We start from the raw sequence: 57498 nt of genomic DNA, 5'->3' as shown, positions 1-57498 counted from the left end.
GCCGCACTACCTCGCGTCCCACCACCGCACGACGATCACCTGGGACGTCGCGCCGGATTCCGACGGCACCCCGGACGCGGCCACCGTGGAAAGCGCTGTCCTCGGCCAGGTCCGGCCGGGCTCGATCGTGCTGCTGCACGCCATGTACGCCTCGCGCGGGCAGACCCGGCGGGCGATCGCACCGATCCTCGACGGGCTCAAGCAGCGCGGCTACCGGTTCGTGACCGTGTCACAGCTCATCGCCAGCCGCTGAAGGGCGGCCAGCGCGCCGTCGATCGGGTGCGGCTGGGGGCGTCCCGACTCGTCGAGCCGGTTCCAGCGCTGCGCGTTCACCGCGATCGCGAACTGCCGCGTGCCGTCCGCGCGGGCCGCCGCCAGGGTTCCGCCACCCCAGACCGTGCCGCCGTGGCCCCAGAACTCCGTCGACTCCACCGGGTGCAGGCCCAGGCCGTAGTCGATCAGCTTGCCCTCCTGGGAAACGATCCGGACCGTCCGCCGCATTTCCGCCAGCGAAGCCGGCGAGACGATCTCGCCCGCCAGCAACAGTTCGTAGAAGCGGTTGAGGTCCGAGACCGTCGAGATCAGCGAAGCGGCCGGGCCCACCCACGACATGTCGAAGACGCTGTAGTCCCGCGGCGGGTCGATCATGCCGAACCACGATTCGTACAGCTTCGAATGCGGCTCTTCGACGTGCGTCCCGGCCGGGAAGGCGGTGTCGCGGAGCCCGGCGCGGTCGATGACGTCGCGGGTGATGCACTCTTCCGCGCGGCCGCCGGTCACGTGCCCCAGGAGCTGCCCGAGCAGCAGGTAATTGGTGTTCGAGTACACCCCGGGCGGGGCGACCGGCGGCGCGCCGACGCCCATCGCGATCAGCTCGACCGGGTCGAACCGCGTGAACCGGTGCTCGTCGAGGCTGTCCGGCCGGGTGGCGGCCAGGTCGGGGAACGCCTTGAGGCTCGGGTAGGCGTACGGGAGGTATTCGGCGAGCCCGCTGGTGTGGTCGATCAGCATCCGGACGGTGATCGCCCGCCCGCGCTCGCCCGGAACCAGCTTCGGCAGGTAGTGGCCGATCGGGGTGTCCAGGCCGATCCGGCCCCGCTCGACCTGCCGCAGCACCGCGGCGGCGGTGAACGTCTTCGTGACGCTGCCGACGCGGTGCCGCATTCCGGCGGAAACGGGCCGGCCGGTGCCGGTGTCGGCGACCCCCGCCGCGCCACGCCAGACCTGGTCACCGGCCCGCACCTCGGCGAACACGCCCGGGACGCCGGCCCGGTGCACCGCCTCGAGAGCGGCGTTCAGCTGCGCGTGATCCATGGGGACTCCTTTCGGGAAGAGAAGTGTCCTCATTATGCACGCAGTGCGTGCAGCGGCAAGTGCATAGGCTATGCTGGCCATCGGCGAAGGGACGAGATGGCGAACCGAAGGCGTTGGACGACCGAGGAAATCCTGGACACGGCGGCGGAGCTGCTGCGCCGCGGCGACGCGGAGTCGTTCAGCGTCCGCAAGCTCGCCGCGGAGCTGGGGACCGACTCCTCGAGCCTCTACCGGCACTTCCGCACCAAGACCGAGCTGCTGCGCGCCCTCGCCGACCGGATCCTGCTGGGCGCCATGGCCGGGTACCGTCCCGACGGCGACTGGAAGCAGCGCCTGACCACATTGGCACTGTGCCTGCGCGAGGCGTTCGGCGAGCAGCCGCAGATCGCCGTGGTCTGGGGCCGCTACGCCTCCAGCGGCGCAGGTTCCCGGCTGGTGATGGAAGAGGTGCTGCAGGCCCTGCGCACGTCAGGCCTGCCCGATGCCCAGATCCCGGTGCGCTACCACCGGATCGCGATCCTCTTCGCCGCGCTCATCGCGTCCGAGGCCGGCGTCAGCACGGTCACCCCGGAGGAACACGAGCAAGGCATGGAACTGTTCCGCGTCGCGGTGCTGGGCGCCGATCCCGATCGCTTCCCCGCATTGGCCCACTTCGCCCGCGAAGTCCGTCCACTCGGGGCCGACCGCCGCGCGGCGTTCGAGGAGATCATCGCCGCCCACCTCGCCGACATCGAGGCCGCGATCCCCTGACCGCGGTCAGTGCGCGACCCGGACGGCAGGCAGTTCGAGCCGGACCACCCACTCGCCGTCCCGCGGGCCGTGGACCAGCGCTCCCCCGGCCGCCGCAGCCTGCTCCGCGAGCCCGGCCAGCCCGTAGCCGCCGCCTTCGGGCGACGCTCCCTTGAGCGCGTTCCGCGCGGTGATCGTCACCCGGTCACCGGCTTCGACGTCGAGCCACAGCCGGACGCCCGGACCGTTGTGGCGCAAGGCGTTCACCGCCGTCTCCGCGACGAACCGCTCGGCCAGCTCCCGCACCGGGCGAGGCAGCGCGGGCAGCACCGGGTCGCGGTCGAGGACCAGGCCGGCGGTCCGGAGCCGGGCCAGCACCTCGGCGAGGTCCGGGGCGCGTTCGGCGTCGTCGCGCAGGTCGTCCAGCGTGCGGCGGACGAGGGTGAGTGCGCCCCGGCCGGCCGCCAGGAGCGTGTCGAGGCGTTCCCGGTCGGCATCGGTCAGGTCGCCGACCGCGCGCAGCGTCTCGGCCTGCACGAGCATGACGGCCGTGGTCTGGGCGAGCGTGTCGTGCAGCCGCCGGGCCGCGCGCTCGGCCCGATCGGCGAGCGCGCGACGGCGTTCGGCGCCGAGCAGCCAGGCGACGGCGCTGATCGAGACGACGAGGAGCGTGCCGTCGACCGCGCCCTTCGCCGGGTAGACCGCCGCGCCGGTGGCGAGCGCCGCCGTGGCCGCGAGCCACCGCTGCGGCGTGCTGTAGAGGGCGAGCAGCACCGGCACGTACATCGTGTTGCGCGGCTGCTCGAGCAGCAGGTGCCCGGCCGTCGCGAGGGTCACCACGACGAGCACGAGGGCCGGGGCGCGGCGGGACCACAGCAGCGGAACGAGCTGGACCGCGCTGAGCCCGGCCGCGAGCAGCCCCTGCTGCGGCGTCCACGCCCCGCTGGCGAAGAACACCGCGGCGACGGCGGCCGTCGTGACGAGAGACTGACGCATGGGCCGACAGTAGAGTGCGGGCATGATCCGGGTTCAGGTCGTCGACGACCACGCGCTGGTGCGCGAGGGCATCGCCCTGATCCTGGGCGCGCAGCCGGACCTCGAGGTGGTCGCGCAGTACGCGAGCGGGCCGGAGCTGCTGGCCTCGCCGGTGCCGGCGGACGTGGTCCTGCTCGACGTGTACTTGCCGGGCATGGACGGCCTCGAAGTCCTGCGCCGGCTGGGTCCTGCGGCGCCGCGGGTCCTGATGTTGACGACGGTCGGCCGGCCGCGGGAGATCCGCGAAGCGCTCAGCCTGGGCGCGGCGGGATTCGTGCTGAAGGAAGCGTCGGGCGCCGAGCTCGCGGCGGCGGTCCGCGCGGCTCACCAGGGCGTGACGGCCTTGAGCCCGGCGGCGGCATCCGCCTTGACCGGCGGCGGGACGCTGACGCCGCGGGAGCGGGACGTGCTGGAGCTGCTGGGCGACGGATTGTCCAATAGGGACATAGCGGCCCGGCTGCGGCTGGCGGAGCGGACGGTGAAGGTGCACGTGGGGAACGTGCTGGCCAAGCTGGACGTGACGAGCCGCACCCAGGCGGCGCTGGTGGCGAGGGATCGCTGAGTGGACTGGGTGCGGTCCTGGTGCACGGCCCACCTGGGTGCCGCGCCGGCCGCGGTGCTCTTCGAGCGGCGGTCCCTGTCGCAGGTCGTCGGCCTGCGGCTGGCCGACGGGCGGGAGGTCGTGGTCAAGGCCCGCGAGGACGACGGCCGGGCGGCGGCGTGCGTCGCCGCGCAGGCCCGCTTGGCGGAGCGCGGTTTCCCGTGTCCCCAGCCGCTGACACCGGCGATCGCCGTCGGCGAGCTGGCGGTGCACGCGGAAGAGTTCCGGCCCGGCGGCGTCCTGTTGCCGGGCGACACCCCGGACGTCGCCGTGCGCTACGCAAGGGTGTTCGCACGGGTGATGGCCGCGCTGACGAGCGTGGCGGTCCCGCCCCCGCTGCCGAACCCGCGGTGGGTGCGGTGGGACCACTCCGGCCCGGGAGTGTGGCCCGCTCTCGGTTTCCTGGACTCGCGGGACCAGAGCCTGGTGCCCGCGGTGGTGACCGAGACGGCGCTCCGGGTCCGCAAGCGTTTGCCGGCCGCGAACCTGCCGTGCGTGCTGGGCCACGCCGACTTCGAAGCCCAGAACCTCCGCTGGCGCGACGGGGAGATCTGGTCGGTCGACGACTGGGACAGCCTGGCGTGGCAGCCGGAAGCCGCGTTGGCGGGTGCGGCGTCCGGGGCGTTCGCCAACGCGACACCGCCGACGTTGGCGCCGATCGAAAGCTCAGCCGCGTTCTTGACGGCCTATCAGGAACTCCGGGCACGCCGGTTCACCGCGGAGGAGCGGGAGATCGCCTGGGCGGCCAGTCTCTGGCCGGCGCTGCACAACGCCCGTTGGGAAGCGCTGCACGGTGACCGCCCGGTGTGCTCCGACGCGGTCCGTGCCCAGGCCGCCGAACGTCTCCGCCGGGCCGGCGCATGATCGGCCAACCTGGGCGAAAGGGGACGGAAACTGCTCTCGCTCGGCGTGTTCGCCATCCTCGTGCAGGGCAACACGGCGGGGGCGCCTGCCGGTTCACCCCGTGACGTACCGGGTCAGCATCGCGACCATCTCGTCTTCGAGCCGCCGGGCGTCGATCGGGTCGGGCTCGGCCAGCAGGTCGTGCACGGCGAGCTCGACCGTCGCGATGACCAGGCGGGCGGCCGTGGCGGTGTCGGCCACGCGGACCTCGGGGTGGCCCTCCAGGAGGGCGCGGGTGTGGCCGACCATGGTCCGCTTCACCCGGCCGACCCGCTCGAGCAGCTCGTCCGACCGCGGGGCCTGCTCGATCAGCATGCGCAGCAGGTGCGGGTCGTCGAGGTGGGCTTCGACGGCGAAGCGGACGAACACGCGGAAGACGTCCTCGATCGAATCGGGCAGCGGGCCGGTGAGGACCTTCGCCGCGGCCGCCGTGCCGTCGTCGAGGTGACGGGTCAGCAGCTCGGCGAGGATCGCGTCCTTGTTCGGGAAGTACTGGTACAGCGAGCCGATCGAGATGCCCGCCCGCTCGGCGATGCGGTTGGTGGTGCCGGCGGCGTAGCCGTGGTCGGCGAAAACGTGAGCAGCCGCGGTCAGGATCCGCTGCCGGGTCAGCTCGGCGCGCACCTGACGCGGCTGTTTACGTGGCTGGATGCGGCGCTGGTCCGACGGCACGGCTCCCCCTGGCGAAAGCGAGTAGTCAAGATCTGAATATTTGCTCATAATTATGCCATGACCAGCACAAACACTCTGCCCCGCGTCTCCGCGGCCGAGGTGCGGGCCCGGCTGGGCGAGCCGGAGGAGATGCTCAAGGCCAAGATCGGCGACCGCATCGACGCCCACGCCCGCCGCTTCATCGCGCACTCGCCGTTCCTGACGCTGGCCACCGCCGACGCCACGGGCCGCGCCGACTGCTCGCCCCGCGGCGACTACCCCGGCTTCGTCAAGGTCCTCGACGAGCGCACCCTGGCCCTGCCCGACCGGCCCGGCAACAAGATCGCCGACTCCTTCCGCAACATCGCCGAAAACGACGGCGTCGGACTGCTGTTCTTCGTCCCCGGCATGCGGGAAACGCTGCGGGTCAACGGAAGCGCGTACGTCACCGACGACCCGGACGTGCTCGCCCGGATGCGCACCGAGGCCAAGGCCCCGATGCTGGCGATCGTCGTCGACGTCGCCGAGGTGTACTTCCACTGCGGCCGCGCGCTGATCCGGTCGCGCCTGTGGGACCCGGCGAGCCAGGCACTCGCGGCGGAACTGCCGTCGGCCGGCGAGATCGCGGGCGAGAAGATGAACGTCGACCCGGCGCTGCTCGACCAGCTCCTCGAAGACGGCTACCGGAAGCTGTACTGACATGCAGAAAACCATCCTGGAGCGCATCGAACGCGTCACCGACGACGTCGTCTCGCTGGTCCTGCGCGGCGACGAAGGCCCACTGGCGCCGTGGGAGCCGGGCGCGCACATCGACCTGGAGCTGCCGAACTGGCTGACGCGGCAGTACTCGCTGTGCGGCGACCCCGGTGACCTGTCGGCCTACCGCATTGCGGTCCGCCACGACCCGCTCAGCCGCGGCGGCTCGGAGTACGTCCACCTGTTCCTGCAGCCGGGCCGGACGCTCACGGTTTCCCTGCCCCGAAACCACTTCCCGCTGCAGCCGGCGGCGGAGTACCTGTTCGTGGCGGGCGGGATCGGGATCACGCCGATCGTGCCGATGCTGCGTGCCGCGGTCGCTTCCGGTGCCGCGGTGACACTGGCGTACGCGGGACGGCCGTTCGCCGCGGAACTCGCTTCCGAGTACGGGGAACGCGTGCGGCTCGGGCGCCCGGACCTCGCGGCCCTGGCGCGGGAGTTCCCGGCCGCGGAGGTCTACTGCTGCGGCCCGGCGTCGATGGTGGACGCGGCCGAGGCGGTGTTCCCGGGGGTGCACACCGAACGCTTCGAACCCACCCGGCGGACGTTCGGGCCGGACACACCGTTCGAGGTGGCCTGCGCACGATCCGGCGGCACGATCCAGGTCCCGGCGGACGAGTCCCTGCTGGACGCGCTGAACCACGCCGGGAAGCCGGTGCCGTCCGCGTGCCGGGAAGGGGTGTGCGGCAGCTGCGAGGTCCGGGTTCTCGAGGGTGAACCCGAGCACCGCGACGACATCGGCGCCGCTGCGGGCCGGATGTACCCGTGCGTTTCGCGCGCGCTGTCACCTCGGCTGGTGCTGGACCTCTGACCGGACCCGCCTGACGGCCAACGTCCAGGTACCTGGACAGTCGGCTCGCGTACCTGGACAGTCGGCTTGCGTACCTGGACAGTCGGCCTGCGTACCTGGAGAGTCGGCCTGCGTACCTGGACAGTCGGCCTGCGTACCTCGGCGAGCGGTTCCCGAGCAACCCCTTCCGCTACGCGAACCGACTCTCCAGGTACGCAGCCCGACCCTTCCGGTACGCAAGCCGACTCCCCCGGTACGCAGCCTGACCGTTCCGGTACGCAAGCCGACCCTTTCGGGCGTCGCCTGACCGGCCACCCGGCCTCTTGCGGGTACCATCGCGGCGAGGAGGCAGCGTGGGCGAACTCGGGCTGGCCGACACGAACGGCATCCTCGCGCTGCCCTGGGTCCGCCCGGACCGGACCAGCGCCGGCCTCGGCTGGGACCGGGTCTACGTCTCCCGGCAGCGGGAACGCCCCTACCGCGCCGAGTTCGGGGCCGCCCGCAGTCACCAGCTGATCCTGCACCTCGACGGCCCGGTCACCGTCCGGCGCGGGGTCGGGACCGCGCGGGAACAGAGCCGGCGGATGCCCGCCGGCGGGCTCTTCCTGCAGCCGTCGCACGCCGAGCTGTCCGTCGAGCTCGGCGGGGCGCTCGACACCGTGCACGTCTACCTCGCCGACGACGCCGTGCAGGACGCCGCCGGTGCGCACGCGCCGGTGCGGCTCGCCGAGGAGCTCGGCAGCCACGATCCGCTGCTCGAACAGCTCGTGCTCGGCCTCGACGGCGTTGTCCGCGACTGGGCGCCGAGCGCCCGCACCTACGCCGACCAGCTCGGCGCGCTCGTCGCCGCGCAGCTCGTGCGCCACCACCGCGCCGGGCACGTCCCCGAGCCCGAGCCGGCCCGCGGCCTCTCCGACCGCCAGTTCGCGGCGGTCCGCGACCTGATGGCCGAACGGCTGGCCGAGCCGGTGCCGCTGGCCGACCTGGCCGCGCTCGCCGGGCTGAGCGTCAGCCAGTTCTCCCGCCGGTTCAAGGCCCGCACCGGCCTGCCGCCGCACCGGTACCTGCTGCGCCTGCGCGTCGAACGGGCCGGGCTGCTGCTGCGCACGGGCGACGACCCGATCGCCGAGATCGCCGTCCGGTGCGGGTTCTCGCACCAGGAGCACCTGACGCGGGTGCTGCGCGCCCAGTTGGGCACGACACCGGCGGCGCTGCGCCGCTCGGGCTGACCACACACTGTTTTGCGGGGGTCCGGGTGGCGGAGCCCCCGGCTGGGGCGAAGCCCCGAATACTCTGCTCGTTTCGTGCCGTCGCGTAGCAAGAACGTGCAGGACCAGGCCCTGGTGTCACCGGATACTCCCTCGCATGACCTCGTTCAGCTACGCCGCGAACCCCGTCCGGGTGGTCTTCGGCTCGCTCGACACGCTCGGCGCGGAAGCCGACCGGCTCGGGCTCGGCCGCGTCCTGCTGATCGGCCGCCCACGGCACGGCGACCGGGCCGCCGCGGCGCTCGGCCCCCGGCTGGCCGCGCGCTTCGCAGACGCCGCCATGCACACCCCCGTCGACGTCACCGAACGCGCGCTCAAGGTCGTCGCGGAGAACGACATCGACGGCGTCGTGGCGATCGGCGGCGGCTCGGCGACCGGCCTGGCCAAGGCGCTCGCCCTGCGGACCGGCCTGCCGCAGCTGATCGTGCCGACGACGTACGCGGGCTCCGAGCTGACATCCGTCCTCGGCGAGACCGCCGACGGCCGCAAGACCACGCAACGAACCCCGGCGGTCCGGCCGGAGACCGTCCTCTACGACGTGTCGCTGACGCTCTCGCTACCGGTCCCCGTGTCGGCAGCGAGCGGGCTCAACGCGCTCGCCCACGCCGTCGAAGCGCGGTACGCCCCGGACGCCAACCCGATGACCGACCTGCTCGCCGCGGAAGCGACGAAGCTGCTCACGAACGCCCTGCCACGAATCGCCGCCGATCCGTCCGATGTGGACGCCCGCACCGACGCGCTGCGCGGCGCGTGGCTCGCCGGCACCTGCCTCGACGCGGTGCAGATGGGCCTCCACCACCGGCTCTGCCACCACCTCGGCGGCAAGTTCGGGCTGCCGCACGCCGAAACCCACGCCGTCCTGCTCCCGTACGTCATGGCGCACCAGGGCCTCGACGACGCCGCGGACGTGTTCGAGCTGGCCGCGTCCCTGCCGATTCCGCATTCGCTGGGCGAACTCGGCCTCACCGAGGCGGATCTCGACGGCGAACCGGAAGCGGACCTGCTGCGTCAGGCCCTGCACGGCACCCGCCCGGCCGCGCGCCCGAGCCTCAAGGCACTCACGAAGCAGGTCGTCGACAGCTTCGCCGGAGCGCCCGGCCGCGTGCGTCTCCTCCTGACCGACCTGGTCGAGACGCTGCACGGCTACGCGATCCGCACCGACCTCACCCAGGCCGAGTGGGAGTACGCGATCGGCTTCCTGACCCGAGCCGGGCACATCACCACCGACACGCGGCAGGAGTTCATCCTGCTGTCGGACACCCTCGGCGTGTCGAGCGTCGTCGACGTCCTCACCAACTCGCGGACGCCGGACACGACGCCGTCGGCCGTGCTCGGGCCGTTCTACGTCGACGGACCGCCGGAAACCCCGCAGGGTGCCGACCTGGCCGCCGGGCTGCCGGGGACTCCGCTGCCGGTGGAGGTCCGCGTGGTCGACACGGACGACGAGCCGGTGGCGGACGCGATCGTCGACGTCTGGCAGTCCAACGAGGACGGCTTCTACGACGTCCAGCTGCCCGACGTCGACGGGCCGGTGCTGCGCGCCCGCTTCCGCACCGACGCCGACGGGCGGCTGCGGTTCCGGACGATCGTGCCGAGCGCGTACCCGATCCCCGCCGACGGCCCGGTCGGGCAGATGCTGGACGCCGTCGGCCGGCACCCCTACCGGGCGCCGCACGTGCACTTCATGATCGCCAAGCCCGGCTACCGGACGCTGATCACGCAGCTGTTCGTCGCCGGCGGGGAGTACCTCGACTCGGACACCGTGTTCGGCGTCAAGGACGGCCTGATCGTCGACTTCACCGATCGCCTCGACTTCACCTTCCGGATTTCAGGGAGCAGCGAATGACCTGTGACACCGACGTCATCGTGGTCGGCAGCGGCCCGGCCGGCGGCTCCGCGGCGCTGCTGCTGGCCACCTACGGCGTGCCGACCGTGCTGGCCACCAAGTACGGCTGGACGGCCAACACGCCCCGCGCCCACATCACCAACCAGCGGACCATGGAAGTGCTGCGCGACCTCGGTGTCGAGGACAAGGCCCTCGCCGCGGGGACGCCGCCGGAGCTGATGGGCGACACCGTGCTCTGCACGTCGCTGACCGGGCCGGAGATCGGCCGGATCGCCAGCTGGGGCACCGGCGACCGGTCGGCGTCCGAATACGCGGCCGCCAGCCCGTGCCACATGATCGACCTGCCGCAGACCTACCTCGAGCCGATCCTGGTGAGCGAGGCCGCCGCGCGCGGCGCGAAACTGCGGCTGGACACGGAGTTCCTGTCCTTCACCCAGGACGAGTCCGGGGTCGACGTGCGGTTCCGCGACCGCGTCCGCGGCGACGAGTTCAGCTTGCGCGCCAAGTACCTGATCGGCGCGGACGGCGCCCGCAGCCGCGTCGCCGAGCAGGCCGGGCTGCCGATCGCCGGGCAGACCGGCAAGGCGGGCAGCATGAACATCACGTTCACCGCCGACCTCGCGCGGTACGTGGCTCACCGGCCGAGCGTCCTCTACTGGGTGATGCGCCCGGGCGCGCACCTCGGCGGGATCGGGATGGGCCTGGTGCGGATGGTGCGTCCGTGGAACGAGTGGCTGCTGACCTGGGGTTACGACATCGCCCAGCCGCCGCCGGAGGTCGACGCCGAGGAGGCGACGCGGCTGGTGCGGGACCTGGTCGGCGACCCCGCGCTGGACGTCGAGATCACCTCGACGTCCCTGTGGACGGTCAACCACAACTACGCGACCGAGTACCGCAGCGGCCGGGTGTTCTGCGCCGGGGACGCGGTGCACCGGCACCCGCCGTCGAACGGGCTGGGGTCGAACACGTCCGTGCAGGACTCGTACAACCTGGCGTGGAAGCTGGCGATGGTGCTGCGCGGCGAGGCGGGCGAGGGGCTGCTGGACAGCTACACCGCCGAGCGGGCGCCGGTGGGCAAGCAGATCGTCGACCGGGCCAACCTCAGCCGCGACCAGTTCGGGCCGATCTTCGCCGCACTGGGGATTTCCGGCGACACCGACGCCGACGGCATCACCGCCGGGCTCGAGACCTGCCTCGCCCCCACCGCCGAGGGGGCGCGCAAACGACGTGAGCTGGAGAAGGCGATCGAGCTCAAGCACTACGAGTTCAACGCCCACGGCGTCGAGCTGGACCAGCGGTACGTGTCCGGGGCGGTGCTGCCCGACGGCGTGCGGTCGGTGCCCGACCGCGATCCCGAGCTGTTCCACCACCCGAGCACCGAGCCGGGGGCGAAGCTGCCGCACGCGTGGCTGGTTGGGCCGCACGGGCGTCGCGTGTCCACTTTGGACCTGGTCGGCGGCGGCCGGTGGACGCTCCTGACCGGGCTCACCGGCACCCCGTGGCGCGACGCGGCGGCCAAGGTGGGCGCCGAGCTGGGCCTCGACCTGCGGACGGTCCGCATCGGCGACCCGGGCGTCCGCGACGCCTACGGCGACTGGTCCCGCCTCAGCGGCATCGCCGAGGACGGCTGCCTCCTCGTCCGCCCCGACGCCTACGTCGCCTCCCGCCACCAAACCCTCTCCCCCACCCCGGCCGACACCCTCCTCAAGGCCCTCCGCACCCTCCTGGACCGTGATTGAAGGGGCATTACGCGTGTCTGGAGAGGCATCACGCGTGATCGGCGGGGCATCGGAGTGATGCCCCTCCGATCACGCGAGATGCCCGCTCAATCACGGGTGATGCCTCTTGCCGCACGGTCAAGAAGTGACGTGGGTGAGCGTTACGGGGGTTTTGGGCGGGCCGCTGCCGTCGCCGATGCCCGGTTTGGCCGGGTCGATTCCGCCGCGGGCGATCGCGTCGAGGGTTTCCAGGCCCGGGTCGTCGATGCTGCCGAAGACCGTGTACTCGGGTGGGATGTCGGTCTCGCCGAAGACGAGGAAGAACTGGGAACCGCCGGAGTCCGGGGCGGTCGTCTTCGCCATCGCGAGGACGCCGCGGCCGTACGTCAGCCCGGGGAACAACTCGTCGCGGATCGTGTAGCCGGGGCCGCCGGTGCCGTCGCCGACCGGGTCGCCGCACTGGAGCATCTGCAGCCCGGTGGTGACCGACAGCCGGTGGCACGACGTGCCGTCGTAGAACCCCTGCCGGGCCAGGCTCAGGAAGTTCACCACCGTGCACGGCGCCAGCGCGCGGTCCAGGGTGAGCCCGATGTCGCCGGCGGTCGTCGCGAGCCGGACGCCGGCGGTCCCGCTCGACGGCGCCGGGCCGTCGGGCGGCAGCGCGACCTTCTTCGGGGCCGGTGAGCTCGGGTCCGGGGTGAACGCGCACGTCACCGGGTCGGCCAGCGGCTTCGCCCGCTTCGGCATCGGGGCCCGGCCGCCCGGCAGCGTCACCGGGGTGCTCGGCACCGGAGGCGTCGGCGTCACGACCGTCGCCGAGCCCGCGGGCCAGTGTCCCGGCGCGACTTGCGCGCGCCCGTCCGCCTCCCGCAGAAACCCCGGCCACCCCCAGGCCAGGAAGGCCAGCACCATCAGGATGACGACCGCGACCGACCCGGTGATCAGCACCATGGCCGCCGGTGACGTCTGCTTCGGCGGCACCGGCGGCTGCCACGGCGGGTACTGGTCCGGCCGTCTGTGGTCCGGCTCGCTCATCCGCGCTCCCCTTCGTCGGAGAGCACCATACTGCCGTCAGGACCGCCGCTCCGAAGGGGAAACGCGGATCACGGCAGGCCCCACGGCGCACTCGGCCCGCTCGCCGCCACCGGCCGGACGCCGAAGTCCGGCCGGTCCCCCTTCCGGTACACGAACGCGTCCTCACCGCACCCGAGCTCGACCTGGACGTCCCCGTTCGCCAGCCGCCGCCAGCGCCGCGCCCGGCCCCGCGCGTCCGTCACCGCGAGGTCGCCGTCGATGCCCGGCCGCAGCACGCAGGGCGCGCCGGCCTCGCTGTGCACCTTCAGCCAGCGTGTCTTCCCGCCCGTGCGAGACGCGCTGAGCAGGAACGCGCCTTCGGTGCGGAAGTCCCGCAGCGCGACGTCACCCCAGGCCGCCGGCACCGCCGGGAACAGCCGCACCACCCCGCCCCAGCTCTGCACCAGCATGTCCTGCAGGGACTTCGCCGCCGACAACGGCGTCTCGATGACGGGCCCCGACTCCTTGTACATCGTGTTCGGCTGGATGTACCGCCGCTGCAGCTCGCCGAGGTAGAACGCGGCCTGGTCGCCCCGCAGCATCTGCGCCGAGATCGACGCCGCCCCGGTGAAGGTGTAGCCCTGCAACGCGCCTTCGAAGCCGACCCAGTGGTTCAGCGACGTCTCGATGATCGCCCGGTGCTCCGGCTGCTCCCACGTGACGTCGTGGAGCGGGTAGATCTGCAGCAGGTGCGAGTAGTGCCGGTGCGACTTGGCGAACGGCACCCCGGCCCCGATCATGTAACCGTTGACGTCGGCGGGATAGTCCACCAGCGTCGCCAGGACGGTCTGCCAGCGAGGCGCCAGCGGATCGCCGGGCGCGTGCTGCAGCAGCGTCTTGCACCCCCAGCGGATCAGCGAGAGGTCGTAATTGCAGTCAGGGGCGTTGACGCCGTACTCGGGCGAGAACGTCGGCGGCAGGTGCAGCTTCCCGTCCGGCCCGGACGTGAGGAAGTGCAGGTAGTAGTTGATCGCCTTGCGCAGCAGCGGGACCAGCGTGTCCCGGAGCAGTACGCCATCGAGCGTGTGCCGGTAGGACAGCCAGACGTTGTGCAGGGCCCAGGTCAGGTTGCCGACCTCCGGTGTCGGCGTGTCCTGCCCCGGGATCCCGACCGGGAACCCGCTGGTGGCGTTCGAGACACCGTTGAGCAGGGTCATGTCCGTCGTCCGCGGGATGCCCGCCGAATCGGCTTGGTACGGGGAGGCGACTTGGCTGGTCAGGTTGGCCCGGTACTGGTCGAGGGTGTAGCTGACCGCGTCGAGCTCCAGGTGGTTCGAGCCGTGGATCAGCCAGTACTCGAGCTGGACGTTGAGGTTCCACCAGGTCGCCGGCCACGGCGTGTTCTCCAGCCATGGCCCCGAAGTCGCCATCACCGGTGCCTCGCGCCGGGCCGCCGAGGCGACCTTGTACAGCTGGATCCAGTAGAAGCTCTGCAACCGGGTGTCCGGAATGGACAGGAAGCTTTGCCGGTAGAAGTCGTGCCACCAGCGCCGGTGGTGCTGGGTCAACGCGGCGAACGGAAGCGCCCGGCGGACCGTGCCCAGCGCCCGCGCCACCGAGGTCTTCTCGGGGTGCGACCAGGCCACCGACGTGTACAGCGTGCGTGCGCCGCCACGCGTGACCTCCCGCCAGGCCGTCACGTGCTCGCCGCCGGCCAGCAGCGGCTGGACGGCCAGCTGCGCGTCACCGCGGCCCGACAGCTGCGCCGGCGGGTTCGCGGTGTACCCCGTCGGCGGCGGCTTGCTCCACACCGGGTCGGCGCGGGGACTGACCGCGACGGCCGGGTGGAACACCCACTTGAACGCCCGCTCCCCTTCGGACGGCCGGATTTCGACGGCCAGCAGTGATTGTCCCGTGTGGACGATCGCGCGCAGGCTCAGGCTGCCGGCGGACGTCGTGATCGTGCCGGTCAGCTCGGCGTTCCACAGGTCCAGCCGCCAGTCGATCGCGGTGATCGCGCCGACCGGTTCGAGCGTGAAGTACCCGATCGGCAGCCGGGCCAGGCCGAACAGGGAGCCGAACTCCGGGCGGTGGTCCTGGACCTGGCTGTGCTGGACGGTGAACCGGATGGCGTTCTGCCCGGGCTCGGCGTAGATGCCGGAGCCAAGGAACCCGTTGCCCAGGAAGGGTCCCTCGTACCAGGTCTTCGGCAATCGCCGCCAGTACAGGTCCGCGGTGCCCAGGAACCCGGCCCAGGAGAAGTCGTCGCTGCCCGCCTCGGCGATCCCCGGGGTCAAGCCGGCGGCGGCGATCCCGGCGAGTGCGCCACCGAGTACGGTCCTGCGGGTGATGTCCATTCGACCTCCTCGTCGAAGAGCGGGGTTCAGCTCGGCAGGCCCCACGCCGGCGCCGGCCCGAGCGCGGGGACGTCCCGCGGCGTGAAGTCCGGCCGCCCGCCCCACGGGGTGACGACGGCGGTGCCGCCGCGGCGCAGCCCGATCGCGATCCGCCCGGGCCCGGCCGCCCGCCACGGCAGCCGGCGGCCGTGCTCGTCACGGACGTCGACGTCTCCGGCGACGCCGTGCTGGAGCACCAGCGGCTCGCCGGCTTCGCTGTGCACGCGCACGAATTCGGTCCGGCCGTCGCGGCGGGAGGCGTCCACGAGGAACGCGCCTTCCGCACGCAGCCCGGCGATCGAGGCGTCGCGCCAGGTCGCCGACACCGACGGGAAGACCTTGAGCACGCCACCGGACCCCTGCATCAGCATGTCCACGACGGACTGTGCGGCGGTGATCGGGCTTTCGACGGCGAAGTTGGAGCCCTCGCGGTACATCGTGTTCGCGGTCAGCCCGGTGTCGGCCACGACGTTCCGGTCGAGGAAGAACTTCAGGTACCGCAACGCTTCTTCGGGCGCGTCCATCACCGACTTCATCGATGACGCGGCCGCGTAGCTGTAGCCGTGCCAGGCGGACTGGTCGGCGGCCCAGTGGTCGAAGGTGCGCGTCATGATGTCCCGATCGCCCGGGACGTCCCAGACCTTCTCCCGCAGTGGGTACAGCCACAGCAGGTGCGAGAAGTGCCGGTGCGACGCGGCGAGGGGGACGCCGTCGCCGATCAGCACGCCGTTGGCGGGATCTTCGTGGTAGGGCACGAGTTTCGCGCCGATCTCCCGCCAGATCGGCACGCGCGGCTCGTCGAGGCAGAGGATCCGGGCGGTGTCGACGAGCGTGCGGGCCGCCCACCGGATCAGCGACAGGTCGTAGGTGCAGTCGGGCGCGTCGGCGTACTCCGGTGATCGGGTCAGCGGCAGGTGCAGCCACCCGTCCGGGCCGGTGAACAGGAAGTGGCGGTAGAAGTTCAGCGCCTTGGCCAGCGTCGGGTACAGGACGCCGCGGAGGACGCTGCGGTCCATGTGGTGGCGGTAGGCCAGCCAGACGTTGTGCAGGCCCCACAGGAGGTTCCCGGTCTGGTCGGTCTTGGACGTCGTCCCGGGGACGCCCACCGAGCGCGTGCCGCCGGGGCGCAGCCGCCAGTCGCCGGGGTGCGAGAGAGCGTAGGTGTCGCCGTCGCGGTACGCGGGCGGGACGGACACCTCGAGATTGGCGTGGTCACGCCGGAAGGTCTCGGTGACGGCGTCGAGTTCGGGGTGGTTGGTGCTGTTGACGATCGGGTAGGTGACCTGGACGTTGAGGTTCCACCAGACCGCGGTCCAGCTGTTGCCGACCTCGGGGAACCACGGCCCCCATTCGGAGACGACCGGCCCGTCCGCGCGGGTGGCGGCCGCGATCTTGTACAGCTGGATCCAGTAGAACCGCTGCACCTGCTTGTCGGGCACCGAGACGAAGCTGCGCCGGTGGTAGTCGTTCCACCAGCGGCGGTGCCGGGCGAGCAGCGCGTCCGGGCGGGTGGCAAGCGCTTTCCGGACGGTTTTTCGGGCGTCGGCGGTGTGGGTGACGCCGGGGAAGCTGTAGGCGACGGTGGCGGCGAGCAGCCGTTTCGTGCCGATCGCGCGTTCCTGCCAGGCCGTGGTGTACCCGCCACCGGCGAGCATCGGCTGGGCGCAGTAGCCGTCGCCGAGTTCCGGCGGCGGGTTGGCGACGTACTCGGCGGGCTTGCGGACGGTCCGGGTGGTCGCGGATTCGAGGGGCTGGAACGCCCAGGCGGCGTTCGTCTCCCCGGCGCTCGGGGTCAGCGACACCAGGAGGACGCCGAGGTCGTTGTGCACCACGGCGGAGAACGCGACCGAGCCCTGCGCGGTGGTGATGGTGCCGCCGAGTTCGGCGTTGTACAGATCGAGGGTCCAGTCGACGGCGGTGATCGCGCCGGCCAGGGTGAGGGTGAGGAACCCGATCGGCAGGCGGGACAGCCCGATGCCGGCCTCCCACTGGATGCGCTGGTCCTGCACCTGGGTGTGGCTGAGCATGAACTTGAGCGTGTTCGGGGTCTTCCCGGCGTAGACCTGGACGCCGAGGTAGCCGTTGGCGAGGAACGGGCCTTCTTGCCAGTTCTTCGGCAGCCGCCGCCAGACCATCCGGGCATCGGTGGCGACGTCCCGGTGCGGGTTGGTTCCGGCCACCGCGGGCGGGGCGGCCTGGGCCCACAAGCCCCCGAAGGCGGCGGCCCCGGCCAGCACCGAGGCAGAGCGGAGCACCGTCCGCCGGGACACTGCGTCCATGAAGCATCCTCCGAACTCATACGACGTTTCGGCGAGATCATGCGGCGGCGTCCGGTCATACTTGCAGAGGGCAGCGCGAAATGCCAGGGAGATTCACCCGGAAAGCGGCAGAGACATCCGATGAATCAGGGCAGCGGAGGCAGCGCCGGGGTGTACAGCCAGCGGGTGAAGAACGCGCTCAGCGAACGGCCGGCGTGTGTCTCCGCGGCAGCCACGAAGAGCTCCGTCGTGACCAGCCCGTGCCGGTGTTCCTCGGCCCACGACTTCAGCAACGCGAAGAACGCCGGGTCCCCGAGCTCCGCCCGCAGCGCGTGCAGCGTCAACCCGCCACGCTTGTAGACGCGCTCGTCGAACATCCGGGCCACGCCCGGGTCGGCGATCCGGACGTCCGCCGGCTTGGCCTTGATCCGCGCGTACCACTCGCGCGCCAGCGCCGCGGCCGGGGCGCCGCCCGACTCCTCCGACCACAGCCACTCCGCGTACGTCGCGAAGCCCTCGTTCAGCCAGATGTGGCGCCAGTCGGCCACCGTCAGGCTGTTGCCGAACCACTGGTGGGCCAGCTCGTGCAGCACGAGCCGCTCGTGGGTGCGGCGGCCGTCGACGTGGTTGGCGCCGAAGATCGCCATGCCCTGGGCCTCGATCGGGTCGTCGAGGGCGTCGTCGGTGACCACGGTGACGTACTCGCCGAACGGGTACGGGCCGAACAGCCGCTGCAGGAACTCCATCATCCGGCCCTGCCGCCCGAAGTCCCGCTCGAACGCGCGCCGCAGCCGCGGGGGCACGGCCGCGTGCTGCGGCACCGTGGGGGCGACCGACTCGACGCCGCCGCGCCCGAAGCCGAGGGTCAGCAGGCGCGCGCCCACGCCGGCGGGCGATCCCCAGCCCCGGCCGGTCAGCTCGACGTCGTCGTAGCGGCCGATCTGGACGCTCATCAGGTACGTCGCCGTCGGCTCCGGCCGCTCGAAGACCCAGCGGGTCGTGCTCGCCGACGTCGACCGCTCGACCAGGGTGCCGGTGACCGCGACCAGGTACGGCGACGCCGTCGTCACACTCACCCGGTACGCGGCCTTGTCCGACGGGTGGTCGTTGCACGGGAACCACGACGGCGCCCCGACCGGCTGGCTCGCCACCAGCGCGCCGTCGGTCAGCTCGTCCCAGCCGACGTCACCCCAGCGGCTCCCCACCGGCCGCGGGTTGCCGACGTAGTAGACCTCCACGGTGAACACGCCGCCCGCCGGAATCGGCTTCGCCGGCTTGACGTGCAGCTTCGCACTGCGCTTGAGGTACTTCGCGGGCTTCCCGTCGACCAGCACGCGGTTGATCCGGAACTCGCCGAAGTCGAGGCTGACGCGGGACAGCGCCTGCGTGGCCTCCGCGGTGATCACCGCCGACGCCGAAAGCCGGTTCGGCGCGACCTTGTAGTCGAGGCTCAGGTCGTAGTGCCGGGTCCGGTAGCCGCCGTTGCCGTGCGCGGGCAGGTAGGGGTCGCCGGAGGTGTCCGCGCCGGGAGCGGGAGCCTTCGAAATCACCCGTGGCGAACCTTTCGTCGTGCGTGCTGGAACCAGGCTCGCACGGCACGGGTGAGTCCGGCGCGCCTGGTCCCGCTTTCGTTACTTACCGGGCCACGCGGAGATCGGGTTGCCCAGCCAGCGCGTGTCGGCAGGCACCTCGTCCCCGCGGGTCACCAGCGAGCCCGGGCCGACCGTCGTGCGCGCGCCGATGCCCGCGCCCGGCAGCACGATGCCGTGCGGGCCGAGCGTCGCGCCCTCGCCGAGGGTCACCCGGGACATGCTCATGATCCGGTCGTGGAACAGGTGCGTCTGCACGACGCAGCCGCGGTTGATCGTCGCGCCGTCGCCGAGGGAGACCAGGTCGGCCTCGGGCAGCCAGTACGTCTCCAGCCAGACCCCGCGGCCGATCTTGACGCCCATCGTGCGCAGCCACGCGGTGAGCAACGGCGTGCCGCCGACCGAACCGATCAGCCACGGCACCGCGAAGGCCTCGACGAAGGTGTCGGCCAGCTCGTTGCGCCAGACGAAGGAGCTCCACAGCGGGTGGTCGATCTCGCGGAACTTGCCGACCAGCAGCCACTTCATCGCCGTCGCCGTCAGCGCCGCGACGATCCCGGCGGCCAGCAGGACGGGCCCGGCCAGCAGCGCGGCGACGCCGAAACCGAACGCCGAAGCCGTCCACAGCAGGGCGAAGGCGACCACGACGGTCAGCGCGACGCCGCACATGACCGGGATGATCCGGCACAGCTCCACCAGCGCCCGCGCCGCCTTGAGGTGCAGCGCCGGGGTGTAGGTGCGGCTCGTGTCGGCCTCGCCGACCGCGCGGCGGACCGGCAGCGGCGGCATGCCCAGGTACGACGAGCCCTTCTTGGCCTTCAGCGGCGTCGACGACAGGACGCCGACCAGGCCGCGCTTGGGCACCGAACGGCCGGGCGCGGTCATCCCGGAGTTGCCGAGGAAGGCCTGCTTGCCGATCCGCGCCGGGGCGACGTGCAGCCAGCCGTGGTTGAGTTCGTAGGTGGCGACCATGGTGTCGTCGGCCAGGAACGCGCCGCTGTCGACCTTGGTCATCTTCGGCAGCGCGAGCACGGTCGACGCCTCGACGTTGCGGCCGACCTTCGCGCCGAGCAGCCGCAGCCACACCGGCGTGAACAGGCTGGCGTACAGCGGGAACAGGCCTTCGCGGGCCATGCTCATCAGGCGCTCGGTGGCCCAGACCTGCCAGGCGACGCGGCCGTGCACCGGGTGGTAGCCCTCGACCATGCCGATGCTCAACGACCGGACGCCGATCAGCACGAGCAGCATGTACGCGCCGAAGTACGCCACGGTCGCGACCGGCACGAAGATCATCGCGCGGGTGAAGGCGTCCGGCAGCGTCGTTGCGCCGGAGATCGCGCCGCCGAGCACCGCGACGCCCGCCAGCGCCGCGATCCCGGGCAGGAAACCGAGGAACAGCGAGGTCGCGCCGTAGACGGCGGCCCAGAAATACGACCGCGGCGGGCGGCTCGACGGCCACTTCAGCGCGTCCCGCTCGTCCTTGGCCACGCGGGCGGCGGGCGAACCGGCCCAGCGCTGCCCGGCCGGGACGGCGCCGCGGACGGTCGAGCCGGCCGCGATTTCCGCGCCCTTGCCGATGCGGACGCCCGGGAAGAGCGTGCTGCGCGCGCCGACGCGGGCTTCCGCGCCGACCCGGACCTTGCCGATGTGCACGACGTCGCCGTCGACCCAGTGACCGGACAGGTCGACCTCGGGCTCGATCGCGGCACCGCGGCCCAGCTTGAGGAAGCCGGTGACCGGCGGCGGCGAGTGCAGGTCGACGTCCTTGCCGATCCGCGCGCCGAGCGCCTTCGCGTACGTCGTCATCCAGGACGCGCCGGCCACGCTGTCCGCGCCGGAGAACTCGGCGAGCTTCTCGGCCGTCCACAGTCGCAAGTGGACACTCCCGCCGCGCGGGTAGGTGCCGGGGCGGACCCCGGACAGCAGCACGCGGGCGCCGCCGGCGGCGATGGCGATCCGGCCCGCCGGGCTGAACAGCACCACCCAGGCCAGGCCGATCCACGCCCAGTTCAGCGTCGGTGCCCAGGCGAACCCGAGCAGGGCCAGGACGTTCGACAGCGCGGCGGCGAGCGTCGCCCAGCGCAAGCCGACCAGGCCCATCAGCGGGACCATCAGCAGTGTCTGGATGACCCCGGCGCGGCGCTTGGTCGGCGCGATGTCCCGGCGTTCGGTGGCCTGGCCGCTCAGCGCGTCCAGCATCGAGGCCAGCGCGCCCAGCTTGGGGTGGGCGTAGATGTCGGCGACCGACACCTGCGGGTGCCGGGTGCGGATGCGGGCCACCACCTGGGCGGCGGTCAGGCTGCCGCCGCCGTGGGTGAAGAAGTCCGCCTTCGGGCTGTCGACCGAAACACCGAGGATCTCGGCCCAGCCTTCGGCGAGCCACGTCTCGGTCGGGGTCAGCCCCGAAGCCTCCACTGTGGACAGCGGCCACGGGAGGGCGGCGCGGTCGACCTTGCCGGAGGTGCGGGTCGGCAGGTCGTCGACCACGGCGAGCAGCGGGACCAGCGCGGCGGGCAGGTGCTCACGCAGGCGGGTTGCCGCCTGGTCGTGGTCGAAGTTGTCGCCGCCGGGGACGACGTACCCGACGAGAACCTGGTTGCCGGCCTTGGTGCGGCGGATCGCGGCGGCCGCGCCCTGCACGCCCGGCAGGGCCTGCAGCGCGGCGTCGACCTCGCCCAGCTCGATGCGGCGGCCGCCGAGCTTGACCTGCTCGTCGAGGCGGCCGAGGAAGAGCAGGCCTTCTTCTTCGGCGCGGACCATGTCGCCCGAGCGGTACGCGCGCTGCCAGCCCAGCGACGGCAGCGGCGCGAACTTCTCGGCGTCCTTGGCCGCGTCGAGGTAGCGGGCCAGGCCGACGCCGCCGATGACGAGCTCGCCGGTCTCCCCCATGGCGACCGGTTCGCCTTCGTCGTTGACGACGGCGAGCTGCCAGCCGGCGAGCGGGAGGCCGATGCGGACCGGGCCGTCGCCGGTCAACTGCGCGGCGCAGGCGACGACGGTGGCCTCGGTGGGGCCGTAGGTGTTCCAGACTTCGCGGCCTTCGACGGCGACGCGCTCGGCGAGCTCCGGCGGGCAGGCCTCGCCGCCGAAGATGAGCAGGCGGACGTCTTCGAGGGCATCGGCGGGCCACAGCGCGGCCAGCGTCGGCACGGTCGAGACGACGGTGATGCGCTGCGCGACCAGCCACGGGCCGAGGTCGACGCCGGTGCGGACCAGCGCACGGGGCGCCGGGACCAGGCAGGCGCCGTGGCGCCAGGCCAGCCACATCTCTTCGCAGGAGGCGTCGAAGGCGACGCTGAGGCCGGCCAGGACGCGGTCGCCGGGGCCGATCGGCTCGTCGGTGAGGAAGAGCTCGGCCTCGGCGTCGACGAAGGCGGCGGCACTCGCGTGGGTGACCGCGACGCCCTTGGGCTTGCCGGTGGAGCCGGAGGTGAAGATGATCCAGGCGTCGTCGGCCGGGCCGGGGACGCCGTCACGACCGCCCGGCGTGGAGTGGACGTTGATCTTGCCGTCGGTGGCGACGGCGGCGACCTGGGCTTCTTCGAAGACCAGCTCGGCCCGCTCGTCCGGGTCGTCCGCGTCGACCGGCACATAGGCGGCGCCGACGGAGAGGGTGGCGAGGATGGCGATGTACAGCTCGGCGGTGCCGGAGGAGATCCGGATGCCGACGCGGTCGCCGAGGCCGACGCCGTAGCCGCGGAGGCGGCGCCCGTAGGCGTCGATCTCCTCGAGGAGCCGGCGGTAGGTCAGGGTGGTGGTGCCGTCGTCGATCGCGGCCGCGTTCGGGTGCCGCTCGGCGGTGGCGGAGAGCACGTCGAGAAGGGTTCGTTCACCGGCGCCGGGGCCGGACCGGAACAGCGCCCGGCCGGCGAGCGTGACCTCGGGGATGGCACCGGTGGGTTCGATCGTGACGGTCATCGGGCGTGCACCTCGACCGTACTGAAGACGTGCAGGGACGAACCATGGGCGCGCAAGCCCACCACTCACCTTCCGGGAGCCTCAACCGGGCTTGCTCTCCGATTGAGGCGCCCGCAACGACCTTCAACCATACCTGCGGATCACCAAAAGATATCCCCAGGGTCACGCTCGAGTGTCGGACCTCACGATCACCGGGGCATCATCCGTGACTGACGAGGCATCATGCGTGATTGGGCAGGCATCATGCGTGATCGGAGGGGCATCGAGAGTGATGCCCCTCCAATCACACGTGATGCCCCTGGAAACACACGTGGTGCCCGTAACGTCACCGGGTACGGGCGGCCTTTCCGCCGACCTTGGGCTTCGCCTTCTTTTCCCGGACGCGGACATTCACCCGGACGGGGCTGCCGGTGAAGCCGAACTGCTCGCGGAACTTGCGCTCGATGAACCGGCGGTAGCCCGCCTCGAGGAAGCCGGTGGTGAACAGCACCAGCGTCGGCGGGCGGATGCCGGCCTGGGTCGCGAACAGGACCTTCGGCTGCTTGCCCGAGCGGACCGGCGGCGGGGTGGCCGCGATCAGGTCGGACAGCCACGCGTTGAGCTGGCCGGTCGGCACCCGCTGGTCCCACGACTTCAGCGCGGTCCGCAGCGCGGGCGCGAGCTTGCGCACCGAACGGCCGGTCAGCGCCGAGATGTTGACCTTCTCCGCCCACGGCACGCGGACCAGGCCGCGCTCCAGCTCGCGGACCATCGCGTGCCGGCGGTCCTCGTCGACCAGATCCCACTTGTTGAACGCCAGCACGCAGGCCCGGCCGGCCTCGACGACCATGGTCAGCACCCGCAGGTCCTGCTCCGACAGCGGCTCGGCCGCGTCCAGCAGCACGATCGCGACCTCGGCCGCGTCGATCGCGGTCTTGGTGCGCAGCGACGCGTAGTACTCGGCACCGGCGGCGAAGTTGACGCGCTTGCGCAGCCCCGCCGTGTCCACGAACCGCCAGGTCTCGCCGTCCAGCTCGACCAGCGAGTCGACCGGGTCGACCGTAGTGCCCGCGACCGAGTCGACGACCGAGCGCTCCTCGCCGGACAGCTTGTTCAGCAGGCTCGACTTGCCGACGTTCGGCTTGCCGACCAGCGCGACACGCCGCGGGCCCGACGTCACCGGGCCGCCTTCGCGCGGCGACTCGGGGAGGGCCTCGAGGATGGCGTCGAGCAGGTCGCCGGAGCTGCGGCCGTGCAGCGCGCTGACCGGGTGGGGCTCGCCGAGGCCGAGCGACCACAGCGACGCGGTGTCGGCGAGCAGCCGGTCGTCGTCGACCTTGTTCGCGGCCAGCAGCACGGGCTTCTTCGAGCGGCGCAGCACCTTGGAGACGGCCTCGTCGGTCGCCGTCGCGCCGACCGAGGCGTCGATCACCAGCAGCACCGCGTCCGCGGTCTGCATGGCCAGCTCGGCCTGTGCGGCGACGGAGGCCTGCAGCCCGGTGGCGTCCGGCTCCCAGCCGCCCGTGTCGACCAGGGTGAACTTGCGCCCGCCCCAGTAGGCGTCGTAGGCGACGCGGTCGCGGGTGACGCCCGGCACGTCCTGCACGACGGCTTCGCGCCGGCCGAGGATGCGGTTGACCAGCGTCGACTTGCCCACGTTGGGCCGGCCGACGACGGCGAGCACCGGCTGCCCGAGCGCGGCCTCCTCGGCCGCTTCCGCCGCCTCGATCTGCGCGTCGAGCGCGGCGAATTCGGTCTCGTCGGACCAGGTGCCGTCGACTTCGCCGACGCCGTCGTACTCTTCCATGACTACCTATTTCCCTTATACCGCGCCGAATCCGTGTTCGGCACGCCAGTCGTCCAAAGTCTTCACGAGCGCCGCGAGCTCACCGCGCAGCTCTTCGGTGCCCTGGTCGAGCCCGGTCTTGCCGGGACCGACCTTCGGCGAGAACGGCTCCCCCACGAGGATGTCCACGCGCGGGCGCCAGCGCCTCTTGCCGTCCGCCGGCTTGAGCGTGCCCCGCGTCGCGACCGGGAGCACGGTCGCGCCGGAGGCCCGGACCAGCCAGGCCGCGCCGCGTTCGGCCGCACCGACGTCCCCGGTACCGCGGGTGCCCTCGGGGAAGATCCCGACGACTCCGCCGTCTTTCAGGACGCCGACCGCGGTCATCAGCGGTTTGCGGTCGATCTCGCCGCGCTTGAGCGGGATCTGCCCGATCGCCAGCATGAACTTGCCGACGATCCCGCCGAACATCTCGGCCTTGACCAGGAACGCCGAACGCCGCGGAAGCATTCCGAAGATCAGCTGCGGCTCGATCATGGAGCTGTGGTTGGCGATCACGAGCAGCGGCCCGGTGGCGGGGACGCGCTCGCGGCCGTGCACCCGGATGCGGAAGGCCGAGCGCAGATAGTACCGGGCGAAGACCCGCCCGGCGTCGTGGAGTGTGCCGACGGATCCCTCGGGGAGTCCGTCACCGCTCATCGAGCGACCTCGGCGTTGCAGCCCTCCAGGATGCCGCGGTGGCTGGCCAGCTCGCTCAACGCGACGATCACCTGGTCGATCGACAGCTCGGAGGTGTCGACGTGCACGGCGTCGTCGGCCGCGCGCAGCGGTGAGGCGGCGCGGGTCGAGTCGAGGCGATCGCGACGCTCGACCGAGGCCAGCGCGTCGGCGACCGACGACTGCCGCCCGGCCGCGGTGTCCTGGGTACTGCGGCGCGACGCCCGGACGTCGGCCGAGGCGGTCAGGAAGACCTTGAGCGGCGAGTCCGGCGTGACGACGGTGCCGATGTCCCGGCCCTCGACGACGATCCCGCCGCGGTGCGCCACGACCTCGTCGATGATCCGCCGCTGCCGCGCGACCAGCAGCTCACGCACGTGCGGCACGGCCGAGACGGGCGAGACGGCCTTGGTGACCTCGGGCCCGCGGATGTCGGCGGCGACGTCCTCCCCGGCCAGGCGGATCTCGGGCCGGTCAGGGCTGGTGCCGATGCTGAACTCGGCGCGGTCGGCGACGGCGGCGACGGCGCTCGCGTCGGCCGGGTCGACGCCGGCGCGCAGCACGGCGAGGGTGACCATCCGGTACATGGCACCGGTGTCGAGGTAGCCGGCCCCGAGGCGCTGGGCGAGCTTGCGGGCGACGGTGGTCTTCCCGGTCCCCGACGGGCCGTCCAGCGCGACCACACCACGTAGGGCTCCCGTCACCGGCACTCTCCTCGCGTTCTCGTCTCTCGGTCGGCTCGGGGTCCATTCTGCCGGTCGGGGTGCGGAGGAGATCAGTCGGCCCGCGCGCCGAAGCGCGCCACCACGAGCGCGAGGCGCTCGTCCCGGTGCGCCGGGGACAGCCGGTGGCCGCGGTCCAGGGTCACCAGGCCGTGCAGGGCGCTCCAGAACACCTCGGTCAGCGGGCCGGGGTCCTGCTTGCCCGCCACCGGCTCGATGACCGCGAGCAGTTCCGCGAAGTTCGCCTTCATCACCTCCGGGGTGTCGTCTTGGGCGAACGGCAGCTCCGAGGCCAGCGTGAACATCGCGTCGTACAACGCGGGCTTGGCCTCGGCGAACTCGACGTAGGCGCGGACGACACCCGCGAGGCCGCCTTCGCGGGCCTCCGCCAGCACCGCGACGAGCTCGGCGAAGCCCTCCAGCGCGGCCGCGGCCATGATCGCGTCCTTGCCGCCCGGGAAGTGGCTGTAGAGCACCGGCTGGCTGTACTCGATCAGCGCCGCGAGCTTCCGGGTGGTGACCGCGTCCCAGCCCTCCGCCTCGGCGAGCTCCCGGGCCGCGGCGACGATCCGCTGCCCGCGTTCGGTCCGGTCGCGCACACGCCGTTGTCGCTGGGTCATACGTCACATGCTAGCACTGCTAGACAAACTAGCGCCGCTAGGTTAGCGTTGCTAGCAATCCTAGCGATGCTAGAAAACTGGAGGGAACACCATTCTCGTCACCGGCTACGTCCTCACCGCGATCGTCGCGCTCGGGATCATCTACATCGGCCTCAACTACCTCTTCGCCCCGAAGAAGATCGCCGCGGGCTTCGGTTTCAACGAGGTCCCCGAGAACGCGGAGACCTTCCTCAACGTCAAAGGCGGCCGCGACGTCGGGGCCGGCCTGATCCCGCTGGCCCTGATGATCTACGGCGACGCGCACGCCCTGGGCTGGGTCATGCTCACCGCCGCCCTCTGGCCGGTCTTCGACATGCTGCTCATCCTGCGCCACCGGGGGAAGAAGGCCATCGCCTTCGGCGTCCACGGCGTGACCGCCGCCGTGATGGTCGTCGCCGCCCTGCTCCTGCTGCTCGGCTGAAACCCCGCGAATCGGACACCTGGGTTACGGTGGTTGGGTGAACGTCGAAGTAACTCCCCTGCCCGGCATCGGGGTCCGCAAGGACTTCGCCACCCGTACCGGCCGCCGCATCGGCGTCGTCACCCAGCGGGACGGCCACATCGAGCTGATCGTGTCCAAATCGGACGATCCGGATGCCTGCGCCGCCTCGATCCCGCTCACCGCGGACGAGGCGGGCGCACTGGCCAACCTGCTCGGCGCGCCGCAGCTGGTCGCGCAGCTGACGGAGGAGCACCGCGACCTGCCGGGGATCAGCACGCGGCAGCTGCCGATCAAGCCGTCCGGCCCGTTCGACGGCCGGACGCTCGGCGACACCGCGATGCGCACCCGCACCGGTGTCTCGGTGGTCGCGGTGGCGCGGGCCGGCCAGGTGCACCCCTCGCCGACGCCGGACTTCACGTTCACCGGGGGCGACCTGCTGGTCGCGGTCGGCACGAGCGAGGGTCTCGAAGCCGCCGTCAAGATCCTCAAGTACGGCTGAGCGGCCGATGGACCACACCGCGCTGTCCCTGATCGAGCTGGGGGCGGTCTTCTTCGTGCTGGGCGCGCTCGGGCGCCTGGCCGGCAAGATCGGCCTCTCCCCCATCCCGCTCTACCTGCTCGGCGGCCTGTGCTTCGGCTCCGGCGGCCTGATCCCCCTGACCGACATCGGCGGTTTCACGCACCTGGCCGGCGAAATCGGCGTCGTGCTGCTGCTGTTGCTGCTCGGCCTCGAGTACTCCGCGGCCGAGCTGTTCACCGGGCTGCGCCGGTCCTGGACGGCCGGCCTGCTCGACATCGTCCTCAACGCGGCGCCCGGCGCGGCCGTCGCGCTGCTGCTGGGCTGGGGCCCGGTCGGCGCGATGGTGATGGCGGGCGTCACGTACATCTCGTCGTCCGGGATCGTCGCGAAGGTGCTCGGCGACCTCGGCCGGCTGGGCAACCGCGAGACGCCGGTGGTGCTGTCGATCCTCGTGTTCGAGGACCTCGCGATGGCGCTCTACCTGCCGATCCTCACCGCGGTGCTGGGCGGGGTCTCCCTCCTCGGCGGCCTGGAAGCCGTCGGCATCTCGCTGCTGGTGATCACCGTGGTGCTGGTGGTCGCGCTCAAGTTCGGCCGGTACGTCTCGGCGGCCGTCGACAGCCCGGACCGCGAGGTGTTCCTGCTCAAGGTCCTCGGCGCGGCCCTGCTGGTGGCCGGGCTGGCCTCGGCGATGCAGGTGTCGGCGGCGGTCGGCGCGTTCCTGCTCGGCATCGCCATTTCGGGTTCGACGGCGGAGAACGCGACCCGCATGCTCGAGCCGTTGCGCGACCTGTTCGCCGCGGTGTTCTTCGTCGTCTTCGGCCTCAACACGAACCCGGCCTCGATCCCGCCGGTGCTCGGCTGGGCGATCGTGCTGGCGGTGGTGACGACGCTGACGAAGGTCGCCACCGGCTGGTGGGCGGCGCGCCGCCAGGGCATCGGCAAGATGGGCCGCGCCCGAGCCGGCGCGGCTCTGGTGGCTCGCGGCGAGTTCTCGATCGTGATCGCGGGGCTGGCGGTGACGGCGGGCGCGGTGGAAGGCGAACTGGCGGCACTGGCGACGGCGTACGTCCTGCTGATGGCGATCCTCGGCCCGACGGCGGCCCGGGTCGTCGAGCCGATCGTCCGCGCCCTGCAACGGAAGACGGCCACCAAGACCGCCCCGGTGGAAGCGAACTAGCGCAGGTCCGTCCGGCCCGCCGACGGCACGTGCTCGCCGCCGGTGACGGCCGGGTGGGTCGTCGCCGCGGGCGGGATGCCCAGCAGGGGGACCGCGGCCGAGGTCCGGGCCAGGTCCAGCGTCACCCGGCCCGGCTGGGCGGGTCCGCGGATGAAACTGCCGTCCGTGCCGCCGATGATCAGCGCCAGTGCGTGACCGCGGGGCACGATGTGGTCCGTCGACGCCAGCCGGAACGTCATCGTGTAGGCCGTGCCGGGCAGGAGCGGGCGTTCCTGGGACAGGGACGCGTAGTTCGCCAGGTCCGCCCAGCCGCGGCTGAGGATCGTGTAGCTCACCTTCTTCACGTCGGCGGAGGCGATCCGGTAGCAGGCGTCGTCACCGGCGGAAGACGAGCCCCAGCAGTTCTCCGACGTTCCCGTCTTGATCCCCTCGCCGCTGCCGGCGAAGTTGCGGATCGTCGCCGGGCCGAGGTCCACGAGCAGGGCCGAAAGCCGGGCGGACGCCGTGCTCGGCGTGGCCGTCACGGTCACCGAAGTGGTGCCGGAGACCTGCAGGTCCGAGGTCAGTGTCCCGGTCGAGTAGGTCAGAGCGGCGCTGCCCGGGTTCGTCACCCAGGTGTCCTCGCCGACGCTCGGGTTGTCGGTGAACGACGCCGTGCCCGAGGCCGCCGACGTGCCGAGCGTGCCGGACGGGTGCGGTCGCAGGATCGTCGCCACCGCACCGGCCGCCGGGTACGCGCTCTGGTCCGCCCACTGGTCGGGCTGCCGCTCGACGCTGGCCTGCGGCCCGTTCTGGACGCCGTTGTCGATCCCGAGCAGGTAGTGGTCGAACCACCGGTGCAGCAGGTCGACCCAGTCCGCGCGCCGGTAGTCGAACGGGTCGACGTGCCCGGTCTGCGCCAGCCAGATCTTCTTCTCGACGTTCAGCCCGGCCCACCACTGTCCGAAGTGGATGGTCTTGACGTTGAGGTCGTTGACGCCGTGGGACAGCAGCACGCTGGCCCGCACGTTGCCCGCGCTCCGCACGTAGTCCCGGTCCGCCCAGAGCGGCCCGTAATCGCCGTTCGCGGTGGCGCCGGAGGCCAGGACCTGGTTCTGCGCCGCACAGTTTTGCCCGCTGTTGCGGGCCTCGACCGTGCGCGCGAGCCCGTCCGGGTTGAAGCCGAAGGTCGCGCCGTCCGAGCGGTAGTAGTCGTACCAGGAGCTGATCGCCGAGATCGGGACGATGGTCTTGAGGCCCGCGACCCCGGTCGCCGCGACGCCGTTGGCGATCGTGCCGTCGTAGGACTTGCCGATCATCCCGACGTTCCCGGTGGTCCAGTCCGCGGTCACCGCGCTGCCGCCGGTCTTCGCGCTGTAGCCGGTCGCGCGGCCGTTCAGCCAGTCGACGACCTTGCGCGCCGAGCCGACGTCCGAGGCGCCACCGACGTCCGCGCAGCCGGCCGACCGGTTCGTCCCGGCCAGGTCGACCAGCACCACGGCGTACCCGCGCGGCACGAAGTAGTTGTCGTAGAACAGCGGGAACTTCACCGGTTTCCCGGCGCTGTCGTAGGACTTCAGCTCGCTTTCGTTGCCGCGCCCGCAGCACGAGTAGTACGGGCTGGCGTCCATGATCACCGGAACGCGTGACGTCGCTTCACCCGGCCGGATGATGTCGGCGGCAACGCGGTCGGACCGCCCGTCGCCGTCGCCGTCGCGGCCGATGTCGACCCAGACGGTTTCGCGGATCGCCTTCGCGTAGTCGTAGACCGGTTCGCTCCCCGGCGTGGCCGCGGCGGCGGGGACCACCGCACCGGACAGGAGCACCGCGAGGATCCCGCTCACCACTCCGAGTCGCATACCCGTCACGCTAGCGACCCGGCGCCCCCGCTCACCACGGCGGAAAGTCGGGCGTGCGGAGGGTGGCCGCGCTCAGAGCTCGACGTTGCGGTAGAGCGCGCCGACCTCGGTCTTCGTCAGCCGCCGGATCGAGCCGACGCGCTGGTTGCCCAGCTGGACGTCGCCGACCGCGGTGCGGACCAGCTTCAGCACCGGGTGCCCGGTGTCCTTGAGCAGGCGGCGCACGATGTGCTTCTTGCCCTCGTGGATGACCAGTTCCACCAGCGACTTGCCGGAGTGCATGTCCTTCACGCGGAACTGGTCGACCTTGACGATGCCGTCCGGCAGCTCCCAGCCCTTGCGCAGCTCCTTGCCGAGCCCGCGCGGCACAAGGCCGTCGACCTCGGCGAGGTAGGTCTTGAGCACCCGGTAGGACGGGTGCATCAGCCGGTGCCCGAGGTCGCCGTCGTTGGTGAGCAGCAGCAGGCCCTCGGTGTTCTCGTCGAGCCGTCCGACGTGCACGACACCGGGCGTCTCCTCGTAGCGGCCGCGCAGGTAGTCGCCGACGCAGGGGCGGCCGCGGTCGTCCGACATGGTCGAATGCACGCCCTTGGGCTTGTTCAGTGCGAGGTAGATGAGGTCGTCGCGCAGGTTCACGCGGGTGCCGTCGACGTGGATGATCGCCTCGTCGGGGTGGACGCGGCGACCCAGCTCGGTGACGACCTCGCCGTCCACCTCGACCCGGCCGGCCGCGATCAGGTCTTCCGCCGCCCGCCGGGAGGCGACCCCGGCCTGCGACAGCACCTTCTGCAGGCGGATGCCGTCGGGGTGTTCACTGGATGTCATCGATGGTGTCCACTTCGGGTAGCAGCGGAGCGATCGGGGGCAGGTCGTTCAGTGACGACAGCCCCAGTCGCTCCAGGAACAGCTCGGTCGTCACGTACAGCGTGCCGGTCGTCTCGGGATCGGTTCCCATCTCCTCGATGAGGCCGCGCGCGAGCAGCGTCCGGATCACGCCGTCCACGTTCACGCCGCGCACCGCGGCAACCCGCGCGCGGGTCACCGGCTGCCGGTACGCGATCACGGCGAGGCTCTCCAGCGCGGCCCTGGTCAGCTTCGACCGCTGGCCGTCCAGCAGGAGCTTCTCCACGAACGGGGCGTAGACGTCCCTAGTGTAGAACCGCCACCCTTCACCGACGCGCCGCAGGTCGATCCCGGACGCCCGGTCGGTGAACTTCTGCGCCATGGTCCGCAGGGCGACGACGATCCGCGACTTCGGCTGGCCGAGCGTCTCGGCGAGCAGTTCTTCGCCGGCGGGCGAGTCGACGATGAGGAGAAGCGCTTCGAGAGCGGCTTCGAGGGCCTCGTCGGAGGTGACGTCCGGCATGGAGTCGGAGTCACCGGCGGCGACCAGATCGGACTCGGGATCCTCCGGCCCCGGCTCGGGCTCGGGCTCGGGCTCGGGCTCGGCGACGGCCTCCGGCTCCCCAGGCGCGGCACTTTCACGTGAAAGTGCCCCCTCGGGCGCAGGCTCGGCAGCGGCTTCGGGCTCGGCGGGCGCGGGCTCGGCAGGCGCCTCGGGCTCGGGGGGTGCTTCCCCGACCAGCGGCTCCGCCGGGTCGCCGTCCTCGGTCACCGGCTCGCCGGACAGCGCCTCCTCCAGCGCCAGCTCCGCCGCGGCCTCCGCCGGCTCGCCCACCGGCGGTTCCGGCGGCTCGGGCGGGGACACCTGCTCGTTGCTCACCCGTACTCCTCTTCGTCTCCGAACGCGCGGTCCAGCTCGGCCGCCGCGGAGGCTTCTTCCTTCGAGCCGCCCGTCCAGCGGACGTGCAGCTCGGCCAGTGCCTCGCTCTGCTCGAACTGGACCGTCGCCTCGCGGTAGAGCTCCAGCAGCGCCAGGAAGCGCGCCACGATCTCCACCGTGTGCTCGCAGTCGTCGACCAGCTCGCCGAACGTCGCCTGGCCGCGTTCGGCCAGCATCACCCGCAGGATCGCCGCGTGCTCGCGCACCGAAATGCGGCCCATGTGGATGTGGGCGATCGACACCGTCGGCGGCGGCTTCGGGCGGAACACCGCCACCGCGATGTCGGCGAACTTCTGCGGCGTCACGCCCAGCATCACCTCGGGCAGCAGCCCGACGAACCGCTCCTCCAGCGCCACCGACCGCGGGTAGCGCCGCAGCGCGTTCTGCTCCAGCTCGCCGAACAGCGCCGCCACCTGCTTGTACGCGCGGTACTGCAGGATCCGCGCGAACAGCAGGTCGCGGGCTTCGAGCAGCGCGAGGTCGTCTTCGCTCTCCACCTCGGCCGAGGGCAGCAGCCGGGCCGCCTTCAGGTCCAGCAGCGTGGCCGCGATGACCAGGAACTCCGTCGTCTCGTCGAGGTTCCAGTCGGTGCCCAGCGCGCGCGTGTATGCGATGAAGTCGTCGGTGACCTGGTGCAGCGCCACTTCGGTGACGTCGAGCTGGTGCTGCGAGATCAGCTGCAGCAGCAGGTCGAACGGCCCTTCGAAGTTGGCCAGCCGCACCTTGAACTTCGACGTGCTCAGTTCTTCGGTGTTGACGCCTTCGGGGATCATCCCGCCGTGCACCGTCTGGTGCTCTTCGGGTACCTGTTCCTCCGGAGCCGGTGCCGGCTCGTCCATCAGCCCTCGGTTTCGCCGCCGTCTGAGCCGACCACCCGCAGCCGCTGCACCAGCACCGATTCCTCGCCGTTCTGGTCGAAGTCGGCCAGCAGCACCGCGACGGCCTCGCGGACCAGCCGGCCGCGGTCGACGACCAGGTCGTGCTTCGCGCGCAGCGTCAACCGGGCCTGCTCCATGGCGACGAGCTCGTCGCCGGAGACGTACACGGTGATCTTCGCGTCGTGCTTGGTCCGGCCCGAGCCGTGCGGGGCCGCGCTGCGGGCCAGCTGGTCCGCTCGGCCGTTGCCCGAGGGCTTGGGCTTCGCGGCGGGCTCGACGGGCTCGGGGGGTGCCTGGGGAGGGAGATCGAGGGCGGGACTGGAGGTGATCCTGAACAGTTCCGACGCTCCCGGCAGGGAGGCGCGCCTGCTCACCGAGCGATCACCTCGCGGGCCAGCTGGCGGTACGCCGCCGCGCCGGCCGACTTGGGCGCCCAGGTCGTGATCGGCTCACCCGCGACCGTCGTCTCGGGGAACCGCACGGTGCGGTTGATGACCGTGTCGAACACGGTCTCGCCGAATGCCTCCACCACGCGAGCCATGACCTCCTTCGAATGCAGGGTTCTCGGGTCGTACATGGTGGCGAGAATCCCGACTATGTCCAGTTTGGGGTTGAGGCGTTCCTGCACCTTCTCGATGGTGTCGATCAGGAGGGCGACGCCTCGCAGACTGAAGAACTCGCACTCCAGCGGGATGATCACGCCGTCCGCGGCGGTCAGCGCGTTCACCGTGAGCAAGCCGAGCGAGGGCTGGCAGTCGACAAGAACATAGTCGTAGTCGTTCATGACCGGACGAAGGACCCGTAACAACGTGTGCTCGCGCCCTACCTCGGCGACGAGCTGGACCTCCGCGGCGGACAGGTCGATGTTGCTCGGCAGCAGGTCAACGCCGTCCACGCGGGTTTTCATCAGCACGTCGGTGGCGCTGACCGAGCGCTCCATGATGGCGTTGTAGACCGTCTGGTCCAGTTCGTGCGGCTGGATGCCCAGGCCGACGGCGAGCGCGCCCTGCGGGTCGAAGTCGACGAGCAGCACCTTGCGCCCGTACTCGGCGAGGGCGGCACCCAGGTTGATGGTCGACGTGGTCTTGCCGACGCCGCCCTTCTGGTTGCACATCGCCATGATCTTGGCCGGACCGTGCTTGTCCAGCGGCGCCGGGTCGGGGTGCTCGCGGATCGGGCGGCCGGTCGGCCCGATGCCCTCGAGCTTCACCTTCTTGCCGTTGCGCTCCTGCGGCTCGTCGCCGTCGTGGAGTTCCGGCGTCGCGATCTTGACGTCGTTGAGGTTCGCCGCCGCCGACCCGGCGGACTCGGCCGGGAGGGCCGGCTGGTTCGGTGTCGACATGGCGAGAAGGCTCCTTGTTCGTCGCGTCCGCCGCAGCCTATGTCCGGAGTCCGAGCCCCGGCAAAGCAACGCGCCGGACTCGACGGGGCAATGTCACTCGACCGTCGGTGCAGGCCGGCAAGGCCCTTGACTCGAAAAACACAGCGGCGCGCAGCGCCTCCGTTGAGGGCGGTGGTGGGGGCATGGATGGATAGGGCCGTCTAGCCCAGTGCTCGCGGGTGCGCCGTCGCGTAGACCTCGCGCAAGGTGTTGACCGTGACCAGCGTGTACACCTGGGTCGTCGTCACCGAGGCGTGGCCGAGCAGTTCTTGGACGACCCGGACGTCCGCGCCGCCTTCGAGCAGGTGCGTGGCGAAGGAGTGGCGGAGCGTGTGCGGCGACACCGCGGCCTTGATCCCCGCCCGTTCGGCGGTGTCCTTGAGGACCTGCCACGCGCTCTGCCGCGACAGCCGGCTGCCGCGGGCGTTGAGGAACAGCGCCGCCGTGCCGCGGCCGTGGGCGGCGAGCGCCGGGCGGGCGCGGACGGTGTAGGCGTGCAGCGCGGCGAGCGCCGGACGGCCGATCGGCACCAGCCGCTGCTTGCCGCCCTTGCCGTCGAGCAGCACCGTGCGCTCGGCGTCGTCCACGTCGTCGACGTCCAGGCCGACCGCCTCGGAGATCCGGGCGCCGGTGGAATAGAGCAGCTCCAGCAGTGCCCGGTCGCGCAGCGGGCGCTCGCCGTCCGGGGGCGGGGTCTCCAGCAGCCGCAGCACGTCGTCGACCGGCAGCGCCTTGGGCAGCCGCTTGGCCGGGGTCGGCGGCCGGACTTCGCGGGCCGGGTTGTGCTCGGTGAGGCCCTCGGCGTGCGCGAACTTGTGCAGGCCCCGCACGGCGACCAGGGCACGGGCGGCCGACGACGCGGCCAATGGCTGGTGCACGTCGTCGCCTTCGCGCAGGGCGGCACCGAACGCCGTGACGTGCGCGGAGGTGACGTCGGCGATCTTCGCGACGCCCAGGCCGTCGAGGTGCGCGGCGTACCGGCGCAGGTCGCGGGCGTAGCTGTCCAGGGTGTTGCGCGCGGTCCCGCGTTCGACGACCAGGTGGTCGAGGTACGCGGCGATCACACCGTCGGTGCTGCCCGGGGCTGCCACGCCGTCACCTTAGGCCGCCCGGCGCTCGTGACCCGGCAGAAACCCCGTTCTCAGGTGGGCGCGGTTACCGTGGAGCCATGGGGTCCGACGAGCTCCGCATCGGGACGGCCGAGCGTGAGGAAGCGGCGAGACTGCTCGCCGACCACTTCGGCATGGGCCGCATCACGCCGGACGAGTACGAGACCAGGGTGACCGGCGCCTACGCGGCGGCGACGCTGGGCGACCTGCGGCCGCTGTTCCGCGACCTGCCGCCGCCGCACCCGGGGTTCTTCGGGCCGCCGTCGGCGCCGCTCCACGCGCAGCCCACCGCGCAGCTGCCGGTGTACGGGCTGAACCCGTACGCGCCACCACCGGCCCCGGTGCCGTACTCGGTCCCGTACTCCCACCGGTCCAAGACCGTGGCCGGGGTGCTGCAGATCGTGCTGCCCTTCGGCGTCGGCCGGTTCTACACCGGCCAGGTGGGGCTGGGCCTGCTACAGCTGTTCGTCTGCCTGATCACCGTCGGCGCCGGCACGCTGTGGCCGCTCATCGACGGCATCGTGCTCCTGGTCAACGGCGGCTCCGACGCCGAAGGCCGCCCCCTGCGCCCCTGACCGTCGCCGAACGCAGTGAATGACTCATTCCTGGCGTCTGACGCCAGGAATGAGTCATTCACTGCAGCGCGAGCGGGGTCAGGACTGCTTGCGCTTGGCGAACGCCGTCGGGCGGTCCTCCCACGGCGCGTCCGCCGGCCGCGGCGAAGCCACGCCGGTGAGCACCGCGTGCGTGGCCAGCACCCCCGAGACCGTGGCGCCGTTGAGCAGCTCGCCCGCCAGGGCCATCCGGACCGCCTCGGCGAGCGGGAACTTGCGGATGACCAGATCCGCCTCCTCCTCGCCGAGCACCTCGCGGTCCACTTCGGACAGCCCACGGGCGAGGAACACCCGCACGACCTCGTCGGTGAAGCCGGGCGACGCCGCGACGTCGACCAGCGTCACCCAGTCGTCAGCGGCCAGCCCGACCTCCTCGACCAGTTCCCGGCGAGCTGTGCCCACCGGGTCCTCGCCGAGGTGGTCGATGAGCCCCGCGGGCAGCTCCCACAGCCGGTGCCCGATCGGGTGCCGGTACTGGTGGATGAGCGTGACCTGCTGCTCGTCGTCCAGCGCGACGATCGCCACCGCGCCGAGGTGCTCGATCACCTCGCGGACCGCGGTGTCGCCACCCGGCATCACGACGTCGTCGATCCGCAGGCCGACGACGCGTCCGATGTGGACGTCGCGGCTCGAAGCGACGCTGAACTCGTGCTCGCCCGGGGCGGTCATCGGGCCGCCACCGGCGCTTCGGGCAGCTCGACCGGCAGCCGCTCGGCGACCTTGCGGTCCACCACGGCCTTGACGAACGCGCTGAACAGCGGGTGCGGCCGGGTCGGGCGGCTCTTGAGCTCGGGGTGCGCCTGCGTGCCGACGAAGAACGGGTGCTTGTCGGCCGGCAGCTCGACGAACTCGACCAGGTGGTCGTCCGGCGAGGTGCCGGAGAACACGAGGCCCGCGTCCGAGAGCTGCTTGCGGTAGGCGTTGTTGACCTCGTAGCGGTGCCGGTGCCGCTCGGAGACCTCGGTGGTGCCGTAGGCCTTCGCGACCTGCGAACCCGGCTTCAGCTTCGCCGGGTAGGCGCCCAGGCGCATGGTGCCGCCCATGTCCCGCTCCCCCGCGACGACGTCGCGCTGGTCGGCCATGGTCGAGATCACCGGGTGCTTGGTGTTCTCGTCGAACTCCGACGAGCCCGCGTCCTTGATGCCGGCCAGGTGCCGGGCGGCCTCGATGACCATGCACTGCAGGCCCAGGCACAGGCCGAGCAGCGGGACGCCGCGGGTGCGGGCGTACTCGATGGCGCCGACCTTGCCCTCGATGCCGCGGATGCCGAACCCGCCCGGGATCAGCACACCGTCCACATCGGACAGCACGGACGCGGCGCCGGACGCGGTCTGCGCGTCGTCGGAGGCGACCCAGACGATCTCGACCTTGGCGCGGTGGGCGAACCCGCCCGCACGCAGGGCCTCGGTGACCGACAGGTAGGCATCCGGCAGGTCGATGTACTTGCCGACGACCGCGATCCGCACGATCTCGTTCGGGTTGTGCACGCGGTCGAGCAGGTCGCCCCACACCGTCCAGTCGACGTCGCGGAACGGCAGCCCGAGGCGGCGGACGACGTAGGCGTCGAGCGCCTCGCGGTGCAGCACCTTCGGGATGTCGTAGATGGACCGCGCGTCCGGGCAGGCGATGACGGCCTCGGTGTCGACGTCGCACATCAGGCCGATCTTGCGCTTGAGGTCCTCCGGGATCTCCCGGTCGGCCCGGCAGACCAGCGCGTCGGGCTGGATACCGATGTTGCGCAGCGCGGCGACGGAGTGCTGGGTCGGCTTCGTCTTCAGCTCACCCGACGGCGCCAGGTACGGCACCAGCGAGACGTGCAGGAAGAAGCAGTGGTCGCGGCCGACGTCGTGGCGGACCTGGCGGCAGGCCTCCAGGAACGGCAGGGACTCGATGTCGCCGACCGTGCCGCCGACCTCGGTGATCACGACGTCCGGCGACTGGCCGGTTTCGTCCGGCCCGGCGGCCGCGGTGATCCGGGCCTTGATCTCGTCGGTGATGTGCGGGATGACCTGCACGGTGTCGCCGAGGTACTCGCCGCGGCGCTCCTTGGCGATCACCTCGGAGTAGACCTGGCCGGTCGTGACGTTGGCCTTGCCGTCGAGGTCGCGGTCAAGGAACCGCTCGTAGTGGCCGATGTCGAGGTCGGTCTCGGCGCCGTCGTCGGTGACGAACACCTCACCGTGCTGGAACGGGTTCATCGTCCCGGGGTCGACGTTGAGATAGGGGTCGAGCTTCTGCATCGTGACGCGAAGCCCGCGCGCGGTAAGGAGCTGACCCAGGCTGGAAGCCGTGAGTCCCTTACCCAGAGAGGAGGCGACGCCTCCGGTGACAAAGACGTACTTGGTTGCCCGTGACTGAAGTCCCACGGGCCGCCAGCATATCCCACGACTGCGGATCCGCGCGCTGTGACTCGCCCGACCCGCGGGTTACGGCCTGAGCCACCCACCCGGGTGACTCAAGCCGCGGCCTTCGCCGGGCGCAGCCGCGGCCGGCCGGTGAGGGCCCGGCTCCCCGGCAGCCGCCGCAGGGTCTCCACGATCAGGATCGTCAGCACGATCGTCGCCAGGTAGATGAGCACGCTCAGCCACGGCGCGCCGAAGCGCTCCGCCACGTGCGGGATCGCCGGGCCCAGCAGCGCCAGGGCGAGCGGGTGCACGAGGAAGATGCTGAACGACCGGTTCGCCGCCCACGAGACCACCCGGGCCCCGCGACTGCCCTCCCGGCGGCGCGCCGCCCACCGCGTCGCCAGCGCGTAGATGGCCGCGATCACGGTAAGGAACCACGGGATCAGGTACGGCTGGAACGGGTCGCTGGCCACCTGCGGAAAAGTTCCATTGTGGACAGTGCGGAAGTAGAACCACTCGGTGCCCGCCAGCACGGCCAGGAACACCCCGCCCAGCAGCAGCCGGTGCCGCCCGGCCCAGGCGTGCACGGCCTCGAAGTGCATGGCCACCACGGCGCCGAACAGCGTGTAGAACTGGTACGGCAGGAGCGTGCCGTACAGGTGGGTGATCGTCTCGTAGCCGACGCCGAACGGCTGGTAGGTCATGAACAGCGTCACGCCGACCTGCACCAGCCCACTGCCGAGCAGCAGCCACTTGTGCTTGCCCTCGGTGGCCCGCAGCAGCTTCATCAGCACCGGGAACAGCAGGTAGACCTGCATCGTCACGAGCAGGAAGTACAGGTGGTACCAGGCCCCGCCGGTGACGAGGTCCTTCAGCAGCAGGCGCATCGACGCCTCGAGCGAGCCCGGCTGCTGCTCCCCGGTCACCAGGCCGTACGCCCAGAAGAACATCGACCACGCGAGGTAGGGCGTCGCGACCAGCGGGAGCCGCCGCCGCCAGAAGTCGCCCGCGGTGAACTCGCGGCTGCGGTTCTGGAACACCAGCACGAACCCGGTGAGCGCGAAGAAGGCCTCGCGGGTGAAGTGCAGCGGCGTCTCGACGGCGTTGGCGCCGACGTCCTGCGCGAAGTTCGTCGCGCCCACCACGTGGATGAGGATGACGCAGGCGAACGTGATCAACCGGAACAGGTCGATCTGGTGGAGGTAGGGCGCTTTGCCGCCCGCTCTCGGAGGGCGGGCGGGAGCCTCGAGCGTGGCCTGGGCAGTCGTCATCGTGCCGCCGATCCGGCACCGTCGTCGGCGTGGTTCACGTTGTCAGACTTGCCACCCATTCTGTGAATTTCCCATGAAGCCGCTGGGAAGCGCCTGTTGGCGGGGCCTCTGGGGCGTGTCGGATATGCCACTTTTGCTGGGGCTGCGCGGTTACCGTGATCATGTTAGTGCTCAGCGTGAAGGGCCACCACGCGGGCGTGACGCCGCTCGCGTGATGGCCCTTACGTGAAAAGCACTCAGAAAGCGGTGGCCCCGTTCGGCGTGCCGAACCCGGTCGGGCCGTCGTAGCCGGTCACGGCGGTGCAGAGGTAGCTGCCACCACACGAGCCGTTGCTGCCGCCGCTCACATCGTTGAGCGACGCTGTGTGCGAGTACACAGTGTTCGCGCCCGCGACGCCGCCGACCCCGCCCAGTGCGTAGACGGCGCCGACGACCGGAGCCGCCACGCTCGTGCCGCCGAACACCATCCAGCCGGAGCGGCCCTGGTAGGCCGTGCTGTCGTAGACGGCCACGCCGGTGGCCGGGTCGGCGACGGCGCTGACGTCGGCGACCGTGCGCCTGCCGCAGCCGCTGTCGGTCTGCCACGACGGCTTGGTGATGTAGGCCGAGCAGCCGCTGCCCGCGCCGCTCCACGCCGTCTCGCTCCAGCCGCGGGTGTTCGACGCCTTCTTCAGGCTGGTGCCGCCGACCGCGGTGACGTACCGGGACGCGGCCGGGAACTCGACGCCGTAGCCGGAGTCGCCCGAGCTGACCGTGATCGCGACACCGGGGTGGTTGAAGTACTGGCCTTCGGAGCTCGCCTCGCCGGAGAACTCGGCGCCGCCGTAGCTGTTGCTGACCACTTCGGCGCCCAGGCGGACGGCGGTGTTCACCGCGGTGCCGAGGTTGGCGAAGCTCGACGAGGTGCCTTCGACCAGCAGGATGTTGCACTTCGGGCAGATCGCCGAGGCCATGTCGAGGTCGAGGGAGATTTCCTGGGCCCAGCCGCCGTCCTTGCGCGGGTAGCCGCTGCCGCCGTTCTGGTCGGCCTTGGCGAAGCAGGGGGTGGTGCTCGCGTCGATCGACGACGGCGTGCAGGACCCGAGCGCCGGGATGCCGTACTGGCCGCGGTAGACGTTGACGTCGGCGAAGGCGGTCGGGGCGTCGTAGGCGTCCACGATGGCGATCGTGCGGCCCGCACCGGCGCTGCCCGCGAGGGAGGCGAGGTTGTACGCGGACTGCAGGTCGGCCGGGCCGAGCCCGGACGGCGTGGCCGCCGCGGCGAAGCCGGTGTCGGTGTCGATCCAGGCGTTGCACGCGGCGAACCCGGCGGGCGCGACCGAGCAGACGCGCTGCGCGTGGCCATGGCCGGCGGGCGCCGCTTCGGCGACGCCGGTGACGGTCAAGGCGAGGGTGAAGGCGGCAGCCAATACTGGTGCACTACGCACGGTGAACCTCCCGGACGGCAGGGACCCCGGTCGGCGAGACCGGTGAACGAAGACCGTAAGCAGCCGTTCGGACGCGTGACACAGACCAAAGTCGGGTCGCCGTTGGTGCGAATGGCTGAAAAACCGGGCACCCGGGCGCATTCGTCGCTAAACCGGACGGGCACTCAGCCTGCGGGCCGCTGACCGGGTTCTTCCCCGAAGAGGGAACGCAGCGTCACTTCGCGGTTGACGCGCACATGCTCGACCGCAGACGCCTTCGCGCGTTCGGCGTCCCCCGAAGCGATGGCTTCGCAGAGTCGCCGGTGCTCGTCGAGCAGCTCGGCCCAGTGCTCGTTCTGGCTCGTGAGCCAGCGCAGCCTGCCCTCGAGCGGCTGCAGCATGGCCGAAAGCAGCGCGTTGCCCGCGATGGCCACGATCTCGTCGTGGAAGCGCGAGTTCAGCACGGTGATCCGGGCCGCGTCGCCACGGGCCGTGGCCCGGGCGGCGTCGGCCAGGACGCGTTCGAGCCGCTTCAGCTCGGCCGCCCCCGCCCGGGTCGCCGCCAGGCCGGCGGCCAGCCCTTCGAGCGCCTCGCGGACGTCGAACAGCTCCTCGACGTCGACCCGTGCCAGCTGCCGGACGACGACCCGCCGCGGCGACTGGACGACGAGGAACCCCTCGGCCTCCAGGCTGCGGATGGCCTCGCGGACCGGCACCCGCGAGACGCCGAGGTCTTCGGCCAGCTCGCGTTCGACCAGCCTGTCGCCCGGGCGGAGCCGGCCGGTCAGGATCCGCTCGCGCAGCTCCTCGCGCACCCGCTGCCGGGTGGCCGCGAGGGGTTGCCGCTCGTTCACCGCGCCCCCTCCTTCAACACCGCCGTAACCGGCCGTTACACGAGTTTATCGGCCGGAGGGTTGACTCGCGTGGACGCCGGGGTGATATTTGGGATTCAAAGTTTGGTATCCCAAATCGTCGTCACCGTACTGCATCAAACGGGGCTTCGCCCCGGCCGGGGGCTCCGCCACCCGGAACCCCCGAGAGCATCCGTAGATCGGAGGGCCCGCATGACCGCCGCCCCGCTCACCGAACCTTCTCAAGAGACGACCACTCCGCCCGATCCCCGGCTCTGGAACGAGGACCTCGCCCCCGCGAAGGAACGCCGGTGGAAGGTCTACGACATCTTCGCGCTGTGGATGTCCGACGTGCACAACCTCGGCAACTACACCTTCGCGGCCGGGCTGTTCGTGCTCGGCCTCTCGGCCTGGCAGGTGTTCACCGCCCTGCTCTTCGGGTTCATCATCATCTACGCCGGCATGAACCTGATGGGCCGGATCGGCCAGCGCACCGGCGTGCCGTTCCCGGTCGTGGCGCGGATCAGCTTCGGCACCTTCGGCGCCAACCTGCCCGCGCTGATCCGCGCCATCATCGCGATCTTCTGGTACGGCATCCAGACCTACCTCGCGAGCGTCGCCATCACCCTGCTCGTGCTGGCCATCGACCCGGGCCTGAAACCCCTGACCGAACACGGTTTCCTCGGTCTGCACGCCCTCGGCTGGATGTGCTTCGTCGCGCTGTGGGCGGTCCAGGCGCTGATCCTGACCCGCGGCATGGAGTCGGTGCGCAAGTTCCAGGACTGGTGCGGACCGGCGATCTGGGTCGTGATGATCGCCCTCGCCGTCTGGATCCTCGCCGCCGGGCACTGGAACATCTCCTTCACCAGCAGCCCGAAACAGCTGTCCACCGGGGAGCAGATCCGGCAGTGGTTCGGCGCGGCCGGGCTGATCCTGGCCACCTACGGCACGCTCATGCTCAACTTCTGCGACTTCTCGCGGTTCGCGCCGGACCAGAAGACGGTGAAGCGCGGCAACTTCTGGGGCCTGCCGATCAACTCGACGGCGTTCGCGCTGCTGTCGGTGATCGTGACCGCGGGGAGCATGCAGGTGTTCGGCGAGGCGATCACCGACCCGGCCGAGCTGCTGGCCAAGGTGCACAACACGCCGGTGCTCATCGTCGGCGCGCTGACGTTCGCCATCGCCACCATGGGTGTCAACATCGTCGCCAACTTCGTCTCCCCCGCCTACGACCTGGCCAACATCTGGCCGAAGCGGATCACCTTCACCATCGGCGGGATGATCAGCGCGGTCGCGGCGCTGTGCGTGCTGCCGTGGAAGCTGTACTCCTCGCCGGCGGTGGTCAACTACTTCCTCGGCGGGCTCGGCGCGTTCCTCGGCCCGCTGTTCGGGATCATGATCGTCGACTACTACCTGATCCGGCGCGGCAAGGTCGACGTCGCCCAGCTGTTCGTCGACGGCGGCAGCTACCCCCGCGTGAACCCGCGGGCGCTGGTGACGTTCTTCCCGACCGCGGCTCTGTCCGCCGTCATCGCGCTGGTGCCGTTCTTCGCGCCGGCCGCGCCGTACTCGTGGTTCATCGGCACCGCGTCCTCGGCGGCCCTCTACTACGTGGTGTCGAGGAAGCATCGATGAGGATCGTCGTCACCAACTGCAACACCACCGAGGCGATGACGAAGGAGATCGAAGCCGGGGCACGCGCGGCCGCGAGCCCCGGCACCGAGATCCTCGCCCGGACGCCGCGCTGGGGACCGGAGTCGGCCGAGGGCTGGCTGGACAGCTTCCTGTCCGCGGCGGCCGTGCTGGACCTGTTGCGGGGCCTGGACGAACCGTTCGACGCCGTCGTGCTCGCCGGGTTCGGCGACCACGGCCGCGAGGGCGCGCGCGAGCTGCTGGACGTCCCGGTCGTCGACATCACCGAAGCCGCCGCCCACCTGGCCTGCCTGCTCGGCCGCCGCTACGGCGTGGTGACCACTTTGGACCGGACGTGCGGCCTGATCGAGGACAGCCTGCACGCCGCCGGGGTCGCGCAGAACTGCGTCACGGTCACCGGCGCCGGGCTCGGCGTGCTGGAGCTGACCGACGAGCGCCGCACCGAGTCGGCGTTGCTCACCGCCGGCCGCCGCGCACGGGACGCCGGAGCGGAGGTGCTGGTGCTCGGGTGCGCCGGGATGACCGGGCTGGACCGGAAGATCGGGGCGATGCTGGACATCCCGGTCATCGACGGCGTCGCGGCCGCGGTCCGGCTCGCGGAATCCCTGGTGGCGCTGGGGCTGAAGACCAGCCGCGCGGGGTCGTACGCGCGTCCGCTGGACAAGCGCCGCACCTGGCCTCATTGACACCTGCCTTCCGAGGACGTCAGAATCCCTGCAGCCGTACCGCCGCCCGGTGACGACGTGGGGATTTCGACGTCCCCGGAAGGCGGTCGACGTGCGAAGAGTTCTTTGCGCACTGGCGTTGTCGGTGAGCGTGGTGGTCCCGATGAGCGGGACGGCAGTGGCCGCGTCTCCACCGCACACCGTCGTGACCGACGGCGCCAAGCTCGCGAACATCAAGCAGGCCATCCGCAGCGGCCACGCGACCAAGGCCCAGCGGGACGCGCTGAAAGCCGTGCTGGCCAAGGCGGACACCGCGCTGACCGACGGGCCGTGGTCGGTCATGGACAAGCCGACCGCGCCGCCGAGCGGCGACAAGCACGACTACCTGAGCCAGGCGCCCTACTGGTGGGCGAGCCAGCCGAAGACGCCCGAGAACCCGCAGGGCTGCCCGTACGTCAGCAAGGACGGCCAGCGCAACCCGGAGGCCGACGCGATCACCGACCACACCTACCGGATGTGGGCGTGGGACGCGATGTACTACCTTTCGCTGGCCTGGTACTACACCGGCGACGCGAAGTACGCGAAGCGGGCGGCCCTGGACATCCGGACGTGGTTCCTCGACCCGGCCACCCGGATGAACCCGAACATGACGTACTCGCAGATCATCCCGTGCAAGACCACGATCAGCGGCACCGGGATCATCGACTCGACGCAGTCGTTCAGCCAGCTGATGGACGCGTTCGCGCTGCTCGACGGCGGCGCGCCGGGCTGGACCGGGAAGGACCGCTCGGGGATCAAGGCGTGGCTGACGCAGTACCTGAGCTGGATGCGGACCAGCCCGCAGGCGAAGCTGGAACTGGCCGCCACCAACAACCACGGCACGTTCCTCGACATGCAGAACGCGACGATCTCGGCGTACCTGGGTCACCGCGACGCGGCGCGGAAGATCGTGCTCGACGCGGAGCAGAAGCGGTTCCCGGTGCAGTTCGCCGCCGACGGCAGCCAGCCCCTGGAACTGTCGCGGACGATGTCGTGGCACTACGTCAACTTCAACCTGACGGCGTGGGGCCGCATGGCGGAGGTCGGGAAGAACCTCGGCGTCGACGTCTGGAAGTACCGGGCAGCGAACGGCGTGACGCTGCGGAAGGTCGTCGACCAGCTGATCCCGGGTGCGCTGCACGGGGCGGCAGCCTGGCCGCACCAGCAGATCGGCGTGTTCGACCAGTCGATCGCGGCGGACATCTTCCACGCGGCCGCCGAGGAGGCCCACGATGCCGACGCGGCGGCCGCGCTCAAGCAGATGCCGTTGCCCGCGGGCGGCGACACCTGGCCGGTGCGGGTGTCCTGCTTCCCACTGGACCCACCCCTGCGGTGAACGCAGTGAATGACTCATTCCTGGCGTCGGGCGCCAGGAATGAGTCATTCACTGCACGTCGGGCCGAGGTCAGTTGCCGGCCGGGGCGGTGACGCCCGGGGCGGGCGCCTGGGCGTTGCCCGCCACGCCGTAGCGGCCGGAGCCGCCGTCGAGCTGTTCCTTCAGCGCGAGGATGGTGCTCACCCGCCCGGCCGACGTGTCCGCGTTGTCCACAGTGGACAGGATCGACGTCGCCGAGGTGTCCGCCCGGACCACGCCCAGCGCGCCGGTGCCGTCCGCGGAACCGGCGTCGCCCGCCAGCACCGCGCCCGCGCCGCTGCGGTCGAGCTGCGTCGCGAACCGGGCGATCGTCGCCGCGCGGTCGCCCGCGCCGTCACCGCTCGCCTGGGCGCCGGTGAGCACGATCGCCAGCTGCGCGGGCTTGACGTCCTGACCGGCCTTGACGAACCCGCCGTCGGTGAGCCCGCCCAGCGCCGCCGCCAGCTCCTCGGGCGAGGACTGCGGTTTCGCCGTGGTCTTGTCCAGCAGCAGCACCGAACCCAGCAGCGCGCCGGCGAGCGTTCCGGAGTCGCCCGCCGTCGGGAACTTCGAACCGGCCGGCTGCAGCCGCGTGACGACGTCGCGGAGCTGGTCGGCCTTCTCGGGGTCGGCGAACGCCGACGTCAGCTGGATCTCCCCGGTCACCGCGGCGCCGGACTGGCCGACCAGCTGCTTGAGCGCGTCCCGGTCGGCCGGGCGCGCGTCCTCGGTGGTCACCAGCACCACCGACCGCTGGTCCAGCGTGCCGGCGACGACCTTCGGGCCCATCGAGCCGGCGAAGGCGTCGGCGTCGGTCAGCCGGGCGTTGAGCGCGTTGCGCTGCGCCTCCAGGTCGGCGACCTGGCTGCCGAGGTCCTTCTTCTCCCCCGCCAGGCCGGACAGCAGCGTGCCGTTCAGCGCCGTCGAGCCGAGCACGACGCCGACGGCCAGCGCGAGGAAGCAGGCGGCGATGGAAACGACGTGGTAGCGCAGCGAAATCACGTGAACAATCCCTTGACCCAGGCGTAGAACGAATTCCAGGTGTCCTTGAGCCAGTCGAGGTAGACCGAGCCCACGTCGGACACCAGCAGAGCCGCGGCGACCACCACGACCGCGGCGAGCACGAGCAGGACGACCGCGCCGATCGAGACCCGGTTGCGGTGCAGCGTCGCCACCGCCTTCCCGTCGACCAGCTTCGTGCCGAGCTTCAGCCGCGTCAGGAACGTCGACGGGTTCGAGCCGGACCGGCCGTGGTCGAGGAATTCGCGCAGGGTGGCCTGGAAGCCGACGGTGACGACCAGGGTCGCGCCGTGCGCGTCGGCCAGCAGCAGCGCGAGGTCCTCGGCGTTGCCCGACGCCGGGAACGTCACCGCGCCGATGCCGAGGTCCTGGATCCGCTCGACACCGGGGGCGTGCCCGTCGGGCTGGGCGGGCACCACGACCTCGCCGCCGCCGCGCAGGGTCGCGGTGCCGATGCCGGTGGGGTCGCCGACGACGACGTCCGGCTGGTAGCCCTGCACGCGCAGGGTGTCGGCACCGGCGTCGACCCCGATCAGCACCGGGCGGTGCTCGGCGATGTACTTCTTGAGCTTCTTGAGGTCTTCGGCGTGGCCGTTGCCGCCCGCGACGACCAGCACGTGCCGGTCCCGCAGCGGCACCTTCAGCTCGGGGACGCCGACGCCGTCGAGGATCAGCGTGCGCTCGCGGCGCAGGAACTCGATGGTGTTCGCCGAAAACGCTTCCAGCTGGGTCGACATCCCGGCCTTGGCCTCGATCATCTGGTCGGCGACGCTCTCGGCGGTCTGCAGGATGCCGGAGGCGACCTGCCGCTCGCCGACGTAGACGACGCCGTCGTGCAGCCGCAGCTTCGTGCCGTCCTTGATCGAGCGCAGCAGCTCGCCGCCGACCGAATCGACGAGCGGGATGCCGGCCGCGACGAGGATCTCCGGTCCCATGTTGGGGAACCGGCCGGAGATCGACGGCGACGCGTTGACCACGCCCGCGACCTCGGCCTCGACCAGGGCGTCGGCCGTCGCGCGGTCGAGGTCCAGCTGGTCGAGCACGACGATGTCGCCGGGACTGATCCGGCGCAGCAGCTCCCGGGTGCGGCGGTCGACCCGGGCGACCCCGGTGATCCCCGGCAGGGGTTCTTGATTCCGCGTGAGCAGACCCGTGAGCTTCATGTGGCCGATGGTGACAAATTTGCTCATGGGACGATGCTCGCCACGCCGTAGCCGGGGTGACTCGTTGTGGTGACCTCCCCCGCACGGGTCAGGCGTCCGACTCCTCCGACAGCGAGCCGAAATCGAGGTTCAGCCAGGGGCTGGCCGGGTCCTGAAGGAGCTGGTGGTGGACGCGCACGGCCGCCGGGTACCACTCACCGAACTCGCCGGAGTCGTCGTGCAACACCCGGCCCATGACGTACCCCGCCGACAGGTCGGCCCATGACTGGTGGTAGCGACGGGCGAGCGAACCGGCTTCGAGCACCATCAGCTCGGCGCTCAGCGCGTCGCAGTACCCGGCCGCCAGCCCGCCGCGGGCGATCGTGACCGCGCGGCCGACGTCCCAGGACAGCGCCGTCGTCACGCAGCCGTCCGCGTCGACCAGGCCGTCGGCGCGCAGCCGCCGTTCGCAGCGGGACACCCGGCGGACGGTGTCGCGCAGCTCGTCGGCCTGGTCCGCGGCGTCGTTCTCCGCGCACCACCGGTCCACCAGCTGCGCCCAGGTCAGCGGATCGAACTCGGCACCCGGCAGCCCGTACTCGGCGGCGAACCGCAGGCGCAGCATGAGGACGAGGTTGCCGGGCGTCAGCGCGTAGCCGTCGCCGATCAGGCCGGTCATGGTCGCGCGCCAGCCGGGCGGGTCGGGCACGCCCCACCAGTCCCGCAGGCTGCGCACCTCGGCGACGTAGTCGTGGTAGCGGCCGTCGAGCAGGTTCCAGGGCGCGGCGTTGAGCACGGCCAGGTGCGCGCCGCAGGCGAGCGCGTGCGCGATGGGCCCTTCGAGGTGCCCGTACGGCGCGGTGATCAGCCGCTCGACCTGCTCTTCGAGCGGCGTGACGTCGTCCGCGTGCGCGTCGAGCCACGGCTGCAGCGTCGCGCCGGGCAGCCGCCACTCGCCGCGGGTGCCGCGGTTGAACACGACGCGCTCGTGCCGCCCGACCCCGTCCACCGCCCAGTCGAGTGCGCCGCTCATGGCCACGACGTCCGGGCCGAAGTCCGGGAGCGCACCGCGGGTGAAGACCTGCAGGAACTCGTCGCCGCCGGTCTCGAAGTAGACGTTCGGGAAGGTTTCCGCCCGCTCGTCGAGGATGCTCCGGGCGTCCACCCGCCGGATCGGCACGAACAGCTCCTCGCCGGCGAGCAGGCCGAGGTAGCGGTCGAGGTCGCTGTCCCGCCGCGCGGCGGCGAGCCGGGCTTCGACATCGGCGGACGGCGGCAGGATCACGGGGCGGCTCCCTCCGCTCGGCCGGTCAGCACGACGAGCTTGCCCGCCGTCCGGTTGTGCTCCAGGTCGTCGTGCGCCTGCCGGATCTCCTCCATCGAATACACCTTGACCGGCCCGAGGCTCGCTTCGCCGTCGGCGATCCGGTCGAGGTGGCGCTGGAGAACGGAGGCGGGCAGGTCGTCCGCCTCACCACCATAAGCGGTCAACCGGACCCCAGCGGGAAGGTATCCGATCGGATAGAAGTTCGAGATCGTCCATTCGTTGGACAACATGCCGGTGAAGCAGACGGTCCCGTGCACGCGGGTGGCGTTCAGGGTGTCCGGCAGGGTCGGGGTGCCGACGAGTTCGAGGGCGGCGTCGACCCCCTCGGGGACGATCTTGCGGACCTGCTGGGCGACGTCACCGTCGTCGAGGATCGGGTGATCGACGCCGTGGGCGCGCAGGGTTTCGAGCCTGCCGGGCTGCCGGGTGGTCGCGAAGACGGTGGCGCCGAGGTCCTTCGCCAGTGCCGCGGTGGCGAACCCGAGCGCGGACGTGCCGCCGCGGACCAGCAGGGTCTGGCCTTGCTGCAGGGCGAGACCGGTGGTGAGGGAGCCGTACGCGGTCTGCAGCGTCTCCGGGACCTGGCCGATGACCTCCCAGGGCAGATCGCTGTGGAACGGGATGACCTGGTGCTCCGGGACGAGCGTGTATTCGGCGTAGCCACCGTCGAAGGTGCGGCCCATGCCGCCCATCATGGTGGCGACCTGCTGGCCGGGGGCGAAATCGCCGCCCTCGTCGACGACCCCGACGGCTTCGATGCCGGGCACGCGCGGGAAGGTGACGCCTTCGGCCAGCCCGAGCCGGGTGTGCAGCTCGGACCGGTTGAGGCCGAACGCCATCACGGCGATCCGCACCCAGCCGGGTTTCACCTCCGGCACCGGGAGCTCGCGGAGCTCGAGGTTCTCGACCGGACCGGGTTCTCGCAGCACCACCGCGCGCATCGGGTTCCTTTCGCCACCTGCAGTCGTCACGACAACTGCGGGGAGGCGAGAAGTAATTCCCTGGCGGCTACTTCTTCTTCGCCGACCGCTTCTTCTTCGGCTCGAACTCCGTCTTGTCCTTCTCGGCCGTCGCCAGCAGTTCCTCCGCGTGGGCGCGGCCGGTCTCGTTGTCCATGCCCGCGAGCATCCGGGCCAGCTCGCTCACCCGCTCGGTCTGGCTCAGGTTCTTCACGCCGCTGCGCGTGACCCCGCCGCTGTGGCCCTTGTCCACCACCAGGTGCTGGTCGGCGAACGCCGCCACCTGCGGCAGGTGCGTGACCACCAGGACCTGGTGGGTGCGCGCCAGCCGGGCCAGCCGACGGCCGATCTCGACCGCCGCGCGGCCGCCGACGCCCGCGTCGACCTCGTCGAACACCAGCGTCTGGACCGTGTCCGCGTGGGCCAGGACGACCTCGATCGCCAGCATCACGCGAGACAGCTCACCGCCCGAGGCGGCCTTGTGGACCGGCAGCGGCGGCGCGCCGTCGTGCGCACGCAGGAGCAGCTCGACGTCGTCGACGCCGTCCGGGCCCGCGTGCACCGCGCGGCCGTCGATGGTCAGCGCGTGCGTGTCGCCGTGTTCGGCCGGGCGCTGCTCGACCGTCACCTCGATCGCCGCCTGGCCCATCGCCAGCCCGGACAGCTCTCGGGTGATCTCCGCGGCCAGCTCGGCCGCCGCCGTCTCGCGAGCCGCCGACACCTCGGCCGCGTGCGCGGCCAGCTGGATCGCGAGCTGGTCGCGCCGCAGCGCCAGCTCGGCGAGCGCCTCCTCCGACGTGTCCATGGTTTCCAGCCGGCGCCGGGCGTCGTCGGCCCAGGCGAGCACGCCGTCGACGTCCGCCGCGTACTTGCGGGTCAGCCGCTTGAGGTCGCCCTGGCGGGCCAGCACCTTCTCCAGCAGCGCCGGGTCGGCGTCGAGCGTCTCGACGTAGTTGCCCAGCTCGGCACCGACGTCGGTGAGCAGCACGGACGCCTCCTCCAGCCGCGGTGCCAGCTCCCGCAGCACCGAGTCCTCGGACGTCGAGAGCCGGCGCAGCGCCTCCGAAACCAGGCCCATCGCGCCGGGCGCGTCCGGGTCGCCGTCCGGAGAGCCGGACACCGCGATGTGCGCCTCGGTCGCGGCCGCGCGCAGCTCGTCGACCGCCGCGAGCCGTTTGATCTGCTCGGTGAGCTCGACGTCCTCGCCCGGTTCCGGCGCGACGGCGTCGATCTCGGTCAGCCCGTGCTTGAGCAGGTCGGCCTGCTGGGCCATCTCCCGCGAGCGCGTCGACCGCTCGGTGAGCTCGGCGATCACCGCCAGCCATTCCGACCGGATCTCCCGGTAGGCCTGCAGCGGTTTCGCGACGGCGTCGCCGGCGAACCGGTCGATCACCGCGCGCTGCTCGGCCGGACGCAGCAGCCGCAGCTGGTCGTTCTGCCCGTGGACCGCGATCAGCTGTTCGGACAGCTCCGCGAGCACGCCGACGGGCACGGACCGGCCACCGAGGTGGGCGCGGGACCGCCCGTCGACGGCGACCGCGCGCAGCGCGATCACGCTGCCGTCCTCGTCGACGTCCGCGCCCGAATCGGCGACGATCCGCTCGGCGCCTTCGACGCCGGAGTAGGTGAACCGCCCTTCGACGAACGCCTTCAGCATCCCCGTCCGGACCTTGGACACCTCGGCGCGGCCCCCGGACAGCAGGTGCAGCCCGGTGACGACCATGGTCTTGCCCGCACCCGTCTCACCGGTCACGACGGTGAAGCCCGCGTGCAGTTCCAGCAGGGCGTCCTCGATGACTCCGAGGCCCTGGATGCGCATCTCGGCCAGCACGCCGCCTACGGTAGCGGCCACCACCGACACTCTGCGCGCCCGGGACCCCGGCGCGTCGCCGATATGTTCGAATAAATCGTTGAAAGGTCGACCAGCGGCGCGAAGCGCCTCCGTTGAGGGTGGTCGCGGGGAGGACGGCGGAGGGCTACTCGCAGGGGCGCGCGTGGCGCTCCCGCCAGCTCTTCACCGGCAGCGAGAACTTCTGCACCAGCCGATCGGTGAACGGGCCGTCCCAGAGCCGGACCAGCCGCACCGGCGTCTTGCCGCAGGTCACGCGCACCCGCGCGCCCGGCGGCAGGTCGATCGGCCGGGTCCCGTCGCAGGTCAGCACGGCCGACGAGCCGTCCGGATCGATCCCCACGGTGATCACCGAGCCGCGGGAGACGACCAGCGGCCGCGCGAACATCGCGTGCGCGTTGCTCGGCACCACCAGCAGCGCCTGGACGTCCGGCCAGATGATCGGGCCGCCCGCCGAGAACGCGTACGCGGTCGAGCCGGTCGGTGTGGCGCAGAGCACACCGTCGCAGCCGAAGGCGGACACCGGGCGGCCGTCGACCTCGATCAGCGCGTCGAGCACGCGCTCCCGGGTGCTCTTCTCCACGCTGGCTTCGTTGAGCGCCCAGGTGCGGGCGACCTCCTCGCCGTCGTGGGTGACGGTGACGTCGATGGTCATCCGCTCTTCGACCTGGTAGTCGCCGTCGACGACCCGCTGGACGGTGTCGGCGAGCGCGTCGGAGTCCGCTTCGGCGAGGAAGCCGACGCGGCCGAGGTTGACGCCGAGCACCGGCACACCGGCCGGGCGGGCCAGCTCGGCCGCGCGCAGCAGCGTGCCGTCGCCGCCGAGCACGAAGACCAGCTCGACGCCGCTGGCGGGGTTGTCGTCCGGGTCGACGACGGTGCAGGTCGCGCCGACGCCGTGCTGTTCGGGGTTGATCAGCGCGCAGACGTCGTGCTCGGTCACCCGGATCCGGATGCCGGCCTTGGCGAAGCGCGCCGAAACCTCGCGCGCGGCTTCGCCCGTCGCGTCGCGATCGGGGTGCACCATCAGGAGCACTTCACGTTCGGTGGTCATGCGGGCCCTTCCTCGACGGCGGTCCGGACGAGCCGCTCGGCCTCAGACCTGTCTACCGCGTCCACAGTGGACTCGGCCACATGTTCTTTCTTAAGCCACACGAAGTACTCGACATTCCCGGACGGCCCGGGCAGCGGGCTGGCGGTCACCCCGCGCAGCGCGAGCCCGAGCTTCGCGGCCTCGTCGATGACGGTGAGCACGGACTCGGCGCGCAGCTCCGGGTCGCGGACGACGCCGCCGCTGCCGAGGCGGTCCTTGCCCACCTCGAACTGCGGCTTCACCATCGGGACCAGATCGGCGCCCTCGCGCGCGCACGCCGCGAGCGCGGGCAGCACGAGCTTGAGGGAGATGAAACTCAAGTCCCCGACGATCAGGTCGACCTGGCCGCCGAGGTCGTCGGGACTGAGGTTGCGAACGTTGGTGCGATCCATGACCACTACACGTTCGTCGGTGCGGATTCGCCAGTCGAGCAGGCCACGGCCCACGTCGGCGGCGATCACGGTCGCGGCGCCGTTGCGCAGCAGGACGTCGGTGAAGCCGCCGGTGGACGCGCCGGCGTCGAGGCAGCGCTTGCCCTCGACGCTGAGGTCCGTGAACGCTTCGAGGGCGCCGAGGAGCTTGTGCGCGCCGCGCGAGGCCCAGCCGGGGTCGTCTTCGTCCTTGACGACGATCGGGGCGTCGGTTTCCACGCCGGTGGCGGGTTTGGTCGCGACCATGCCGCGCACGGTGACCTTGCCGCCGGTGATCAGGGCCGAGGCCTGCTCGCGCGACCGGGCGAGGCCGCGCCGAACCAGTTCCGCGTCGAGGCGGGCCCGCTTGGGCACGCCGATCAGACCTTGTCGATGCTGGACAGGGCGACCGTCAGCTCGGTGTGCACGGCGTCGAAGCGCTCGACGTGCTCCGCGAGCGGCAGCGCGTCCAGGTCGTCCAGCCCGGCGACGGCTTCGTCGATGCCGGCCCGCGGGTCGGTCTGCTGCGAGAACGAACCGGGCGGCGGGCCCGGGACGGGGAAGGAGTGGTCCTGCACAGTCCGAACGGTATCAGTCAGGAGAGTGCGGCTTTGGCGCGCTCGCCGAGTTCGGTGACACCCGTCTCCCAGGCCGTGTGGCACAGCGCGCGGAGCAGGTCCAGCTCGTCACCGTCGCCCTCCGCCGTCAAGGTCTGGTTCTCGACGGTCACGGTCCAGCCGGGCCGTGGCCCGATCTTGAGGTCTTCGGCCGCTTCGGTGAGCGCGGTCAGGTCTTTGGCGAGGTAAGTGCCGCGCTCGCCGGGGACCGCCTCGATCAGCTGCTTCGGCGTCGCGACACCGGACAGGACGACCAGGGAATCGATGCCCGCGGCGACCGCGCCGGCGATGTCGGTGTCGAGCCGGTCACCGACGACCAGTGGCCGGTCCGCACCCGCCGACCTCGCCGCGGTCTCGAACAGCAGCGGCTGCGGCTTCCCGGCGACCAGGGGTTCGACGTCGGTGGCGGTGCGCAGCGCGGCGACCATGGAGCCGTTGCCGGGCAGCAGGCCGCGTTCGCTGGGCAGCGTCGCGTCGACGTTGCAGGCCACCCACAGCGCGCCGGCGCGGATGGCCAGGCAGGCCTCGGCCAGCGCGGCCCAGGTGTTGTCCGGCGAGTGCCCCTGAACGACGGCCTGGACGCTCGGGCCGTTCTCCCGCACCGGCTCGAGCCCGGCTCGGGCGACTTCGGCAGCGAGCGATTCGGTGCCGACGACGAGGACCTCGGCGCCGGCGTCCAGGCGTTCCTTCAGCAACTGCACGCCGGCTTGGGCGCTGGTGTGCACCTCGTCGGTCTCGGCGGGCATGCCGAGCCCGGTGAGGTGCGCGACGACCTCGTCGGGCGCCTTCGAGGCGTTGTTCGTGACGAACCGGACGGGCGTGCCGTGCTCCCGCGCGGCCCGCACCGTCTCCGGGGCACCCGGGATCACCCGGGTGCCGTGGTAGACGGTGCCGTCGAGGTCGAAGAGGACCGCGTCGTAGGCCGCAAGGAGAGCGTCACTCATCGGTGTCTTTTTCTTCGTTCTCCGCATTCGACAGATCGGCGGCCCGCTCGGCGGCGTCGGTCTCGTCTTCGGCATCGGCCTCGGCGGCGTTGAGGAACCACCGGATGGCCTCGTCCTTGCGCCCGGCCGCCTCGAGGTTGTCGGCGTAGGCGTAGAAGAGGCGAGCGCTCCACGGGTCGCGCTTCTCGGCCTTGAGGTCGTCACCCTGCAGCGAGACGACGGCGGCATCGAGCTGCCCGAGGTCGCGCCGCGCCCCGGCCGCGACGATCGCGAGCTCGACCTGGGTGGCCTTCGCGAGCTTCGCCGTGTCGACCTCCTTCGCGAGGTCGAGGGCCCGCTCGGGACGCCCGAGCGCCCGCTCGGCGTCGGCGATGATGGCGATGTGGTCGTCACTGCGCGTCATCCGGCGGACGGCCCGCAGTTCGGAGAGGGCTTCGGACCAGTTGCCGGCGTGGTAGGCGACCAGGCCGAGGGCTTCGCGCACGATCGGGACGCGCGAGGCCTTGGCCTTGGCGTACTTGGCGTGCTCGAGGGCGGCCTCGGGATCGCTGTCGATCAGCCCACCGGCGGCGACGAGGTGCTTCCCGACGGTCTCCGCCAGGCCCTTCGGCAGGGTCCGCAGCTCGCGGCGGGCCTCCTCGTCGAGGTCGGAGAACTCGATGTCCTCGGGGAGCTCGGGAGCTTCGAGGAGTTCCTTGGCGAGGGCCTCGTCGTCGAGCGGGGCGCCGACCTTGGGCCGCGGGTCACGGCGGGGGCGGTCGTCACGGCGGTCCTTGCGGTCGCTGTGGCTGCGGCTGGTGGCGTCGCGGTCGTAGCGCTTGCCGGAGTCGCCAGTGCGCTCGCCCCGGTTGTCCCGGCTTTCGCCGCGGGAGTCCTCGCGCCGCGGGTAGCCGGTGCGGGCCCCGCGGTCATCGTCGCGACGCTGGTAGCCACCCCGCTCACCACGCGAATCATCGCGGCGGTCGCTGCCACCGCGACCACGGTCATCCGAGCGGAACCCACCGGCCCGGTCACCGCGATCGTCGCGACGCTGGTAGCTGCCCCGGTCCCGGTCATCGGAACGGAAGCCGCCGGTGCGGCCGCCGCGATCGTCATCACGACGCTGGTAGCCACCGCCCCGGTTGCCGGAACCACCCGTCCGAGCACCACGGTCGTCATCGCGGCGCTGGTAACCGCCGCCGTCGCGGTCACCCGAACGGAAACCACCCGTCCGAGCACCACGGTCATCGTCGCGACGCTGGTAGCCACCGCGGTCCCGGTCGTTGGAGCGGAAGCCCCCACGGTCATCGTCGCGACGCTGGTAGCTGCCACGGTCCCGGTCGTTGGAGCGGAAGCCCCCACGGTCGTCATCGCGACGCTGGTAGCTGCCACGGTCCCGGTCGCCGGAACGGAAGCCGCCCGTGCGGGCGCCGCGGTCGTCATCGCGGCGCTGGTAGCCGCCCCGGTCGCCGCGCGAATCGTCGCGACGGTCGTTCGGGCGGAAGCCGCCAGCGCGGGAGCCGCGGTCGTCGTCACGGCGGTTGCCGTCCCAGCGGGGCTTGCGGTCGCCGTACGACGACTTGCCCTGCGGCCGGCCGCCGCGGTCCTCGTAGCCGCGGCCCGAGCTGTCGCTGCGGGTGCCGGACCGGCTGTTGCCCCGGTCTTCGTAGCGGCCGCCCGGCCGGCCTGCAGAGTCGCGGCTGCCGTAGCCGCCCTTGCGGTCGTCGCGGTCGCTGAAACTGCGGCCGCCACTGCGGCTCTGGCCGGCGTAGCCTCCGCGCTGGTCGCGGTCACCGGGACCGTCGCCGCCGCGGAAGGGCTTGCCGCCGCCGCGGACCCCGCGGTCGTCACGGCGCGGGCGCCCCTGGTAACCGCCGTCGCGGCCGCCGCGGTCCTGCCGCGCGCCGCCCTGGCTCTTCCGGGGTCCGTCCGACCGGCCCCGGGAGCCTTCGTCCCGGCGTGCCGACCGGCCGGACCCATCATCGCTTGAGTCTCGTCGACCGAACTCGGACACCTGGCCTCCTGCCGTGAAAAAATCTTGTTCTGGACATACGCGTACGGCCCGCTAGGGCAGCCAACTGGCTATCCTAACGGGCCGTACGGAAGGTAAGTTCGGCGGTGTCCTACTCTCCCACAACCCTTCGGTTGCAGTACCATCGGCGCTGTCAGGCTTAGCTTCCGGG

Annotated in this window: 51 protein-coding genes and 1 rRNA gene (1 of these 52 only partly in view); 17 read left to right on the top strand and 35 right to left on the bottom strand. The window is 71.7% G+C overall.

Annotated elements, in window-relative coordinates; translation table 11 throughout:
• Positions 1-253: the 3' end of a polysaccharide deacetylase family protein gene (locus tag IE317_RS37205; RefSeq protein ID WP_191316048.1), read on the top strand. The gene continues 476 nt to the left of window position 1, outside the view; 253 of the gene's 729 nt are visible here — the last part of the coding sequence; its start codon lies off the left edge, out of view; the stop codon is at positions 251-253.
• Here the strand turns inward: IE317_RS37205 and IE317_RS37200 are convergent.
• Positions 211-1314: a serine hydrolase domain-containing protein gene (locus IE317_RS37200; RefSeq protein ID WP_191316047.1), complete on the bottom strand. Its 1104-nt coding sequence runs from the start codon at positions 1312-1314 to the stop codon at positions 211-213. The genes IE317_RS37205 and IE317_RS37200 overlap by 43 nt on opposite strands.
• A gap of 96 nt (positions 1315-1410) precedes the next feature.
• On the opposite strand from IE317_RS37200, the gene IE317_RS37195 reads away from it, so the two are divergent.
• A complete protein-coding gene (locus IE317_RS37195; RefSeq protein ID WP_191316046.1) occupies positions 1411-2064 on the top strand; it encodes a TetR/AcrR family transcriptional regulator in 654 nt (217 codons plus the stop codon).
• A gap of 6 nt (positions 2065-2070) precedes the next feature.
• Here IE317_RS37195 and IE317_RS37190 read toward each other — a convergent pair whose 3' ends face one another.
• Entirely contained in the window at positions 2071-3039 is a 969-nt protein-coding gene (locus IE317_RS37190; RefSeq protein ID WP_191316045.1) for a histidine kinase, read from the bottom strand.
• A 22-nt stretch (positions 3040-3061) separates the two neighbouring features.
• On the opposite strand from IE317_RS37190, the gene IE317_RS37185 reads away from it, so the two are divergent.
• Together IE317_RS37185 and IE317_RS37180 are read left to right on the top strand one after the other, a co-directional pair.
• Complete coding sequence (locus IE317_RS37185; protein ID WP_191316044.1) at positions 3062-3640, top strand: response regulator transcription factor; 579 nt, start codon at positions 3062-3064, stop codon at positions 3638-3640.
• A complete protein-coding gene (locus IE317_RS37180; protein WP_191316043.1) occupies positions 3641-4543 on the top strand; it encodes a phosphotransferase in 903 nt (300 codons plus the stop codon).
• A gap of 93 nt (positions 4544-4636) precedes the next feature.
• Here the strand turns inward: IE317_RS37180 and IE317_RS37175 are convergent, their stop codons facing one another.
• The gene (locus IE317_RS37175) at positions 4637-5254 is read right to left on the bottom strand and encodes a TetR/AcrR family transcriptional regulator (protein WP_191316042.1); all 618 of its coding nucleotides are present in this window, start codon (positions 5252-5254) and stop codon (positions 4637-4639) included.
• Positions 5255-5311: 57 nt separating this feature from the next.
• Here IE317_RS37175 and IE317_RS37170 point away from each other — a divergent pair, with 57 nt between their 5' ends.
• From IE317_RS37170 to IE317_RS37150, 5 genes are all read left to right on the top strand, one after another.
• Positions 5312-5932 (top strand): MSMEG_1061 family FMN-dependent PPOX-type flavoprotein, encoded by a 621-nt coding sequence (locus IE317_RS37170; RefSeq protein WP_191316041.1) that lies wholly within the window; start codon positions 5312-5314, stop codon positions 5930-5932.
• 1 nt (position 5933) lies between these two features.
• On the top strand, positions 5934-6800 hold the full coding sequence (locus tag IE317_RS37165) for a PDR/VanB family oxidoreductase (protein ID WP_191316040.1): 867 nt from the start codon (positions 5934-5936) through the stop codon (positions 6798-6800).
• A 332-nt stretch (positions 6801-7132) separates the two neighbouring features.
• The gene (locus IE317_RS37160; protein ID WP_191316039.1) at positions 7133-8008 is read left to right on the top strand and encodes a helix-turn-helix domain-containing protein; all 876 of its coding nucleotides are present in this window, start codon (positions 7133-7135) and stop codon (positions 8006-8008) included.
• Between the two features lie 136 nt (positions 8009-8144).
• Positions 8145-9893 carry a maleylacetate reductase and hydroxyquinol 1,2-dioxygenase domain-containing protein gene (locus IE317_RS37155; protein ID WP_191316038.1) on the top strand — a complete coding sequence of 583 codons (1749 nt, stop codon included), beginning with the start codon at positions 8145-8147 and terminating at the stop codon, positions 9891-9893.
• Positions 9890-11632, top strand: coding sequence for an FAD-dependent oxidoreductase (locus tag IE317_RS37150; protein WP_191316037.1), 1743 nt, complete (start codon positions 9890-9892; stop codon positions 11630-11632). Before IE317_RS37155 ends, IE317_RS37150 begins: the two co-directional genes overlap by 4 nt.
• Positions 11633-11749: 117 nt before the next feature.
• On the opposite strand, the gene IE317_RS37145 is transcribed toward IE317_RS37150, so the two are convergent.
• From IE317_RS37145 to IE317_RS37105, 9 genes are all read right to left on the bottom strand, one after another.
• Entirely contained in the window at positions 11750-12646 is an 897-nt protein-coding gene (locus tag IE317_RS37145; protein WP_191316036.1) for a peptidylprolyl isomerase, read from the bottom strand.
• A gap of 68 nt (positions 12647-12714) precedes the next feature.
• On the bottom strand, positions 12715-14982 hold the full coding sequence (locus IE317_RS37140) for a glycosyl hydrolase family 95 catalytic domain-containing protein (protein WP_191316035.1): 2268 nt from the start codon (positions 14980-14982) through the stop codon (positions 12715-12717).
• 26 nt (positions 14983-15008) lie between these two features.
• On the bottom strand, positions 15009-17300 hold the full coding sequence (locus IE317_RS37135) for a glycosyl hydrolase family 95 catalytic domain-containing protein (RefSeq protein ID WP_191316034.1): 2292 nt from the start codon (positions 17298-17300) through the stop codon (positions 15009-15011).
• Positions 17301-17425: 125 nt separating this feature from the next.
• Positions 17426-18829 (bottom strand): M1 family metallopeptidase, encoded by a 1404-nt coding sequence (locus IE317_RS37130; protein WP_191316033.1) that lies wholly within the window; start codon positions 18827-18829, stop codon positions 17426-17428.
• Positions 18830-18910: 81 nt separating this feature from the next.
• The gene (locus tag IE317_RS37125; protein WP_191316032.1) at positions 18911-22786 is read right to left on the bottom strand and encodes a Pls/PosA family non-ribosomal peptide synthetase; all 3876 of its coding nucleotides are present in this window, start codon (positions 22784-22786) and stop codon (positions 18911-18913) included.
• 325 nt (positions 22787-23111) lie between these two features.
• Positions 23112-24572 carry a ribosome biogenesis GTPase Der gene (der, locus tag IE317_RS37120; protein ID WP_191316031.1) on the bottom strand — a complete coding sequence of 487 codons (1461 nt, stop codon included), beginning with the start codon at positions 24570-24572 and terminating at the stop codon, positions 23112-23114.
• Between the two features lie 15 nt (positions 24573-24587).
• Positions 24588-25247 carry a lysophospholipid acyltransferase family protein gene (locus tag IE317_RS37115; RefSeq protein WP_191316030.1) on the bottom strand — a complete coding sequence of 220 codons (660 nt, stop codon included), beginning with the start codon at positions 25245-25247 and terminating at the stop codon, positions 24588-24590.
• Positions 25244-25948 carry a (d)CMP kinase gene (gene cmk, locus IE317_RS37110; RefSeq protein WP_191316066.1) on the bottom strand — a complete coding sequence of 235 codons (705 nt, stop codon included), beginning with the start codon at positions 25946-25948 and terminating at the stop codon, positions 25244-25246. Before cmk ends, IE317_RS37115 begins: the two co-directional genes overlap by 4 nt.
• Before the next feature lie 92 nt (positions 25949-26040).
• Positions 26041-26607, bottom strand: coding sequence for a TetR/AcrR family transcriptional regulator (locus IE317_RS37105; protein WP_373309213.1), 567 nt, complete (start codon positions 26605-26607; stop codon positions 26041-26043).
• A gap of 91 nt (positions 26608-26698) precedes the next feature.
• On the opposite strand from IE317_RS37105, the gene IE317_RS37100 reads away from it, so the two are divergent.
• From IE317_RS37100 to IE317_RS37090, 3 genes are read left to right on the top strand one after another with little or no spacing between them, the layout of a single operon-like run.
• Complete coding sequence (locus IE317_RS37100; protein ID WP_191316064.1) at positions 26699-27067, top strand: DUF4267 domain-containing protein; 369 nt, start codon at positions 26699-26701, stop codon at positions 27065-27067.
• Positions 27068-27104: 37 nt separating this feature from the next.
• Positions 27105-27587, top strand: coding sequence for a cation:proton antiporter regulatory subunit (locus IE317_RS37095; RefSeq protein ID WP_191316029.1), 483 nt, complete (start codon positions 27105-27107; stop codon positions 27585-27587).
• Positions 27588-27594: 7 nt separating this feature from the next.
• The gene (locus tag IE317_RS37090; RefSeq protein ID WP_191316028.1) at positions 27595-28788 is read left to right on the top strand and encodes a cation:proton antiporter; all 1194 of its coding nucleotides are present in this window, start codon (positions 27595-27597) and stop codon (positions 28786-28788) included.
• On the opposite strand, the gene IE317_RS37085 is transcribed toward IE317_RS37090, so the two are convergent.
• The 7 genes from IE317_RS37085 to xerD all read right to left on the bottom strand — a co-directional run bounded on the left by IE317_RS37085 (position 28785) and on the right by xerD (position 35732).
• Positions 28785-30626, bottom strand: coding sequence for a Xaa-Pro dipeptidyl-peptidase (locus IE317_RS37085; RefSeq protein ID WP_229903116.1), 1842 nt, complete (start codon positions 30624-30626; stop codon positions 28785-28787). The genes IE317_RS37090 and IE317_RS37085 overlap by 4 nt on opposite strands.
• Positions 30627-30698: 72 nt before the next feature.
• Positions 30699-31451 (bottom strand): pseudouridine synthase, encoded by a 753-nt coding sequence (locus tag IE317_RS37080; RefSeq protein WP_191316027.1) that lies wholly within the window; start codon positions 31449-31451, stop codon positions 30699-30701.
• On the bottom strand, positions 31438-32349 hold the full coding sequence (gene scpB / locus IE317_RS37075) for an SMC-Scp complex subunit ScpB (protein ID WP_229903115.1): 912 nt from the start codon (positions 32347-32349) through the stop codon (positions 31438-31440). The genes IE317_RS37080 and scpB overlap by 14 nt, the downstream gene beginning before the upstream one ends.
• Positions 32346-33248 (bottom strand): segregation and condensation protein A, encoded by a 903-nt coding sequence (locus IE317_RS37070; protein ID WP_191316026.1) that lies wholly within the window; start codon positions 33246-33248, stop codon positions 32346-32348. The genes scpB and IE317_RS37070 overlap by 4 nt, the downstream gene beginning before the upstream one ends.
• Complete coding sequence (locus tag IE317_RS37065) at positions 33248-33661, bottom strand: cobyrinic acid a,c-diamide synthase (RefSeq protein ID WP_191316025.1); 414 nt, start codon at positions 33659-33661, stop codon at positions 33248-33250. The genes IE317_RS37070 and IE317_RS37065 overlap by 1 nt, the downstream gene beginning before the upstream one ends.
• Complete coding sequence (locus IE317_RS37060; RefSeq protein WP_191316024.1) at positions 33658-34629, bottom strand: ParA family protein; 972 nt, start codon at positions 34627-34629, stop codon at positions 33658-33660. Before IE317_RS37060 ends, IE317_RS37065 begins: the two co-directional genes overlap by 4 nt.
• Before the next feature lie 200 nt (positions 34630-34829).
• On the bottom strand, positions 34830-35732 hold the full coding sequence (gene xerD / locus IE317_RS37055) for a site-specific tyrosine recombinase XerD (protein ID WP_191316061.1): 903 nt from the start codon (positions 35730-35732) through the stop codon (positions 34830-34832).
• Between the two features lie 104 nt (positions 35733-35836).
• Between xerD and IE317_RS37050 the strand changes: the two genes are divergently transcribed.
• Positions 35837-36352, top strand: a complete 516-nt coding sequence (locus tag IE317_RS37050; protein ID WP_191316023.1) for a DUF1707 domain-containing protein — start codon at positions 35837-35839, stop codon at positions 36350-36352.
• 78 nt (positions 36353-36430) lie between these two features.
• Here IE317_RS37050 and IE317_RS37045 read toward each other — a convergent pair whose 3' ends face one another.
• The 5 genes from IE317_RS37045 to IE317_RS37025 form a co-directional block, all read right to left on the bottom strand.
• The gene (locus IE317_RS37045) at positions 36431-37060 is read right to left on the bottom strand and encodes an NUDIX domain-containing protein (protein WP_191316022.1); all 630 of its coding nucleotides are present in this window, start codon (positions 37058-37060) and stop codon (positions 36431-36433) included.
• Entirely contained in the window at positions 37057-38757 is a 1701-nt protein-coding gene (locus IE317_RS37040) for a CTP synthase (RefSeq protein WP_191316021.1), read from the bottom strand. Before IE317_RS37040 ends, IE317_RS37045 begins: the two co-directional genes overlap by 4 nt.
• Positions 38758-38846: 89 nt before the next feature.
• Positions 38847-40007, bottom strand: a complete 1161-nt coding sequence (locus IE317_RS37035; protein WP_191316020.1) for an acyltransferase — start codon at positions 40005-40007, stop codon at positions 38847-38849.
• Between the two features lie 236 nt (positions 40008-40243).
• A complete protein-coding gene (locus IE317_RS37030; RefSeq protein WP_191316019.1) occupies positions 40244-41434 on the bottom strand; it encodes a S53 family peptidase in 1191 nt (396 codons plus the stop codon).
• Between the two features lie 164 nt (positions 41435-41598).
• Complete coding sequence (locus IE317_RS37025) at positions 41599-42267, bottom strand: GntR family transcriptional regulator (RefSeq protein ID WP_191316018.1); 669 nt, start codon at positions 42265-42267, stop codon at positions 41599-41601.
• A gap of 210 nt (positions 42268-42477) precedes the next feature.
• On the opposite strand from IE317_RS37025, the gene IE317_RS37020 reads away from it, so the two are divergent.
• The 3 genes from IE317_RS37020 to IE317_RS37010 all read left to right on the top strand — a co-directional run bounded on the left by IE317_RS37020 (position 42478) and on the right by IE317_RS37010 (position 45957).
• Positions 42478-43899, top strand: coding sequence for an NCS1 family nucleobase:cation symporter-1 (locus IE317_RS37020; RefSeq protein ID WP_191316017.1), 1422 nt, complete (start codon positions 42478-42480; stop codon positions 43897-43899).
• On the top strand, positions 43896-44603 hold the full coding sequence (locus IE317_RS37015; RefSeq protein ID WP_191316016.1) for an aspartate/glutamate racemase family protein: 708 nt from the start codon (positions 43896-43898) through the stop codon (positions 44601-44603). The genes IE317_RS37020 and IE317_RS37015 overlap by 4 nt, the downstream gene beginning before the upstream one ends.
• Positions 44604-44694: 91 nt before the next feature.
• Positions 44695-45957 carry an alginate lyase family protein gene (locus IE317_RS37010; protein ID WP_229903114.1) on the top strand — a complete coding sequence of 421 codons (1263 nt, stop codon included), beginning with the start codon at positions 44695-44697 and terminating at the stop codon, positions 45955-45957.
• A gap of 69 nt (positions 45958-46026) precedes the next feature.
• Here the strand turns inward: IE317_RS37010 and IE317_RS37005 are convergent, their stop codons facing one another.
• The 10 genes from IE317_RS37005 to IE317_RS44865 all read right to left on the bottom strand — a co-directional run bounded on the left by IE317_RS37005 (position 46027) and on the right by IE317_RS44865 (position 55820).
• Entirely contained in the window at positions 46027-46977 is a 951-nt protein-coding gene (locus tag IE317_RS37005; RefSeq protein ID WP_191316014.1) for a copper transporter, read from the bottom strand.
• Entirely contained in the window at positions 46974-48158 is a 1185-nt protein-coding gene (steA, locus tag IE317_RS37000) for a putative cytokinetic ring protein SteA (RefSeq protein WP_191316060.1), read from the bottom strand. The genes IE317_RS37005 and steA overlap by 4 nt, the downstream gene beginning before the upstream one ends.
• An 88-nt stretch (positions 48159-48246) precedes the next feature.
• On the bottom strand, positions 48247-49422 hold the full coding sequence (locus tag IE317_RS36995; RefSeq protein WP_191316013.1) for a DUF1266 domain-containing protein: 1176 nt from the start codon (positions 49420-49422) through the stop codon (positions 48247-48249).
• Complete coding sequence (locus IE317_RS36990; protein ID WP_191316012.1) at positions 49419-50405, bottom strand: zinc-binding alcohol dehydrogenase family protein; 987 nt, start codon at positions 50403-50405, stop codon at positions 49419-49421. The genes IE317_RS36995 and IE317_RS36990 overlap by 4 nt, the downstream gene beginning before the upstream one ends.
• Before the next feature lie 67 nt (positions 50406-50472).
• On the bottom strand, positions 50473-52254 hold the full coding sequence (gene recN, locus IE317_RS36985; RefSeq protein WP_191316059.1) for a DNA repair protein RecN: 1782 nt from the start codon (positions 52252-52254) through the stop codon (positions 50473-50475).
• Positions 52255-52399: 145 nt separating this feature from the next.
• Complete coding sequence (locus IE317_RS36980) at positions 52400-53326, bottom strand: NAD kinase (RefSeq protein ID WP_191316011.1); 927 nt, start codon at positions 53324-53326, stop codon at positions 52400-52402.
• Positions 53323-54150, bottom strand: coding sequence for a TlyA family RNA methyltransferase (locus tag IE317_RS36975; protein WP_229903113.1), 828 nt, complete (start codon positions 54148-54150; stop codon positions 53323-53325). The genes IE317_RS36980 and IE317_RS36975 overlap by 4 nt, the downstream gene beginning before the upstream one ends.
• Before the next feature lie 5 nt (positions 54151-54155).
• Positions 54156-54353, bottom strand: coding sequence for a hypothetical protein (locus IE317_RS36970; RefSeq protein ID WP_191316010.1), 198 nt, complete (start codon positions 54351-54353; stop codon positions 54156-54158).
• A 17-nt stretch (positions 54354-54370) separates the two neighbouring features.
• A complete protein-coding gene (locus tag IE317_RS36965; protein WP_191316009.1) occupies positions 54371-55336 on the bottom strand; it encodes an HAD-IIA family hydrolase in 966 nt (321 codons plus the stop codon).
• Positions 55329-55820: a hypothetical protein gene (locus IE317_RS44865; RefSeq protein ID WP_229903112.1), complete on the bottom strand. Its 492-nt coding sequence runs from the start codon at positions 55818-55820 to the stop codon at positions 55329-55331. Before IE317_RS44865 ends, IE317_RS36965 begins: the two co-directional genes overlap by 8 nt.
• Positions 55821-55859: 39 nt before the next feature.
• Between IE317_RS44865 and IE317_RS44860 the strand changes: the two genes are divergently transcribed.
• Positions 55860-57305 (top strand): hypothetical protein, encoded by a 1446-nt coding sequence (locus tag IE317_RS44860; RefSeq protein ID WP_229903111.1) that lies wholly within the window; start codon positions 55860-55862, stop codon positions 57303-57305.
• Positions 57306-57425: 120 nt separating this feature from the next.
• On the opposite strand, the gene rrf is transcribed toward IE317_RS44860, so the two are convergent.
• Positions 57426-57498 (bottom strand): 5S ribosomal RNA (gene rrf / locus IE317_RS45620); the annotation flags it as partial.

The sequence above is a fragment of the Amycolatopsis bullii genome, from assembly GCF_014654205.1.
Classification (GTDB): Bacteria; Actinomycetota; Actinomycetes; order Mycobacteriales; family Pseudonocardiaceae; genus Amycolatopsis; species Amycolatopsis plumensis.
The sequence above is the reverse complement of the archived record's forward strand: the minus strand, read 5'-3'. Positions and strand labels throughout refer to the sequence as shown.

Bases quoted from the DNA above. Each gene is read 5' to 3' on its own strand.
- IE317_RS37200 (WP_191316047.1), bottom strand. From the start codon at position 1,314: ATGGATCACGCGCAGCTGAACGCCGCTCTCGAGGCGGTGCACCGGGCC.
- IE317_RS37195 (WP_191316046.1), top strand. From the start codon at position 1,411: ATGGCGAACCGAAGGCGTTGGACGACCGAGGAAATCCTGGACACGGCG.
- IE317_RS37190 (WP_191316045.1), bottom strand. From the start codon at position 3,039: ATGCGTCAGTCTCTCGTCACGACGGCCGCCGTCGCCGCGGTGTTCTTC.
- IE317_RS37185 (WP_191316044.1), top strand. From the start codon at position 3,062: ATGATCCGGGTTCAGGTCGTCGACGACCACGCGCTGGTGCGCGAGGGC.
- IE317_RS37170 (WP_191316041.1), top strand. From the start codon at position 5,312: ATGACCAGCACAAACACTCTGCCCCGCGTCTCCGCGGCCGAGGTGCGG.
- IE317_RS37165 (WP_191316040.1), top strand. From the start codon at position 5,934: ATGCAGAAAACCATCCTGGAGCGCATCGAACGCGTCACCGACGACGTC.
- IE317_RS37155 (WP_191316038.1), top strand. From the start codon at position 8,145: ATGACCTCGTTCAGCTACGCCGCGAACCCCGTCCGGGTGGTCTTCGGC.
- IE317_RS37150 (WP_191316037.1), top strand. From the start codon at position 9,890: ATGACCTGTGACACCGACGTCATCGTGGTCGGCAGCGGCCCGGCCGGC.
- IE317_RS37145 (WP_191316036.1), bottom strand. From the start codon at position 12,646: ATGAGCGAGCCGGACCACAGACGGCCGGACCAGTACCCGCCGTGGCAG.
- IE317_RS37140 (WP_191316035.1), bottom strand. From the start codon at position 14,982: ATGGACATCACCCGCAGGACCGTACTCGGTGGCGCACTCGCCGGGATC.
- IE317_RS37135 (WP_191316034.1), bottom strand. From the start codon at position 17,300: ATGGACGCAGTGTCCCGGCGGACGGTGCTCCGCTCTGCCTCGGTGCTG.
- IE317_RS37125 (WP_191316032.1), bottom strand. From the start codon at position 22,786: ATGACCGTCACGATCGAACCCACCGGTGCCATCCCCGAGGTCACGCTC.
- der (WP_191316031.1), bottom strand. From the start codon at position 24,572: ATGGAAGAGTACGACGGCGTCGGCGAAGTCGACGGCACCTGGTCCGAC.
- IE317_RS37115 (WP_191316030.1), bottom strand. From the start codon at position 25,247: ATGAGCGGTGACGGACTCCCCGAGGGATCCGTCGGCACACTCCACGAC.
- IE317_RS37105 (WP_373309213.1), bottom strand. From the start codon at position 26,607: ATGACCCAGCGACAACGGCGTGTGCGCGACCGGACCGAACGCGGGCAG.
- IE317_RS37090 (WP_191316028.1), top strand. From the start codon at position 27,595: ATGGACCACACCGCGCTGTCCCTGATCGAGCTGGGGGCGGTCTTCTTC.
- IE317_RS37085 (WP_229903116.1), bottom strand. From the start codon at position 30,626: ATGCGACTCGGAGTGGTGAGCGGGATCCTCGCGGTGCTCCTGTCCGGT.
- IE317_RS37080 (WP_191316027.1), bottom strand. From the start codon at position 31,451: ATGACATCCAGTGAACACCCCGACGGCATCCGCCTGCAGAAGGTGCTG.
- IE317_RS37070 (WP_191316026.1), bottom strand. From the start codon at position 33,248: ATGGACGAGCCGGCACCGGCTCCGGAGGAACAGGTACCCGAAGAGCAC.
- IE317_RS37060 (WP_191316024.1), bottom strand. From the start codon at position 34,629: ATGTCGACACCGAACCAGCCGGCCCTCCCGGCCGAGTCCGCCGGGTCG.
- IE317_RS37050 (WP_191316023.1), top strand. From the start codon at position 35,837: ATGGGGTCCGACGAGCTCCGCATCGGGACGGCCGAGCGTGAGGAAGCG.
- IE317_RS37045 (WP_191316022.1), bottom strand. From the start codon at position 37,060: ATGACCGCCCCGGGCGAGCACGAGTTCAGCGTCGCTTCGAGCCGCGAC.
- IE317_RS37035 (WP_191316020.1), bottom strand. From the start codon at position 40,007: ATGACGACTGCCCAGGCCACGCTCGAGGCTCCCGCCCGCCCTCCGAGA.
- IE317_RS37020 (WP_191316017.1), top strand. From the start codon at position 42,478: ATGACCGCCGCCCCGCTCACCGAACCTTCTCAAGAGACGACCACTCCG.
- IE317_RS37015 (WP_191316016.1), top strand. From the start codon at position 43,896: ATGAGGATCGTCGTCACCAACTGCAACACCACCGAGGCGATGACGAAG.
- steA (WP_191316060.1), bottom strand. From the start codon at position 48,158: ATGAAGCTCACGGGTCTGCTCACGCGGAATCAAGAACCCCTGCCGGGG.
- IE317_RS36990 (WP_191316012.1), bottom strand. From the start codon at position 50,405: ATGCGCGCGGTGGTGCTGCGAGAACCCGGTCCGGTCGAGAACCTCGAG.
- IE317_RS36980 (WP_191316011.1), bottom strand. From the start codon at position 53,326: ATGACCACCGAACGTGAAGTGCTCCTGATGGTGCACCCCGATCGCGAC.
- IE317_RS36965 (WP_191316009.1), bottom strand. From the start codon at position 55,336: ATGAGTGACGCTCTCCTTGCGGCCTACGACGCGGTCCTCTTCGACCTC.